This window comes from Bradyrhizobium sp. BRP23 (assembly GCF_020194135.1).
Classification (GTDB): domain Bacteria; phylum Pseudomonadota; class Alphaproteobacteria; order Rhizobiales; family Xanthobacteraceae; genus Bradyrhizobium; species Bradyrhizobium yuanmingense.
Map to the genome: position 1 here is coordinate 171,665 of NZ_JADYVW010000011.1, position 57,671 is coordinate 229,335.

Annotated in this window: 41 protein-coding genes and 3 tRNA genes (2 of these 44 running past the window's edge); 11 read left to right on the forward strand and 33 right to left on the reverse strand. The window is 64.6% G+C overall.

Annotated elements, in window-relative coordinates; all coding sequences use genetic code 11:
* Positions 1 to 1,899 carry the 5' portion of a decarboxylase gene (locus I6F24_RS27495; RefSeq protein WP_225149660.1) on the reverse strand. 855 nt of this gene lie to the left of the window's left edge, so 1,899 of the gene's 2,754 nt are visible here — the first part of the coding sequence; it begins with the start codon at positions 1,897 to 1,899; its stop codon lies off the left edge, out of view.
* 174 nt (positions 1,900 to 2,073) lie between these two features.
* Complete coding sequence (locus tag I6F24_RS27500; RefSeq protein WP_225149750.1) at positions 2,074 to 2,754, reverse strand: YoaK family protein; 681 nt, start codon at positions 2,752 to 2,754, stop codon at positions 2,074 to 2,076.
* Between the two features lie 132 nt (positions 2,755 to 2,886).
* Here I6F24_RS27500 and I6F24_RS27505 point away from each other — a divergent pair, with 132 nt between their 5' ends.
* Genes I6F24_RS27505 through I6F24_RS27515 form a run of 3 tightly spaced genes read left to right on the forward strand, consistent with a single transcriptional unit; the run spans position 2,887 to position 6,079 of the window.
* Positions 2,887 to 4,575, forward strand: a complete 1,689-nt coding sequence (locus I6F24_RS27505) for a transporter (RefSeq protein ID WP_225149659.1) — start codon at positions 2,887 to 2,889, stop codon at positions 4,573 to 4,575.
* Between the two features lie 11 nt (positions 4,576 to 4,586).
* Entirely contained in the window at positions 4,587 to 5,471 is an 885-nt protein-coding gene (locus I6F24_RS27510; protein ID WP_036027991.1) for a dienelactone hydrolase family protein, read from the forward strand.
* A gap of 23 nt (positions 5,472 to 5,494) precedes the next feature.
* Complete coding sequence (locus tag I6F24_RS27515) at positions 5,495 to 6,079, forward strand: invasion associated locus B family protein (RefSeq protein WP_036027990.1); 585 nt, start codon at positions 5,495 to 5,497, stop codon at positions 6,077 to 6,079.
* Positions 6,080 to 6,093: 14 nt separating this feature from the next.
* Here I6F24_RS27515 and I6F24_RS27520 read toward each other — a convergent pair whose 3' ends face one another.
* Both I6F24_RS27520 and I6F24_RS27525 read right to left on the reverse strand, forming a co-directional pair.
* On the reverse strand, positions 6,094 to 6,462 hold the full coding sequence (locus I6F24_RS27520; RefSeq protein ID WP_036027989.1) for a response regulator: 369 nt from the start codon (positions 6,460 to 6,462) through the stop codon (positions 6,094 to 6,096).
* 169 nt (positions 6,463 to 6,631) lie between these two features.
* Positions 6,632 to 7,255 (reverse strand): response regulator, encoded by a 624-nt coding sequence (locus I6F24_RS27525; protein WP_035999454.1) that lies wholly within the window; start codon positions 7,253 to 7,255, stop codon positions 6,632 to 6,634.
* 305 nt (positions 7,256 to 7,560) lie between these two features.
* On the opposite strand from I6F24_RS27525, the gene I6F24_RS27530 reads away from it, so the two are divergent.
* On the forward strand, positions 7,561 to 8,244 hold the full coding sequence (locus I6F24_RS27530) for a helix-turn-helix domain-containing protein (RefSeq protein ID WP_035999457.1): 684 nt from the start codon (positions 7,561 to 7,563) through the stop codon (positions 8,242 to 8,244).
* A gap of 56 nt (positions 8,245 to 8,300) precedes the next feature.
* On the opposite strand, the gene I6F24_RS27535 is transcribed toward I6F24_RS27530, so the two are convergent.
* The 8 genes from I6F24_RS27535 to I6F24_RS27570 form a co-directional block, all read right to left on the reverse strand.
* The gene (locus I6F24_RS27535; protein WP_036027988.1) at positions 8,301 to 8,756 is read right to left on the reverse strand and encodes a potassium channel family protein; all 456 of its coding nucleotides are present in this window, start codon (positions 8,754 to 8,756) and stop codon (positions 8,301 to 8,303) included.
* Between the two features lie 26 nt (positions 8,757 to 8,782).
* On the reverse strand, positions 8,783 to 9,907 hold the full coding sequence (locus I6F24_RS27540) for an AI-2E family transporter (RefSeq protein WP_050996036.1): 1,125 nt from the start codon (positions 9,905 to 9,907) through the stop codon (positions 8,783 to 8,785).
* Positions 9,908 to 10,572: 665 nt separating this feature from the next.
* Positions 10,573 to 10,647: transfer RNA gene (locus tag I6F24_RS27545), tRNA-Asn, on the reverse strand.
* Positions 10,648 to 10,784: 137 nt separating this feature from the next.
* On the reverse strand, positions 10,785 to 11,153 hold the full coding sequence (locus tag I6F24_RS27550) for a hypothetical protein (RefSeq protein WP_036027987.1): 369 nt from the start codon (positions 11,151 to 11,153) through the stop codon (positions 10,785 to 10,787).
* Positions 11,154 to 11,360: 207 nt separating this feature from the next.
* Positions 11,361 to 13,055 carry a flotillin domain-containing protein gene (locus I6F24_RS27555; RefSeq protein ID WP_036027986.1) on the reverse strand — a complete coding sequence of 565 codons (1,695 nt, stop codon included), beginning with the start codon at positions 13,053 to 13,055 and terminating at the stop codon, positions 11,361 to 11,363.
* Between the two features lie 23 nt (positions 13,056 to 13,078).
* On the reverse strand, positions 13,079 to 13,738 hold the full coding sequence (locus tag I6F24_RS27560; protein ID WP_036027985.1) for an OB-fold-containig protein: 660 nt from the start codon (positions 13,736 to 13,738) through the stop codon (positions 13,079 to 13,081).
* Between the two features lie 10 nt (positions 13,739 to 13,748).
* Complete coding sequence (locus I6F24_RS27565; protein WP_036027984.1) at positions 13,749 to 14,912, reverse strand: PspA/IM30 family protein; 1,164 nt, start codon at positions 14,910 to 14,912, stop codon at positions 13,749 to 13,751.
* Between the two features lie 439 nt (positions 14,913 to 15,351).
* On the reverse strand, positions 15,352 to 15,612 hold the full coding sequence (locus I6F24_RS27570; protein ID WP_025036239.1) for a hypothetical protein: 261 nt from the start codon (positions 15,610 to 15,612) through the stop codon (positions 15,352 to 15,354).
* Positions 15,613 to 15,876: 264 nt separating this feature from the next.
* On the opposite strand from I6F24_RS27570, the gene I6F24_RS27575 reads away from it, so the two are divergent.
* On the forward strand, positions 15,877 to 16,086 hold the full coding sequence (locus tag I6F24_RS27575; protein WP_036027983.1) for a hypothetical protein: 210 nt from the start codon (positions 15,877 to 15,879) through the stop codon (positions 16,084 to 16,086).
* A 79-nt stretch (positions 16,087 to 16,165) separates the two neighbouring features.
* Here I6F24_RS27575 and I6F24_RS27580 read toward each other — a convergent pair whose 3' ends face one another.
* From I6F24_RS27580 to I6F24_RS27610, 7 genes are all read right to left on the reverse strand, one after another.
* On the reverse strand, positions 16,166 to 16,312 hold the full coding sequence (locus I6F24_RS27580) for a hypothetical protein (protein WP_167361661.1): 147 nt from the start codon (positions 16,310 to 16,312) through the stop codon (positions 16,166 to 16,168).
* Positions 16,313 to 16,486: 174 nt separating this feature from the next.
* Positions 16,487 to 16,560, reverse strand: a tRNA-Cys gene (locus I6F24_RS27585).
* An 84-nt stretch (positions 16,561 to 16,644) separates the two neighbouring features.
* On the reverse strand, positions 16,645 to 17,385 hold the full coding sequence (locus I6F24_RS27590) for a tRNA-uridine aminocarboxypropyltransferase (RefSeq protein ID WP_225149658.1): 741 nt from the start codon (positions 17,383 to 17,385) through the stop codon (positions 16,645 to 16,647).
* Positions 17,386 to 17,421: 36 nt separating this feature from the next.
* A complete protein-coding gene (locus I6F24_RS27595; protein WP_225149657.1) occupies positions 17,422 to 20,523 on the reverse strand; it encodes an efflux RND transporter permease subunit in 3,102 nt (1,033 codons plus the stop codon).
* On the reverse strand, positions 20,523 to 23,672 hold the full coding sequence (locus tag I6F24_RS27600; protein WP_225149656.1) for an efflux RND transporter permease subunit: 3,150 nt from the start codon (positions 23,670 to 23,672) through the stop codon (positions 20,523 to 20,525). The genes I6F24_RS27595 and I6F24_RS27600 overlap by 1 nt, the downstream gene beginning before the upstream one ends.
* 37 nt (positions 23,673 to 23,709) lie before the next feature.
* Positions 23,710 to 25,113, reverse strand: a complete 1,404-nt coding sequence (locus I6F24_RS27605; RefSeq protein ID WP_225149655.1) for an efflux RND transporter periplasmic adaptor subunit — start codon at positions 25,111 to 25,113, stop codon at positions 23,710 to 23,712.
* Positions 25,103 to 26,587, reverse strand: a complete 1,485-nt coding sequence (locus I6F24_RS27610) for an efflux transporter outer membrane subunit (RefSeq protein WP_225149654.1) — start codon at positions 26,585 to 26,587, stop codon at positions 25,103 to 25,105. Before I6F24_RS27610 ends, I6F24_RS27605 begins: the two co-directional genes overlap by 11 nt.
* A 639-nt stretch (positions 26,588 to 27,226) precedes the next feature.
* Between I6F24_RS27610 and I6F24_RS27615 the strand changes: the two genes are divergently transcribed.
* Positions 27,227 to 28,261: a cysteine synthase A gene (locus I6F24_RS27615; protein ID WP_035999544.1), complete on the forward strand. Its 1,035-nt coding sequence runs from the start codon at positions 27,227 to 27,229 to the stop codon at positions 28,259 to 28,261.
* 61 nt (positions 28,262 to 28,322) lie between these two features.
* Here the strand turns inward: I6F24_RS27615 and I6F24_RS27620 are convergent, their stop codons facing one another.
* The 7 genes from I6F24_RS27620 to I6F24_RS27650 form a co-directional block, all read right to left on the reverse strand.
* The gene (locus I6F24_RS27620) at positions 28,323 to 30,560 is read right to left on the reverse strand and encodes a tetratricopeptide repeat protein (protein ID WP_225149653.1); all 2,238 of its coding nucleotides are present in this window, start codon (positions 30,558 to 30,560) and stop codon (positions 28,323 to 28,325) included.
* 118 nt (positions 30,561 to 30,678) lie between these two features.
* The gene (locus I6F24_RS27625; RefSeq protein WP_225149652.1) at positions 30,679 to 32,949 is read right to left on the reverse strand and encodes a tetratricopeptide repeat protein; all 2,271 of its coding nucleotides are present in this window, start codon (positions 32,947 to 32,949) and stop codon (positions 30,679 to 30,681) included.
* Positions 32,950 to 33,062: 113 nt separating this feature from the next.
* A complete protein-coding gene (locus I6F24_RS27630) occupies positions 33,063 to 35,294 on the reverse strand; it encodes a tetratricopeptide repeat protein (RefSeq protein WP_225149651.1) in 2,232 nt (743 codons plus the stop codon).
* Between the two features lie 92 nt (positions 35,295 to 35,386).
* Complete coding sequence (locus I6F24_RS27635) at positions 35,387 to 36,124, reverse strand: amino acid ABC transporter ATP-binding protein (RefSeq protein ID WP_035999552.1); 738 nt, start codon at positions 36,122 to 36,124, stop codon at positions 35,387 to 35,389.
* An 11-nt stretch (positions 36,125 to 36,135) separates the two neighbouring features.
* The gene (locus I6F24_RS27640; protein WP_109145812.1) at positions 36,136 to 37,656 is read right to left on the reverse strand and encodes an amino acid ABC transporter permease; all 1,521 of its coding nucleotides are present in this window, start codon (positions 37,654 to 37,656) and stop codon (positions 36,136 to 36,138) included.
* Positions 37,653 to 38,858 carry an ABC transporter permease subunit gene (locus tag I6F24_RS27645; protein WP_225149650.1) on the reverse strand — a complete coding sequence of 402 codons (1,206 nt, stop codon included), beginning with the start codon at positions 38,856 to 38,858 and terminating at the stop codon, positions 37,653 to 37,655. The genes I6F24_RS27640 and I6F24_RS27645 overlap by 4 nt, the downstream gene beginning before the upstream one ends.
* Before the next feature lie 25 nt (positions 38,859 to 38,883).
* Positions 38,884 to 39,900 carry an amino acid ABC transporter substrate-binding protein gene (locus I6F24_RS27650; protein WP_225149649.1) on the reverse strand — a complete coding sequence of 339 codons (1,017 nt, stop codon included), beginning with the start codon at positions 39,898 to 39,900 and terminating at the stop codon, positions 38,884 to 38,886.
* Between the two features lie 397 nt (positions 39,901 to 40,297).
* Between I6F24_RS27650 and metC the strand changes: the two genes are divergently transcribed.
* Complete coding sequence (metC, locus tag I6F24_RS27655; RefSeq protein WP_036027972.1) at positions 40,298 to 41,482, forward strand: cystathionine beta-lyase; 1,185 nt, start codon at positions 40,298 to 40,300, stop codon at positions 41,480 to 41,482.
* Between the two features lie 65 nt (positions 41,483 to 41,547).
* Here metC and I6F24_RS27660 read toward each other — a convergent pair whose 3' ends face one another.
* From I6F24_RS27660 to I6F24_RS27685, 6 genes are all read right to left on the reverse strand, one after another.
* On the reverse strand, positions 41,548 to 41,886 hold the full coding sequence (locus tag I6F24_RS27660) for a lipid-A-disaccharide synthase N-terminal domain-containing protein (RefSeq protein ID WP_025036223.1): 339 nt from the start codon (positions 41,884 to 41,886) through the stop codon (positions 41,548 to 41,550).
* Positions 41,883 to 42,620 (reverse strand): glycosyltransferase family 2 protein, encoded by a 738-nt coding sequence (locus I6F24_RS27665; RefSeq protein ID WP_036027971.1) that lies wholly within the window; start codon positions 42,618 to 42,620, stop codon positions 41,883 to 41,885. Before I6F24_RS27665 ends, I6F24_RS27660 begins: the two co-directional genes overlap by 4 nt.
* 64 nt (positions 42,621 to 42,684) lie before the next feature.
* Positions 42,685 to 43,530, reverse strand: coding sequence for a phosphatase PAP2 family protein (locus tag I6F24_RS27670; RefSeq protein ID WP_036027970.1), 846 nt, complete (start codon positions 43,528 to 43,530; stop codon positions 42,685 to 42,687).
* Position 43,531: 1 nt separating this feature from the next.
* Positions 43,532 to 45,274, reverse strand: coding sequence for a glycosyltransferase family 39 protein (locus I6F24_RS27675; RefSeq protein WP_036027969.1), 1,743 nt, complete (start codon positions 45,272 to 45,274; stop codon positions 43,532 to 43,534).
* Between the two features lie 50 nt (positions 45,275 to 45,324).
* A complete protein-coding gene (pbpC, locus tag I6F24_RS27680; protein ID WP_225149648.1) occupies positions 45,325 to 47,496 on the reverse strand; it encodes a penicillin-binding protein 1C in 2,172 nt (723 codons plus the stop codon).
* A gap of 5 nt (positions 47,497 to 47,501) precedes the next feature.
* Positions 47,502 to 52,697, reverse strand: a complete 5,196-nt coding sequence (locus I6F24_RS27685; protein WP_036028018.1) for an alpha-2-macroglobulin — start codon at positions 52,695 to 52,697, stop codon at positions 47,502 to 47,504.
* Between the two features lie 419 nt (positions 52,698 to 53,116).
* Between I6F24_RS27685 and I6F24_RS27690 the strand changes: the two genes are divergently transcribed.
* The 3 genes from I6F24_RS27690 to I6F24_RS27700 all read left to right on the forward strand — a co-directional run bounded on the left by I6F24_RS27690 (position 53,117) and on the right by I6F24_RS27700 (position 54,601).
* Positions 53,117 to 53,193: transfer RNA gene (locus I6F24_RS27690), tRNA-Arg, on the forward strand.
* Positions 53,194 to 53,421: 228 nt separating this feature from the next.
* A complete protein-coding gene (locus I6F24_RS27695; RefSeq protein ID WP_225149647.1) occupies positions 53,422 to 53,784 on the forward strand; it encodes a hypothetical protein in 363 nt (120 codons plus the stop codon).
* Between the two features lie 202 nt (positions 53,785 to 53,986).
* Positions 53,987 to 54,601 (forward strand): RNA ligase family protein, encoded by a 615-nt coding sequence (locus I6F24_RS27700; RefSeq protein WP_225149646.1) that lies wholly within the window; start codon positions 53,987 to 53,989, stop codon positions 54,599 to 54,601.
* A gap of 891 nt (positions 54,602 to 55,492) precedes the next feature.
* On the opposite strand, the gene I6F24_RS27705 is transcribed toward I6F24_RS27700, so the two are convergent.
* On the reverse strand, positions 55,493 to 56,632 hold the full coding sequence (locus I6F24_RS27705; RefSeq protein WP_225149645.1) for a glycosyltransferase family 4 protein: 1,140 nt from the start codon (positions 56,630 to 56,632) through the stop codon (positions 55,493 to 55,495).
* 305 nt (positions 56,633 to 56,937) lie between these two features.
* Between I6F24_RS27705 and I6F24_RS27710 the strand changes: the two genes are divergently transcribed.
* A protein-coding gene (locus I6F24_RS27710) for an O-antigen ligase family protein (RefSeq protein ID WP_225149644.1) crosses the window boundary here: on the forward strand, positions 56,938 to 57,671 show its 5' portion. 385 nt of this gene lie beyond the right edge of the window; only the first 734 of its 1,119 coding nucleotides appear in the window; the start codon lies at positions 56,938 to 56,940; its stop codon lies beyond the right edge, outside the window.

A 57,671-nucleotide genomic window follows, 5' to 3' on the forward strand; every position in this document is an offset into this window, starting at 1 on the left:
GATCTCGATCGCATTGGCGACGAGGCCATAGCCCTCCAGCTCCATCTGCCGCCGTGAGATGTCAAGGCTCGCGATCAGCTGCTGGTTCGGACTTGTCGAGGCGTGGGTGAACACCGCTTCCTTGAACTGCTGCTCCACGGTGTGGAATTCGACGTCCTTGACCGAGAGCATCGAGCCCTGGCGGATCGCCGACATCGACTTGTGGGTCGAGTTGGTCTGGTAGACGCGCAGCCGGATCTGTCGGGGGTCCGGGATCAGCCGGGTCTTGAGCAGCACCTCGTCGGACGGGTTCTTGCCGAGCTCGGCCTGCTGCTTCTCATAGGCCGCGACCGACTTGGGATCGCGCATCCATGCCTCGATCTCGTTGGCCGCGCCAAGTCCGGTGCGGCGGCGCAGGAATGGCGAGAAACGCGCGAAGCCGAACCAGGCTTCATCCCACAGGAAGATCAGATCGGGCTTGATGGCGAGGCATTCCTCCATCACCCGCCGCGTGTTGTAGATATGGCCGTCGAACGTGCAGTTGGTGAGGTCGACCATCTTGACGCGGTCGAGCCGGCCATCGGCCTTGGCGCCCAGCAGCGCCTGCTTGATGGTCTTCAGCGGCACCGCGCCGTACATCGAATATTCCGTCATCGGGAAGGCTTCGACGTAGAGCGGCTGCGCACCGGCCAGCACCATGCCGTAGTGATGCGACTTGTGGCAATTGCGGTCGACAATCGCGATGTCGCCGGGCGCGAGCAGCGCCTGCACCGCCATCTTGTTGGACGTCGATGTGCCGTTGGTAACAAAGAAGACGCGGTCGGCGCCGAGCGCCCTCGCCGCCTTCTCCTGCGCCTTCTTGATGTTGCCGGTCGGCTCCAGCATGCTGTCGAGACCGCCGGTGGTGGCGCTGCTCTCGGCCAGGAACAGGTTCGGGCCGTAGAACTCGCCCATGTCCCGGATCCAGTCGGACTTGAAGATCGACTTGCCGCGGGCGATCGGCAGCGCGTGGAAGGTGCCGATCGGACGCTGGGCGTATTTCTTGAGATTGTCGAAGAACGGCGTGTCGTAGCGATCTTGGATGCCTTCGAGGATCGATAGGTGGAGTTCCAGCAGCTCTTCAACGGAATAGAAGATGCGACGGACCACATCCGCCTCGGGATTGCCGGCGAGCTCCTCCACGTCGCGGTTCGAGATCATGTAAAGGTCGAGCTCGGGCCTGACGCGCTTGATGATCTGGGCGAGCCGCAGCGCCGAAGCGTCGGTTTCGTCGTTGAGACCGGCCGAGGCCATGATCGAGCGCAACACCGGTGCATCGTGCCGCGAACGCAGGCCAAAGCCCTCGTTGATGATGACGGCTCCGATGTTCGGATTGAGCATCGTCGCACAGAAAGCGTCCTCCAGGCTGCCGACGATCACAGGTTCATAGATGAACGCGTCGATCGGGCGCCGCAGCTTGCGCCATTCCGCGGCCAGCGCCGGCCATTGGCTGGAAGATACGCCGGTGACGATCAGGGTTTCGAAATACGGCCTGCGCGCGCTGTGCGCGCCAAAGGCCGGCGGCGCCAGCTCGGGCGCATCGCCGTTGCCGTCGTCCTTGGGGCTCCAGTCACCGGCATGTTGGCGGAAGGATCGGGTCGCCAGTGCCTGGGCAATTCTCGTCGCAAGGGCGAACGATGATGCACCGTCGCCGGCGACTGCTGCTTCCCGCAGCGCCGCCATGAGGTGCGGACCGGGATAGCCGTGAAATTCTTCGATGATCGAAAGATCGGCCAACGCCGCGTCATAGGCTGTGCGATTGCCGACGCGCGCCCAGGTCTTTGCTGCTTCCACAAGGTCGCGCCAGTCGTCTGCCCGCGCGCCCGGGCCGGAAAAGAACTGGTCGATACGCTTCTGTGCGGGCTTGGCGTCTTTGGACATCTCTCTCTCCCGATCCTCTAAAGGTGATGCGGGATCGTGGGTGCGGCGCGGCTCGCTCCATTGATCCAAGTCAACGGTCGCGTGCATTCTGCGGGCCGACGCCGTGCCGTTCGCAGCGCAACACGAAAAGATCAGGCCGTTCGTTGTGCGACGCTCACCTGATTATTGGCGCGCTCATCTCCCCTTCTGCGAACGTAGCGCTTCGCAGCGCAGCAGCACGATCAACAGCGCGACGACCGGCAGGCCCAGCGCGAGATCGGGGACGCTCTTGGTTGCAAAGGCTCCGGCGGCGGCACCGAAGCCGAACACGACGCACAACGCGATGAAAATGCCCGAGCGGCGCAGCGTTCCGAGTGGTGCGCCGCCTGCTGCGACTGCGAAGACGTTCTCGATGGCCTGACGCATGTTGCTGGTGATCATCACCGTGCTGCACACTGTGCCTTCGACCTTGACGAACATTGCGGCCTGCATCGCTGCCACGGCGGAAATACCGAGCGTTCCAGCCAAATCGGGCAACCTATTGTGCAAGATGCCGATCGCTATCAACAGCAGGATCTCGATCAACGTACTGACCGCGCTGGCCCGCTCGCCCGTTGCGCGGCGCAGCCAGGCTGCGAGCACGATGCCGACCGCGAACGCCAGGATTGGCGGCACGAAGTGCAGCGCCTTCGCCCAGTTGCCCGCCATCGCGTGAACCCACAGGAAGATCAGGTTGGCGGTCTGGGCATTCGCCAACACGCCGTGGATGATCCAGGTATAGGCGTCGATATAGCCGCCGACAAAGGCGAGCAGCAGGACGATCTCGACTGTCTCGTCGCGGCGGATCGCACCGGTTGTGACGTTCAGGGTACTCATGACGGCAATATGGGCTTTCGCGAACATTCCATCGCGTCATAGCCGCCGCCACGTCGCCGCGAAGGCTTGATCTGGATCAAGCAACATCCGGCCGCCGCCAATCAAATCGCTCCAAAGCGCCGGGGGAATGCCATGGAAACCGTCAGGTGGATCATCGCCACCGCACCGGAAATTTTCCTGCTGCTCGCGATCGCGATCGGCACCATCCTCGGCCGCATCAGGATTCGCGGCTTCTCGATCGGAACCACCGCCTGCATCCTGATCGTCGCCGTGCTGATCGGACAACTCGGGAGCTTCACGTTCCCGCCGATCCTCCGGGCGATCCTGTTCAGCCTGTTCGTCTTTACGATCGGTTACCGTTCTGGACCGGAATTCTTCGCCTCGCTGAGCGTGCGGACCTTGGCACAGGTCGTGCTGGCGTTGGTGATCGGCGCCACGGGGCTCGCGCTCGTGCTCATCTTCGCGCGTGTCTTCACGTTGGATACGGGGACAGCGGCAGGACTGACGGCAGGAGCGCTGACGCAATCCTCGGTGATCGGCACCGCATCCGGCGCGCTGGCGCAGCTCGGCCTGCCGAGCGACGTGCTGAAGCAGCAGGAAGCCAGCATCGCGGCGGGCTATGCGGTGACCTACGTGCTCGGCTACATCCTGACGCTCCTGTTCGTGCCATTCGTCGCGCCGCGGCTGATGCGGATCGATCTGAAGGCGGAGGCGAAAAAGCTCGAGGCGGAGCTCGCGGGCGGTACGCCGCCAAAGACGGAAAACCTGTCATATCGCAAATTCCAGGCCCGCGCCTATCGCGTCTCGGCCGGCGCTGGTCGTACCATCGGTGCCATCGAGGCGGAGATCGGCGGCCGCACGGTCGTAGAGCGGATCGTGCGCAGCGGGGCCGACATCAAGCCGCAGCAGGATACCGTGCTCGAGGCCGGCGACGACATCGTCATCGCCGGTCCGACCGCCGCGATCGTCGCGGCCAAGCCGATCCTCGGGGCCGAGATCGACGCGGGGGAACTGCTGCGCAACCTGCCCGGCAATGTGATCGAAGTGCTCGTTGAGAACCGCCAGCTGCACGGCCGCTCACTGCGCGAAATCGTTGACCGGCTCGGCGACAATGCACGCGGTGTATTCCTGCGTGCGCTGACGCGCATGGGGCGGGAAGTGCCGCTCGGTCCCGATACGCGCGTCTATCTCGGCGACGTCATGACGCTGGTCGGCAGCACCGGCAATATCGCGCGGGCAACGGCGCCAGTGGGACACGCTCTGAATACGAGCGACCGCACCGACATCGCCTTTCTCGCTGCGGGCATCGCAGTGGGTCTTCTGGCCGGCCTTGCCAGCTTCAAAATCGGCACTGTCGCATTGACACTCGGTGGCGGCGGCGGCGCGCTGATCGCCGGGCTCGTCTGCGGTTGGTTGCGTTCGCGCAGGCCGGGCATCGGCGCAATGCCGCCCGCGGCGCAGCAGACCCTGAGCGACATCGGCCTCGGCGGCTTCATCGCGGCGATCGGACTCGGCAACGGCCTTGCCGCCTGGTCGGCGATCCAGGCGCACGGTCTGTTGCTGGTCGGCATGGGCATCGTCGTCACGCTGGTCCCGATGACGGTGGGAACGCTGGTTGCCTATTATCTGCTGCGCATGAATCCGGTCGTGACCTGCGGTGCGCTCGCCGGCGCCATGACGGTCGATGCCGCCGTCACCGGCGCCTGCGACGTTGCCGAGAGCCAGACGCCGGTGCTCGGCGTCGCCGTCCCCTACGCGGTCGGCAATGTCGTCCTCACGGTGCTCGGCCCGATCGTCGTGGCCGCAACCTATTCAGGTTGAGGGAGGCCCGGATGCGACGCGGACCTGCATTGCTCCATTTTTTCGCGATCACCTTGCTCAGCGTTTTCGTGGCCGCATCGCCCACGCACGCCGCGGACGAGGTCCGCATCCAGGAGGAAATCTGGGCGCTGCCCCTGCCGCTGCCGATGTTCGCCTATCTGGTGCGCCCGGTCGGCGACGGTCCGTTCCCGCTCGTCATCATGAATCACGGTGTCTCGCTCGACGCGACCCAGCGCAGCCTTTTCCCTCTGGTCGAATTTCGCGACGCCGCCAAATGGTTTGCGAGGCGCGGCTATCTCGTGGTGGCCCCGGTGGGCAGCGGTTATGGCGCGCAGGCAATCGACATCCCCGAACGCGGAATGTTCGGCCCGTTCTTCTCGAAAATCGGGAAGTGCGCCAATCCCAATTTCCGTGATGCCGGCCTCGCGGTCGCCCAGGTCGATCTCTGGATCATTGACTATCTGGCCGCCGAGAAGCGGATCATCCCGAAGGACGTGATCGTGGTCGGCCAGTCTGCCGGCGGCTGGGCCTCGATCGCCCTTTCGAGCGTGAACCCGCCACAGGTGAAGGCCATCATCGTCTTTGCCGGAGGCCGCGGCGGACGCGTCGACGGCAAGCCGAACAACAATTGCGCGCCCGACCGACTGGTCGAGGCCACCGCCGATTTCGGCCGTACATCGCGCGTGCCGATGCTGTGGATCTACACCGGGAATGACACGTATTTCGGTCCCGACCTATCGAAGCGCATGCACGCTGCCTTCATCGGCGCCGGCGGCCGGGCCGAATATCACCTGATGCCCCCGTTCGGCAACGAGGGACATTTCCTCCTCGGTTCGCCGGACGCGGTTCCGCTCTGGTCGCCGTTGGTGGCGAAGTTTCTCGACGCGCAGAACTGAGTCCGGATCTCGGAGTTGCAGCGATGGCCCGTGCTTTTGATTGTCTCTCTGGTCTCCTGATGGTTGCAGCCGCCGGAGTCGCGACGGTCTTGGCTGTCGCTTCGCTCAAGGCGGCGCAAGCGGAAAAGTCCTCCGAGGTCGCAACACGCGGCCAGCGCGACGCCAGCGACATCAGCTATGGCAGCTGGCAAAAATTGTGCTTCAAGGCCGGCGGCGCGCCGTCCCTCTGTCGAACCTCGATCACTGGCCGGCTCGCGACCGGGCAAACAGCCGTGCGCATTGATCTGATCGAGCGGGAGGACGCGCCCACCGCCCGCCTGCAACTTTTCGTGCCGGTCGGAATGTACCTGCAGCAAGCACCGAAACTGGCCGTCGACCATGGCGCCGCGTTCCGCATTCCTTATACCTGGTGTCTCACCAATTTATGCGTCGCGGCGGACGTCGTGACGCCAAAAATCATCTCGGAGATGGAAAACGGTCAAACGCTTCTGCTCGAACTCGTCGACTCCAATCTTCTTGCCGTGACGACTTCGATTCCGCTCGCGCAATTCGGTTCCGCCCATAAGGGGGCGCCGACCAGGACACTCGAGCAATATGTCGACGAATGAGGGCCGGCGCGGAGCTACAAGGCGCGGGCGCGCTGGACGGATTCGATCAAGGACTGCGCCGCAAAGGGCTTGATGAGATAGGCGATGCAGCCCGAGGCAATCGCGGCCGAGCGGTTTGCCGGGCTGTCATTGCCGGTGACATAGATCACCGGTGCCGCAATGCCCTTCTCGGCCAGGCTTCGCCGCACCTCGATGCCGGACCTTGCACCCAGATTGATGTCGAGGATGATGCAGATCGCGGTGTGGAACCTGTCATGATCGAGCAAGGCCCCTCCCGTGTCGAACAGGGTTGTGGCGAAGCCGTATCCTCGCAGCAGCCTGTCCATGCTGGTACGCATGGACGGATCGTCATCGACAACGAAGACGGACTCGCGCAGGAGCAAAGCGATTGCCTTTCCGGAACACGACAGTGGGATATCGGATACGACAGCTCCGCGCTCTCGCGTGTGCGTATGTGCATTATTGCACATAGCGCGTCGCGCACTGTCAACACGCCTTGGCATTGTCCTTTGGGACAGGCACGTCGAGGGAACCTCGCTCTTTCCGGATCCGTCAGCGTTCGTCCGGATCGAGCATTCCGAGACGCTCTGCGATCGAAACGAGTTCCGCCAGCGAGCGAACCTGCATCTTCTCCATCACTTGATGGCGGTGCGCCTTCACGGTGCGCTCGGTGGTGCCCAGCTCATGCGCGATCTGCTTGTTGATCCGGCCGCGCACGATCAGATCGAACACCTGTCGCTCGCGCTGCGTCAGCGTGGCCAGATGACCACGAAACGCATCCAGCCTGCTGGCCTGGGCGCGTGCGGTCCGCTGACTGGCCAGCGCACGCTCGATCGCATCGAGCAACTGCTCGGACGATATCGGTTTGGTCAGGAAGTCTTCCGCACCTGCCTTGATCGCGCGCACGGTCGTCGGCGTGTCGGCATGACCGGTCAGGAAGACGATGGGCAGCATCGACCCCGCCGCAGCCAACCGCGCCTGCAGGTCGGGACCGCTCAGGCCCGGAATCCGCACGTCGAGCAGGATACATCCCGCCTGCCCGTCATCCGGCGCCGAGTCCAGGAGCTCCAGCGCCGAGGCGTAGGTCGCGACCTCGTATCCCGCGAGCTTTAGCCGGCGCTCGATCGCGGTCCGAAACGACTCGTCGTCGTCAACGACGTGAACAAGGCCTGGCAACTTTCTACCTCTCGCCCAACTCAATGAGGACGCTCGACGTCCTTCTCATTGTTCAAAGCGATCCTTACGTCTGAAAGTCGAAATATCTGCTTCGCAATTCGTCGCAGCTATCCTGCGCAGAGGGCTTCTCATCCAGCGCAGCAATCGTCCGTGCTGTCCTATGGTACAATGAACCTTGGGACAATGGATAACAATACTTCGCTGGCCGAAAATCAACTTCGGCGGGAGTGGGATAGCGCGGCGCATTTCCGGCAAAGTATTTCGTCTGACAGACCAATTCGGCGGAAAAGCTGAGGAGTTGGCCTATGTTCGTTCGCATCACGACGGATTCCACGCTGCGTCCCAATACCCTCCGCGACCTCGGCATGGCATCTCATTCAAATGCACTGGTCAATTTAAGCGAATTTTCCTACCGAAAAGGCTCCGAGATCTACGGCGAGAAGGAGCCGGCCGAGTATGTCTACCAGGTCAAATCCGGCGCGGTGCGTAGCTACAAGCTGCTGTCGGACGGGCGCAGGCAGATCGGCGCATTTCACCTCGTCGGCGACATTTTCGGGCTCGAGAACGGCAGCGAGCACCGCTTCACGACGGAAGCCATCGTCGACACCACGGTGCGGCTGATCAAACGCCAAAGCCTGGAAACGGTGGCCGAGAGCGATGCCATGGTGGCCAGAAATCTGCTCAGCATGACCACGAACAACCTCCAGCATGCTGAAGACCACATGCTGCTGCTCGGCCGCAAGACCTCCCTGGAGCGCGTCGCCGCATTCCTGCTCGAAATGGACAAGCGCCTGACGGCTGCCGGCGTCATGGCGCTTCCGATGTCCCGACGCGACATTGCCGACTATCTCGGCCTGACGCTGGAGACCGTCTCGCGGGCTTTGTCGCGGCTGCATGAACTCGGCGTGCTCGGCTTCATCGGCAACACCCAGCGCCAGATCGTGCTCCTCGACCGGCACCAGCTCGCAGGCCTCGATCTGCAGCCCTGAGCCGGCGAAGGCCTGTTCACGTTCCGCAATGGTCGAGATTGACCGAGGCGACAGCATCAGGTGCGTGGCAGGTCCGCACCGGGTCTTTCCGTGAGTCCGAGATGGTCGAGCGTCTTGAGCAAGACTTCGAACAGAATGGCGGCGGACCAGCCGAACAGAAGAACGCCGTTCATGGCGGTCAGCGGGCCAATCAGCCGCCATTCGGGCACCGGCGTGATGTCGCCGTAGCCGAGCGTGGTGTAGTTGACGAACGCGAAGTAGAGCATGTCCGCGTCGGCGGTCGCCGCGTGCACGATATGATAGGTCGCCGCCCACATCAGAATTTCGATCATGTGGGCGATCTTCAACACGACCGCGATTGTGATCATGACGCTCATGAGGTGCAATCGCGGCCGCTTGGTATGGCGCGGGACGGCACTGCGGGCCACCGTGACGGCGACCACCGTCACGAGCGCGTGGATTCCGATATTGATCACGCTGACGAGCGTGCCGACAAGGAATTGGAGCATCATCGGGGTGAACCACACCTCATTTCAGCCTAGGCCAAGCGTGCCTCGATGGTTTCCTTTGCGACAACGGTTTCCTGATCGACCCGCGCTGAAGCAGCGCGGTCGATTCCCGTCCATGCGATCGCGAGCTCCCAGGCCACCGACAGGATGATCGGCCCAATGAACAGTCCGATGATTCCATGCGCGAGCGTACCACCAATGACCCCGATCAGGATGACCAGCGTCGGCGTCGTCAGGCCCCGCCCCATGACGAGCGGCTTCAGCACGTTGTCGAGCAGACCGACGACGACCAGATAGACAGTCAAGAGCAGGGCGACGGTCACGTCCTTGTCCACCCATATCCAGACCAGCACGGGGAAAAGAACGGGGCCGGCGCCGATTTGGACAATCGACAGCAAGAGCACGACGACCGCGAGCAGTCCCGCGCTTGGGATCTCTGCGAGCTTGAAGCCGATGCCCGCCAGCAAGGCCTGAAGGATAGCGACGCCGATAATGCCCTGCGCGACGGCGCGTATGGTTGCGCCGGCGAGCTCGAGAAAGTGCTCGCTCCGGCCGGGCACGACGCGCAACAGGAAGCCGCGCAGCGCGGCGACGAGCTGCGCGCCGTGCGGGAGCAGAAAGCCCGCGACGATCACCGACAGCAGGAATTGGAGCATGCCAATTCCGGTGTCACCGGCAAACGACAGCATCACTCCGGCGAGCGGTTTCAAGTACGGCGCCACCTCGCGCAGCGCCGCACGGATGTTCGTGTAGGCCTCGTTCCAGATCGCGTAGAGCTGAGGACCGATCAACGGCCAGCTCCTGATCTGCTCCGGTGCGGCCTGGAGCGCGAGATCGCCACTGCCGATCTGGGCCGCAAGGTCCCGGATCCCTTCGACTGCACTGAGGCTGAGCCACGCGGCGGGACCGATGACGATGCCCAGCGTGATCAGGGTGAGAACGGCTGAGGCTATCCGGGGACGGCCACCGAGGCGTTGGGCGAGCCAGGCGAAGACGGGATGAAATGCCACCGCCAACACGGCGCTCCAGCTCAGGATCGGCACGAACGGCCGGAGGACGAGAAATGTCCAGAAGATCAGCAGCCCGAGCAAGCCTAGCCGGATCACGAGTTGGACAATGTCCTCCGCGGACAGAAGCTGGCGAAGCGTTTTCAAGGGTCGTTGCCTCCAAGCGGACGGACCGCTGCTGAAAAGCTAGCGGGGCGGCCCGCCGAGGAGGCTTGATCCAGATCAAGCCAGGCGATCGGTCACCTAGCGAGATCGGCAACAGGCGCGCAGCCAGTTGCGTCTCGGCGCAGATTGCGCGGTCCACCGCCCGCGAGTGAGAATGCCCCGGTGCTGGACCTGAGCCAGCAGTCGTGAAGTTGACGCCGACGAACGGATTGATCTCGACATAGCTCCGACCGACGGCAAAGCCCATGATCTCGATTGCTGTGCCCGTCTGGAGGCTAATGGCGGGTACGGCCGAGCTATATCGGCCGCTCCGCCCGGCGGCCTGTTCTTTCTGGTCACGACCAAGAGGGCCAGGCTCTGGAGGTATCGGCCGGCTTTCATTCTTCGATTCGGACTTGGCGCTCAGGACGACCCGATCAGAGAGTGCCTTTTGGAACTTTATTCCAACGCCGTCGCCGGAATTTGGGGGGATCCCGAGAGGTAATTTGGGGGTACAAGGCCCCTACCCCCTCCATATCCCCAGCCGCTCCGGACCACGGCGGAAGTGGCAGAACAGAACGAGACGTTGAAACCCCTGATTTTTCAGTGGCTTACTCCTAGGACTTGCTTAGTTCTGGAGTGTTTCGAGAGGCTTGGCAACAGCCTGATGGCTCCCCGGGCTGGATTCGAACCAGCGACCATCCGATTAACAGTCGGATGCTCTACCGCTGAGCTACCGAGGAAAAGGGCGAACCGTTCGTTCGCGCGCGGCTGCGTATAACAAAGCCGCTTGCGCTTGCAAAGGACGAATTCGTCATCATCCGCAACGCGCTCGGAGGGACCTGGAATGGCCGCTCCTCCGGCCGGGACCGGGCGAGGATTATTCCGCCAGGAACGAGGTGGTCTTGGTGCCGGGGTCGTAGCGCAAGCGGAGCGCGGTGAGCTTGCAGAGATTGACGTTCTTCCACAGCACCGACTCGTCATAGTTCTTCCAGTCGACTCGGATGTTCCAGACGCAGCCTTCATCGTCGTCGTCGAACTCGACATAAGTGCTGGCCTGGTTCTGCAACACCTTGTCGAGCTCGTTCTCCCATTCGTCCAGCCCGTCATCCGGCGCGTTGAAGCCCAGGAACTTGATGGCATAGCCGGTCTCGTTGACGACGGTGACGTTGCGGGCATCGGCCGCAAGCGACGGTGCGGCGGCGATCGAAAGGGCGATCGCGATCAATCCGGACAGAAAATGCTTCATCTGAAAATCCTCCGATCAAAACAGGCCTCGGCGACCGGCATGGATCGGCGCGGGCGCCGCGGCACGGAAATGCGTTGCCTGGAGACACGTCCGAAGCGCGATCGCCTGTTCAAGACACGATCGATCTGCACTCCGGGACGGCTGCGCGACGCGAGACGCGCCCAACCTGTTTATCGTTTCGAATTTTCAGCAGCAATGAACCGGCATTCATAGATCGGCAGAATTTGTTTTCTCCGGTACCGGCACCGGTACGGCCGCGCCATTGCTCTTGCCCGTCACGGCACCGACCAGCGCCTTGACCGGATCGTCGCCAGGCGCAAAGCCGCTCTGGCGCAGGATCTCGTCGATCATCGGACGCAGCGCGTGAACCTTGAGCAGCTCGCCGGCTAGACCTTCGCCGAAGCCGACATTGCCTCCGCTCGCACCGTTGCCGCCGAACGCGCCGCCGGTGTGCAGGATGCGGACATCCTTGAGATTCGCGATCGGCTTCACCATCTCCGCCAGCGCGGATGGCATGGTCTCAATCCGCTTCTTGGCGATCTCGAAATCGATGACGTTGCTGCCGAGCTTGTTCTGCGCCTCGTTCTTCATGGTGATGACGGCGGCTTCCGCCTCGCCGATGTTGCGGACACCGACCGCCTTGATCTTGTTGGATTCGGCTTCCGCGGTGGCCAGCGTCTTGACGGCTTCGGCGCGATCGAGCGAGGCCTTCTTCTCGGCCTCGGCCGCGACGATCAGCTCGGTCGATTTGCGTTCGGCCTCGGTGCGTGCGGCCAGCACCTGGGTCAGGCGGGCACGATCGGCGACCTCGATGGCGCGCGCGGTGACGACCTTTTCCTCCGCGGAGACGGCCAGCGCCTCGGCGGTCTTGGCTTCGGCGACGGCTTCCGACGTCTCCTTGCTCTTCGCCGCGATCTGGATCTCGTTCTCCTGCGTCGCGATCTGGATCTCGCGCTGGGCGTCGGTCTTGCGCTTGTTGATCGCCAGCTCCGACTCGATCACCGCGGTTTCCTTGACCTGCTTGGCACCCGCCTCCTTCTCGGCAACCGCACGATCGGTGTCGATGCGAGCGTTCTCTTCGGTCAGGCGTGCGGTCTGCGTCGCGGTTGCTACCTCCGCGCGGGTGCTCGCGGTCTTGTTGGCGATGTCGCGCTCCTGCGACAGCTCGGCTTCCTTCTTGGTCCGCTCGATCCCAAGGGTCTGCTGCCGCGCCTCGAGGTCCTTTTGCGCGATCGCGACCTCGTTATCGCGCACGATGGCGTTGCGATCGCGGCGGCGGGTTTCGGTGACCGTCTTGAGCTGGGTCAGACCCTCGGCGTCGAAGAAGTTCTCCGGGTTGAAGAATTTGACGTCGGTCTGGTCGAGCTTGGTCAGCGACACCGATTCCAGCTCGAGACCGTTCGACTTCACGTCAGACTCGACCGTGGACTGCACGTGCTTGACGAAGTCCGAGCGCTTCTCCTGGAGCTCCAGGATGGTCATGGTCGCGGCGACCGAGCGCAGGCCGTCGACGAATTTCGCCTCGACCTGGTTGCGCAGGGCCTCGGCATCGTTGGTCAGCGCGCCCAGCGTCTGGCTTGCAAGCGCAATGCTCTCCTCGTCGGGACGGACGCGGACGTAGAACTCGGCAACGATGTCGACGCGCAGGCGGTCCTTGGTGATGAGCGATTCCCGCTCCTTGCGCTCGACGGTGAGGCGCAGCGTCTTCAGATTGACGCTGGCATAGGAGTGGAAGATCGGCAGGATCATGGCGCCGCCGTCGAGCACGACCTTCTTGCCGCCGAGTCCGGTGCGCACGAAGGCCTCGTCGCGCGTGGCGCGCTTGTAGAGGATAGTGAAGACGATCCCCAGGACGACGATCAGCGCGACGCCGATCACGGCCGGGACTGCGATGTCGAACATGGCTTTCTCCGCTGTGGGACTTGCTAATTGCTTAGAGTGGGCTTGGGCGGTTTGAGTTCATCGTCGGCCTTCACTGCGACGAAGCGCGTGCCGTCGCGGTCGACCAGGAGGACCATGGTTCCCTGCGGCAAAGGTCCCGATGACGGCGCCGCCACCGCCGAGACGAAATGGCGGTTGCCATGGATGTCGGCGACGCTGACGCGGCCGGGCGGCCCCTGGTCGAGCGGGCCAACGACGACCTCGCCGATGCGGCCGACGAGATCCCCCAAGCCGACGACGTAGCTCTCGTCCTTGGGAATGATCCGCGCGATCGCACGGCTGGAAACGCGGACCAACGGAACCGATGCGGCAACCGCCCCGACCGAGGCGATCGACGCCGGCAAGGGACCCGCAATCATTCGCGCGAGGTCCTGGATCAGGAAGCCGGTGATGGAGAAGGCGCCGAGCAGCAGCAGCAGGAAGATCAAGAGCGGCACGCCGCCGACATTGATCCAGGAGATGGCGTTGAGCACGCCGTTGTCGCTGGGATGAGCAAAATCGATGTTGGTGCCCAGCATCTCGCTCAAGGAGGCCCCGATCAGCATCGAGATCACCTCGACCGAGCCGACGATGACGATCATGGCCGCCGCGATCGCGAACGGCCTGACCTCAGGCGCCATGACGTGTTCGAGCAGAGCGCTCATGATACGGCACTCAGGAGCCCGACTTCAACCGGGCCAGCCTCGCTGCAATTTCCTTGTCGCGATGGAGCGTGCTCAGCTCGTCGATGTCGCTCGAATAGGGAATTCCCGGCGGCACGCCGGTGGTCCGTGCCACCGCGCGGCCTGCCCGCAGCGCCTTGGCGGCAGCGGAGGTGCCGCCGGATTTCCGCGACGACGTCGATGTCTGTGGGCTGGCCTGTGCCTCGCTCTTTTCGAGATCGGCGCGGCGCTGCTCGGCATCCTGGAGCGCCGACAGCACCGCGCGGAGCGATGTGACGCATTGCTCTATCTTCTCGTTGTTCTCGTCGATGGCGCGGGAGAGCACCTCGAACTGCGCCTCCAGGTCCATTTGCCGCGCGATGCCGGCGCGGGCGAGATCGTCGCGCCCGTCTGCGATCGCGGTCTCGATCTTGGCGGTCAGATCGGTCATCGCCCGCTCGATCTCGCTGCGGCGCGCATTGAGACGATATTCCTCGGCCCGCGCAGCGGCGAGCGCATCGCGCGCTTCGGTCTCGGCGCGCTCGATCTCGCGGATGGCTTGGCTGACCACCTTCAGCTTGTTCTTGCCCTCCGCCTGCTCGATCGCATCGTACGCGATCCCGGCGATCAGGCGCCCGACACGGGACAGAAAGTTGTCGGGAGCGGCAGCGATGGTATCCATAGCGTTCTCCTCCTCTGGCAGGCTGTTCGGCGTGACGCCGTAGTGAACTTCGAAACCGTCGTCGGTGCGGATGAGGCGCGCCGGCACGCTCTGTCCCCAGCCCTCGGCATAGCCGGCGTAGTCGAAGGGCACGCTGAAGCGCCCTTGCACGGTCGCAATCGAAATGGTGGCGGGCCCCTTGATCTTGGCGAGCTTGTCGTCGAGCGGCAGGCGGCGCCCTTGCGCGGCGCGATACTCCGCGCGGTCGCGCAGCCCCAACGTCACCAGCCGCGAAGGCAGCGCCGTCTGTTTGCGGATCGGCTCATAGGCATGGGCATGGAGCAGGACCACATTGGAACCCACATTGTGGATCCGCGCCACCTCGTCGAGGATTTCCATCATGCGGTCGTAGGCCTGGAATGTCGCCTCGATGGCGGCCTTGGCGGCCGGGTCAGGGGCAAGCCGGTAACGCAGTGCGGACGGCGCGTATCGGGGCGATTGGCTCATGGAAAGCACTAAAGCACCATTTTGGTGCTTTAGTGAAGAGGAAGCTTAATCACGTTCCGCTGATCCCTATGCACTCTGTCGATTAGTCGCGGCGGTCCGGGCCCGCGTTCAAGGCCGGTCGATCACCCCTAGCTCACGGCCGATCAAGATTTGATGCACGCTTCGGTTGAAATTTGAGACGAATGCAGTGGAGTTCCGGTAAGCCGTCATTCTCTCGACGCGCCGTTGCGAGGAGCTCTGGCCGCAGCAGCGATCTGCCAGATCGCTGAATCATTCGGTGAGCTCATTTGACGCAGATATGACGATTGGCGACCAAGATCCGACGACGGTACGAAGCATCCACGTCCAGCATCCGCAGCAAATCCACAGCATGTCCACAGGGTGGCCGTGACGGATTCGCGAGCCGCTGCGAGGGACTTGCTGCGCACAAACCCACAAGCCCGGCCGTTCAGCCACCCGCCTGGTCGAACACGGATCGGCAGGCCTCGCTGAGGCTGGCGCGGTTGCGGCGCAGGCAGGCGGTGATGGCGCGGACGTTGGGGATCTCGCCGGCGCAGAGCCGGTAGACGTCGGGCGTACAGGCCCGCCGCTGCTCCGCCGTTCCCTGTGCATGGGCCGCAGAGGCAAACAGCGTCAGGAACAGCCCGACCGTCGAGGCGCCCCGCGCCCGGCTCTTCACGCCCGCAAACCGCAAGAACCTCGCCTTCATGACCAGTCTCCCGCTCTGCACTGCCCGCTCCGGCCTGCATTGGCCGTACGGTGCAAAAGGGGTTACGAGAAATAAACCGCGGGGAATGTGATCTCCTTCACGCCCGCTGCGCGGCGGCGGGCACATAGGGTTGCCCCGGGGATTTTCAGGAATCGCTAACCATTCGGGTCCCGATCGCCGCATCGTTAAAATGCGAACGATCGGGTCAATCCGGAAACAAACCGGCTTTGCGACATTGCGCCGTCCGCGTTCTGCGAGGGTGTGATGAGCGAAGCCGAATTTAATCTGCTGCTGGATGCTGTCCGGGACGCCATGGTCTTTGAGGATTTCGCGCCCGTGCCGGTGGAGCAATACGTGCCCCGCTCGTGGAGTTTCGACACGACGCCCAAGGCTGCCAATAACAAGGCTGCCAATGACAACGAGGGCGCCTGGCCCCTCCTGCCCTTCCCCGACGACTGGTACGCGGCCTGCTGAGGCCACTTGAAGTGAACCGATGCGTCCGCCTTTCGGGCGGTTCGGCATGACCGAGCGCCGGGGACCGGCGCAGCCCCGATCAAGTCTTGACGCGTTCCTCGCCCTGCTGCGGCGCCCGGTCGGGTGCAGCCGGCGGGAAGATGCTGTCATAGATCGCGCGCGCCTCAGCAATGAGGCGGGCCCGCTCCAGCTCGGATTTCGGGACAAATCGAACGACGTCGCCCACGTGCTCTCCAGCTCCAGGGTTTGGATGCGTCTTTTCGCAGATGCGAAGTCTATGCCAGAGGACCTGAATCGCACCTTTCCGCCAAGCCCCGGGGAAACCCGGTGGCTCACTGGAGCTGCGGCTCGGCGGAACCGCCTATAAGTCCAAATTTTGCGGAAAATCAGAGACTTGTGATGGAGGCCACGACCAGAATTGAACTGGTGTACACGGTTTTGCAGACCGTTGCGTAACCACTCCGCCACGTGGCCCCGTAAGGGCGGACCAATATAGGGGATCAATGGCTTAGGCAACCCCACGGCCCGCGGGTAGCACAGCGAAATGTCCAGCCGAAATCAGGCGCGCTTGCCGCGCCGGAAGTCGCGCCGGCGGCCCTTGGGCGCGGGCTTGGGTGCCAGTTCCGGCATCTCGGCCTGGACCTCGCGGTAGCGAGCCAGCATCCGCTCGAAACTGGCATGAAGCGTCTCGGCGATATCAGGGCGCCGCTCGAGGGCGGCGAGGATCGTCGCGGCGGCTTCGATGGTCGCGAGGCCGTCGCGGCGCGGCTCCTTGCGCAAGCGCCCGTAGCGAGAGGGACGTGCCGGATTGAGGATCACGCGCTGGCATTTCAGCATCCAGGGATTGCGCCACCACAGCGCCTTGGCCTGGCTCCAGGTGCCGTCGAGCAGCACCACGCCTTCGAGCTTGCCGAGGATCGCGCGCTGGTTCTCCGCGACCTCGCCCTTGCGGTTGAGCGCGACGATCTCACCTTCGGCCTCGAGATCGGCCGCGCGTGCCGAGCCGAGATAGAGCACCGCCCAGTGCGAAGCATTCTCGACCGGCCGTCCCAGCGCCTTGGACAGGCTCGGCCAGGACAGGCCGACCCGCACCGTTGCATCGGCAAAATGCCTGGCCAGCAGCCGCGCCGTGCCGAGCGCCCTGTCCTGCTCCTGCGGATGCTGCAGGATCAGGAGCGAGAGCCGGTTCTCGATCGGCGTGACGCTGTCGCAAATGCACAGCGGCATCGGCTTCTGGCAATGCGGGCATTCGGGAATCGGCTCGGCCGGCGCGGCGGCAGTGTGGGGCGGATTGGACATGGCGCCGCTATACGCTTGACGCGGCGCTGCAACAACCTATTCCGCCGGTGCCGTCAGCGGTCGCGGCTCGGATCGCCGCCGCAGGCGGTCGATCAGGAGGTAGATCACGGGCGTCGTGTACAGCGTCAGGATCTGCGAGACGAACAGGCCGCCGATGATGGTGACGCCGAGTGGGCGGCGCAGCTCCGTGCCGGGGCCGGTCGCGATCACCAGCGGAATGCCGGCAAACAGCGCCGCCATGGTCGTCATCAGGATCGGGCGGAAGCGCGCCTGGCAGGCCTCGAAGATCGCCTCGGCCGAGGACAGGCCGCGCTGGCGCTCGGCATCGAGCGCGAAGTCGACCATCATGATGCCGTTCTTCTTGACGATGCCGATCAGGAGGATGATGCCGACGAAGGCGATCACCGTCAGCGGCGTGTTGGTGAGCTGCAAGGCCAGCAGCGCACCCAAGCCGGCCGATGGCAGTGTCGAGATGATCGTGAGCGGATGGGCGAGGCTCTCATAGAGCACCCCGAGCACGATATACATCGCGACCAGCGCGCCGAGGATCAGGAGCGGCTGGCGACCGCTGGTCCTGGCGAAATCGCCGGCATTGCCGTCGAAGCTGCCGCGAATGCCCTCGGGCATGTGCAACTCGTCGACCGCGCGCTGGATGTTCTGGGTCGCCGCCTGAAGCGGCACGTCCGGCATCAGGTTGAAGGACACCGTGGTCGATGGGAACGACTGCGAATGATAGACGGCGAGCGCAGCGAGCCCACGCGTCGCGCGCACCACGGCCGACAGCGGCACCTGCGCATCACCCGCGCCGGCGACGTAGATGCGATCGAGATTGCTGGGATCGACCTGGAACTTCGGATCGATCTCCAGCACGGTCATGTACTGGTTGCGCTGGGTGTAGATGATCGAGATCTGCCGCTGTGCGAAAGCGTTGTTGAGCGCGTTGTCGATGTCCTGGACCTTGACGCCGAGCGCGGACGCCTTCTGGCGGTCGATGGCGAGCGTCAGTTGCAGCCCGCCGGGATCGCGATCGCTGGAGATGTCGGTGATGCCCTCCACGCTCTCCAGGCGCTTGGCCACGATCGGCGCCCATTTCTGCAACAGGCCGAGATCGGTGCTGGTGAGCGTATATTGGTAGTCGGAATCGCTCTGACGCCCGCCGGCCCGCACGTCCTGGGCAGCGAACATGAAGAGGCGGATGCCGGGCACGGGATATAGCGCGCGCCTGAGCCGTTCGATCACGACCTCAGTCGACACGTGGCCACGTTCCTCCGGCGGCTTCAGGCTGATGAACATGGTGCCGCGGTTCGAGGTCGCCGGACCCGGGCCCCCGCTGCCGACCGTCGAGCCGATGCCAGCCACGGCGGGATCCTTCATCACGATCTCGGCGAGCCGCTGCTGCAGGCCGAGCATCGACTGGAACGAGGTGTCAGCCGAGGCGCGCGTCGCTCCGATGATGAAGCCGGAATCGTCCGTGGGGAAGTAGCCTTTGGGGACCTTGATGTAGAGCGTCACCGTGAGCGCGATGGTGGCGAAGAACACCAGCAGCGTCAGCAGCGGGAAATCCAGCACGGTGCGCAGGGTGCGGGCGTAGAACACGATGGTGCGCGACAGCGCGCCTTCGATGATGCGGTCGAACAGCGTTGCCGTGCCGGAGGTGGCCTGCCGGATGTAATGGGCGCAGATCATCGGCGTGACCGTCAGCGACACCAGCGTCGAGACCAGGATGGCGAAGGTCAGCGTCAGCGAAAATTCGCGCAGGAGCCGACCGACGACGCCGTCCATGAAGATCAGCGGCGTGAAGGCCGCGATCAGCGACAGGCTGATCGAGACCACAGTGAAGCCGATCTGCTTGGCGCCCTCCTGCGCCGCCCGGAACGGCCGCATGCCTTGCTCGAGGTTGCGGAACATGTTCTCGATCATGACGATGGCGTCGTCGACGACGAAGCCGACGGAGATGGCGAGCGCCATCAGCGACAGGTTGTCGATGGAGAAGCCCGCGACCCACATGCCGGCGCAAGTCCCGGCGAGTGCCAGCGGCACCGAGATGCCGGCCGCGATGGTCGGCGTCAGCCGCCGCAGGAACACGAACACAACGACCATCACCAGGACGGACGTTGCCAGCAGCGTCCATTGCATGTCCAGCACGCTGGCGCGGATCGTGCCGGTCCGATCGACCAGGGTGGAGATCTCGACACCGGCCGGGATCCACTGCTTCAGCTCGGGGATCAGCGCCTTGACCCGGTCGACGGTGTCGATGACGTTGGCATCGCCCTGCTTGGTGATCTGGATCAGAACCGCCGGTTGCCTGTTGAACCAGGCTATCGAGCGGACGTTGCGGACGGAATCCTCGATGTCGGCGACATCCGACAGCCGCACGAAATTATTGCCCGAGCTCTTGATGACGATGTCGCGGAACTCCTTCGCCGTGCGCATCTGCTTGTTCAGCGACAGCGTCTCGCTCTGGCGCTCGCCTTCGAAGATGCCGACGGGGCCGAGCGCGTTGGCGGCGATGATCGCGGTTCGCACGTCGTCAGTGGCGATTCCAGCATTGGACAGCGCAACCGGGTTGAGCTGCACGCGCACGGCCGGCTGGTCGGCGCCGGAGATCGACACGTTGCCGACGCCCGGCACCTGCGAGATGCGTTGCGCCAACACGCTATCCGCGACGTCGTAGATCGCCGACGGAGAGATCGTCTTGGAGGTCAACGCCAGCACGAAGATGGGTGCACCGGCCGTGTTTGCCTTGCGGAAACGCGGCAGCGTCGGCAAGTCGCTCGGCAGGTCGACCATCGCGGCGTTGATGGCCGCCTGCACGTCGCGCGCGGCCTTGTCGATGTTGCGGCCGATGTCGAACTGAAGCTGGATGCTGGTCGTGCCGAGGCTCGAGGTCGAGGTGATCTGGTTGATGCCGGCGATCTCTCCCAACCGCCGCTCAAGTGGCGACGCCACCGTCGCCGCCATCACGGACGGATCGGCGCCGGGCCGGCTGGCGGAGACGAAGATGGCGGGAAAGTCGACGTTCGGGACCGAGGCGACCGGCAGGAACCGGTAGGCGACGACACCCAGCAGGAACAGCCCGATCGACAGCAGCGTGGTCGCGACCGGACGGCGGATGAACGGCTCCGAGATCGATGCCATCACTGCATCCCCTCGGTCGCGCCGGCGACCGGCGGGCCGCCGGATCCAGCCGGCGGCAGCGCCTGCTCGAGGCGACGGTTGATACGATCGAGCGCCAGATAGATCACGGGCGTCGTGTAAAGTGTCAGGAGCTGGCTGAGCAGCAGGCCGCCGATGATGGAGATGCCGAGCGGAAAGCGCAGCTCGGCGCCGGTGCCGCTTTCGATCGCGAGCGGCAGCGCCCCGAACAGCGCCGCCAACGTCGTCATCATGATCGGACGGAAGCGCAACAGACAGGCCTGCACGATGGCTTCACTGGGCGACATGCCCCGCCCGCGCTCGGCCTCGAGCGCAAAGTCGATCATCATGATCGCGTTCTTCTTGACGATGCCCATCAAGAGGATGATGCCAATCAGGCCGATCACCGAGAGGTCCTGTCCGTACAGCATCAGTGCCAGGATGGCGCCGACGCCGGCCGAGGGCAGCGTCGACAGGATCGTGATCGGATGGATATAGCTCTCGTAGAGCACCCCTAACACGATGTAGATCGTGATGACGGCGGCGAGCAGCAACCAGGGCTGGCCGGCGAGTGCCTTGGCGAATTCGGCGGCGTCGCCGGCATAGACGCCGACGATACTGCCCGGCATGCCGATGCGGGTCTCGATCACCTTTACGGCTTCGACGGCATCGCCGAGCGCCGCGCCCGGCGCCAGGTTGAAGCTGAGCGACACCGACGGGAATTGCGCCTGATGCGAGATCGCGAGCGGCGCCGTGGTCCGCTTCAGCGTCGCCACGGCCGACAGCGGCACCTGGGCATTGGGCGCGCCCGCGGTGGCGCTCGCGGCACCCGGCAGATAGAGCTTCGACAGGATCGAGGGATCGCGCTGATACATCGGCAGCGCCTCCAGCACCACCCGGTACTGGTTGGCCTGACCGTAGATGGTCGAGATCTGCCGCTGCGCGAAGGCGTCGTTCAGCGTGTCGGTGATTGCTTGCAGGCTCACGCCGAGCTGGCCGGCGCGCGTGCGGTCGACATCGAGCTGCGCCCGCAGGCCGCCCTCCTGCGCCTCGGAGGAGACGTCCCGGAACAAGGGATCGCGCCGCATCTCCGCAACCAGCTTGCGCGCCCATTCCGAGACCAGCGTCGCATCGGTGCCGGTCAGCGTGTACTGGTATTGCGAGCGGCTCGACTGGGTCGAGATCTGCACGTCCTGCACCGGCTGGAAATAGACGGTCATGCCGGGGATGCCGGAGACCCGCTCCTTCAACCGGGTCACGACCACGCTGACATCGTCGCGGCGCTCGCCGCGCGGCCGCAAGCTCATGACGAGGCGGCCGACATTGGTGGTCGGGTTGACGGAGCCCGCACCGATCACCGAGACCACGCCGACCACATCAGGGTCGGCCCTGATGGCCTCGGCCGCCTCGGCCTGCCGCCTCTTCATCTCCGCAAACGACACGTCGGGCCCCGCCTCCGTCACCGCCGTGATCGACGCGGTGTCCTGCAGCGGCAGGAAGCCCTTGGGCGCGACGACATAGAGCACCAGGGTCGCGATCAGCGTAACGAAGGTCACGACCAGCGTGGCGCGCTGGCGCTCCAGCACCCACAACAGCGATCCGTGATAGGCGTCGACCGTGCGGTCGATGAAGCGGCTGATCGCGGCCAGTCCCGGCACGGCCAGCTCCTCGTGCGCGTGCTTGAGCAGCCGCGAGCACATCATCGGCGTCAGCGTCAGCGAGACCACCGCCGAGGTCACGACCGCAATCGTCAAGGTCAGCGCGAATTCGCGGAACATGCGCCCGACCAGGCCCGACATGAACAGGAGCGGGATGAAGACCGCAATCAGCGACACCGTCAGCGAGATCACGGTGAAGCCGATCTCGCTGGCGCCCTTGCGCGAGGCTTCCATCGCGCCGTCGCCATTCTCCATGTGGCGCACGATGTTCTCGATCATCACGATGGCATCGTCGACAACGAATCCGGTGCCAATCGTGAGCGCCATCAGCGACAGATTGTCGAGACTGAAGCCGGCAAAATACATGATGCCGAAGCTCGTGATCAGCGACAGCGGCAGCGCGACGCCGGCGATCACGGTCGCGCGCAACGAACGCAGGAACAGCAGCACCACCAGCGTCACCAGCACGACGGCAAGGACCAGCGTGAATTGTACGTCGCGCACCGAGGCGCGGATGGTGACGGTGCGATCGGAGACGATGGTGAGATTCACGCCGGCCGGGATCGCGCGCTGCAGTTTCGGGATCTCGGCGCGGATCTGGCTGACGACGTCGATGACGTTGGCGCCGGGCTGGCGCTGGATGTCGAGGATGACCGCCGGCGTGCCCTGGTACCAGCCGCCGGTGCGGTCGTTCTCGAGGCCGTCGACGATCTGGGCGACGTCGGCAATGGTCACCGGCGAGCCGTTGCGATAGGCGATGATGACGGGCTTGTAGGCTTCAGCCGCCGCGATCTGGTCGTTGGCGGCGATGATGTAGGATTGCTGCGCGCCGTCGAGCGAGCCTTTCGGCCCCGAGACATTGGCATTGGCGATCGCGGTGCGCAGATCTTCCATCGCGATGCCGTAGGCTGCAAGGCGCGCCAGATCGGCCTGGATGCGCACGGCCGGCTTCAACCCGCCCAGCACGGACACGCGCCCGACGCCGGAGATCTGGCTCAAACGTTGCGCCAGAATGGTGTCGGCGATGTCGCTCATCACCCGCAGCGAGATCGTGTCCGAGCGCAGCGCCAGCGTCATCACCGGCGCATCCGCCGGGTTCACCTTGGCGTAGGTCGGCGGGTAAGGCAGCGTCCTCGGCAGCACGCCCGCGGCGGCATTGATCGCGGCCTGCACGTCCTGCGTCGCCCCGTCGATGTCGCGGTTGAGCTCGAACTGCAGCGAGATCTGGCTGACGCCGAACGAGCTCGTCGAGTTCATCGCCGAGAGCGACGGGATCTGCCCGAGCTGCCGCTCCAGCGGCGCGGTGATCAGCGAGGCGATCACGTCCGGACTCGCGCCCGGCAGCTGCGTCGTCACCTGCACGGTCGGGAAATCCACCTGCGGCAGCGCCGAGACCGGGAGTGCGAAATAGCCGAGCAGCCCGCCGATCAGAAGCGCGATGCCGAGCAGCGAGGTCGCGATCGGCCGGCGGATGAAGGGTTCGGAGACACCCATGGGTTATGCCTGCCGCTTCAAGCGGCTGTTGTCGGGATCATGGCTGCTTGGCTCCACTTTCCGATGCCCCCGGCCCCGGCGCCGGTCCCGTCTGCCCCTTCTGGTCGCCTTCACTGCTCTTGCGCTTGGCGCGCAAGTCGCCGTCCTTGGCTTGGCCGTCCTTCTGCCCGTCCTTCTGGCCTTCGTTGGCACCATCCTTCTTCTGAGCGTCCGGTGCGCGCGAGCGCTTGCGCGGGGCAAGATCGGCCGACGGAGTCTGGTCATCGCGGCCGACGATCACCTTGGAGCCGTCGGACAGATTTGCGAAGCCCGTGGTGACCACCCTCTCGCTCGCCGACAGGCCGCTCGCGATCACGGCGTCATGCTCGTTCTGCTGGGTCACCGTCACGGGCTTGGCCGAGACGATGTTGTCCGCGCCGATGACGTAGCTGAAAGTGCCGATCGGGCCGCGCTGCACCGCCGAGGTCGGCACCACCAACGCCTGCGTCAAGGTCTCGACCTTGAGGCGGACATTGACGAACTGGCCCGGCCAGAGCTGGTAATTGGCATTGGGGAATTCGGCCTTGAGCTTGAGCGTGCCGGTGGTCTGGTCGACCTGGTTGTCGATGCCGGTGAGCTTGCCGGTATCGATCACCGTGATGCCGTCATTGCCGAACACGTCGACCGCGAGCGGCCCCTTCGCCGCCGCAGCGTTGACGCGCATGATCTGCTGTTGCGGCAGGCTGAACCACACCGCGATCGGCTGCAATTGCGTGATCACCACGAGGCCCGTGGTGTCGGAGGCATGGATGATGTTGCCCTGGTCGACCAGGCGCAGGCCGACGCGGCCCGAGATCGGCGCCACGATCTTGGTGTAGCTCAGCGTCGCCGCCGCGTTGTCGATCGCAGCCTGGTCGGCTTTGACGAGCGCCTCGGTCTGCGCGACCAGCGCACGCTGGGTGTCGGCCTGCTGCTTGGAGCCGGCGTTGGAGGCAGCGAGCTGCTCGTAGCGCGCGAGGTCGATGCGTTGGTTGGCGAGCTGGGCCTGATCCTGCGCCTTCTTGGCAACCGCCTGGTCGTACTGCGCCTGATAGATCGCCGGATCGATCTCGCCGAGCACGTCGCCCTTCTTGACGTCCTGACCTTCCGTGAAATTGACCGCGATCAGCTTGCCATCGACCTGCGAGCGCACGGTCACGGTGTTGAGCGCGCGGATCGCGCCGACGCCGTCGAGATAAACCGGCACGTCCTGGATGCGCGGGCTCGCCGCCAGCACCGGCACCGGCAGATCGGGGCGCTGATTGCGGTTGTTCGTCTGCTGCTGTTGCATGACGATCCAGCCGACATAGCCGAGGCCGGCGAGGATCGCGAGCGTGATCAGGGTCATGACGAAGCCGCGGCCGCGCGATCGCTTCGCTGTCCCCTCTCCCGCTCCCTGCTTGGTGTCCGGCTTAAAGAGCATTGACCGGTTTCTCCATTCGCGGCTCCCAGCCTCCGCCGAGCGCCTGGTACAGGCTGACGATGGCCAGAAGCCGTGCGAGTTGGGCCTGCCACAACGCGTCTTCCGCCTGGAACAGGGTCAGCTGGGTGTTGAGCACGGTCACGATGTCGGCGGTGCCGGCGCGCAATTGCTGCTCGGAGAGATCGAAGGCGCGACGCGAGGCGGCGACGACGTCGCGCTGCAATTGCAGCCTGATCGTGGTCTGCTTGATCGAGAACAGCGCGTTGTCGACGTCGGCAAAGGCCTGGATGATGGTCTTGCGATAGGTTTGCAGCAGCTCGTCCTGCCGCGCCTTGGCCAACTCGAAATTGCCGAGGATCCTGCCGCCGTCGAAGATCGGCTGTGTCGCGCTGCCGACGAGCTGGAAGAAGGCCGCATGCGGCTGGAAAAGCGAGACCAGCGCCGAGCTCTGGTAGCCGCCATTGCCGGTGAGCTGGATGGTCGGAAAGAATTGTGCCCGGGCATTGCCGATGTTGGCGGTGGCCGAGGCGAGCTGCGCCTCCTGTCGGCGGATGTCCGGCCGCTGCGTCAGCAACTCCGACGGCAGGCCGGGCGTCACGCGCGGGATCGCGATCCGGTCCAGAGAGCCGCCGTGCACGCGCACGCTCTCCGGCGGCCGCGACACCAGCACGGCGAGCGCGTTGACGTTCTGGTCCAGCGTCTGGCGCAACGGCGGCACCAGCGCCTTCTGGTTCGCCAGCACGCTCTCCTGCTGGGCGACGTCGAGATCGGTGCCGGTGCCGGCCCTGCGGCGCTCCCTGACCGCATCGAGGATGCGCTGCGCGCTCGCGATGTTGCGCTGTGAGGTCCTGATGCGGTCCTGCGAGGCCAGCACCTGGAAATAGGCGTTGGCGACGGCGGCGAGCGTGGTCAGCGCGACCGTGTCGCGATCGAAACGATTGGCGTTCGCCGTCTCCTCTGCCGATTGCAGCGCGGCGCGGTTCTGGCCCCAGAAATCGAGCTGATAGCTCGCGCTCAGCGAGGCCGAATAATTGACGACCTCGCGTCCGCCGATGGACAGTCCCGAAGCGCTCGAGCCCGATGTGCGCGAATAGGTTTCGGATCCGCCTGTCGAGACACTCGGCAGCAGCGCCGCGCCGGCCTGCCGCGCCTGGGCGTCGGCCTGGACGATGCGCGCCACGGCCGCGGCGATGTCGAGATTGACGGTCTGCGCCTCCTCCATCAGCTGCGTCAGCTCCGCAGAGCGGAAGCCGCGCCACCAATCCAGCGACGGCGGCGCGTCGCCCTTCCCGGCATATTTGTAATGCGTGGGAACGTCGAGCGCGGGATCGGGAAGATCCTGGGTCAGCACGCAAGCCCCCGAAGCCGCGGCGAGGCACAGCACCGCAGTCCATCGCGCCGCGCGCAGCGTTCGGAGTGCAGAACCGCGAGACCGCCGCGAGGCGACCACTGGAACTTGCTGTGTCACATCCACCCCCCGCCGGGCAGATCAAGCCGCCGCAACGCTGCCGGATTAACCGATTCGCGGCGGGATGGTCGGGAGGCTTTGGACGACGCGCTCACAGTAATGATGCTTTCTGCGGAACTTGAGCTTCATACTAGCCGGGCGCGGAACGGCGGGACAGTGCCGCAATTGCGAGATGCCCGTGCCAACGAGGCGGGAGCGAACTGACAAGAATGCGATAAGCGCCTGTCTCGCAGAGACTTTCTTCATTGCGAAACATTGGGAAACGTAAGCAAGCTTACCAAGATTTCATGTGATATCGCGGCCACACCCGTTGCTGCAGGGTTCGCTTCGCCTCTCCCGCTGCGGCGGCTGAGGTTCTTACCACCGAGGGACAACCGCATTTCTAGACAATCCCCCGCGAACAGGACACGCGCCCTGTCGCGACCCGTTTCGCCCGTGGCAAGAATTGGTCGCAACAACGTTGATCGGGAGCGCAATCGTTTCGTGCACGGGCCGGGGTTGGGCCATTTCCTACTGCAGGCATATCACTGTTTCCGCGGGCGTTTCGGTCGGGTTCGCCGCAGCGCAAAAGCCTTCCCCTTTGGCCTCCCAAGCACTAGGTTCGGGCCAAAGCCGATCAACCCCTTGGTAGTGATCTTCCCCGACATGACCATTCGCAACGACGTTGTCGAAGCCATCGGCAACACCCCCCTGATCAAGCTCAAGCAGGCTTCGGAATTGACCGGCTGCACCATCCTGGGCAAGGCCGAGTTCATGAATCCCGGTCAGTCGGTGAAGGACCGCGCCGGGAAATGGATGATCCTGGAGGCCGAGAAGCGCGGCGAGCTGAAGCCCGGCGGGCTGGTGGTGGAAGCGACCGCCGGCAATACCGGTATCGGTCTTGCCGTGGTTGCGAGCGCGCGCGGCTACCGCACCCTGATCGTGATCCCGGAGACGCAGAGCCAGGAGAAGAAGGATTTCCTGAAGCTTTGCGGTGCCGAGCTGATCGAGGTGCCGGCCCTTCCCTACGCCAACCCTAACAACTACCAGCATGTTGGCCGGCGGCTCGCCGACGAGCTGCGCAAGACCGAGCCCAATGGCGTGCTGTTCGCCGACCAATGGAACAACCTGGACAACGCCAAGGCGCATTACGAATCCACGGGGCCTGAGATCTGGGAGCAGACCGGCGGCAAGGTCGACGGCTTCGTCTGCTCGGTCGGCAGCGGCGGCACGCTCGCCGGCGTCAGCCGCTATCTGAAGGAGAAGAACAAGAACATCCGCATCGCCTGCGCCGATCCGCACGGTGCCGGCATGTACGAATATTTCAGGACCGGCGATCCCAAGGCGACGCCGGGCGGCTCGATCACGGAGGGCATCGGCCTCAACCGCGCCACCGCGATCGTCGAGACTGCCAAGGTCGACGATGCCTATCTCATTCCCGACACCGACGCCGTCAGTGCGATCTACGAACTGCTCCAGCATGAAGGTCTGTGCCTCGGCGGCTCGACGGGCATCAATGTCGTCGGCGCGATGCGGCTTGCGAAGCAGCTCGGGCCCGGCAAGACGATCGTCACCGTGCTGTGCGATTCCGGCAGCCGCTATCTGTCGAAGCTGTTCAATGCCGACTTCATGCGCGCCAAGAACCTGCCGGTGCCGGAATGGCTGGAGAAGCGCAGCAACATCAAGCCGCCCTTCGTCTGATCGTCACGCGCATCCTCGGGCCGAAGGCGCAGATCCACAAAATCTGCGCGGTTCGGCCGGCTTAAGCGACCTCCCCGCTTTCCGAGGCCGCGGCACAATAGTCGCGCCAGAACTTGCGGTAACCCTCCTCGACCCTGCGCGTGTAGGTTTCGACATTACCCGCGGCCGAAGCCGCGATCCGGGCCGGCAATTCCGCGCGCAGCTTTGCCAGAAGCGCGGGCTGGGCAGCGAATTTGCACGCGATCGCGGCGTAGCCCTCGTCGTCCTCGGCCACCCAGTCGTCAAGACCGACGGCGGCCACGATGGAGCCGCCGGCGCGCGAGGATGCGCCGTGGCCGAGCTTGGCGACGACCGGAACGCCCGCATAGAGGGATTCCCAGGTGCTGACGCCGCCGTTCTGCGGAAACGGATCGAGCGAAATATCGACCAGCGCGAAGGCTCGCAGATGATCGGCGCGCTCGGACGAGCCGAGGCAGGTGATCCTCTCCTCGGCAATCCCGTGGGCGACAAAGCGCGCGAGAAGGCCGTCGCGCACCAGGGGATCGTCGAGCAGCGTATGCTTGATGATGATCTTCGATCCGGCCACCTCCCGCATCACGTTCGACCACACGCGAATGGCCTCGTCCGAGATCTTGTTGACGCGGTTGAACACGCCGAAGGTGACGTAGCCGTTGCGGAGCATGGGAAGCTCCGAAGGCGGCACATCGAGGATGGGATCGATCGTGATCAGGCACGGCAGGTCATAGACCTTTTCGGCCAGCAGATGCCGCGCCGATTGCGGAATGAAGACCGGGTCCGCGAGCACGTAGTCCATCGTCCGAAGGCCGGTACCGGTCGCGTGCCCGAAGCCCGTGACCTGGATGGGAGCCGGCTTGCGGGCGAAGACCTGAAGCCTGTTGCCCGACGAGTGCCCGGACACGTCGATCAGGATATCGACCTTGTCGGCCTCGATACGATCGGCCAGTTCGTCGTCGAACATCTGCCAGGCATCGACCCAGCCGTCTGCCGCCGACTTGAATTCGGCTGTGATCGCATCTCGTGTCGGCGAGCACGAATAGCAGACGACCTCGAAGCTGGCATGATCGTGATGGCGCAGCACCGGCAGCAAGCCGAACGCCGCCGAATGATACCAGAATTCGGCGGAAACATAGCCGATCACGATCCGCCTGTCGGGATCGAGCTGCCGGGGGGCGAGCTTCCTCTGCGGCACGCGGGCACCGATCGCTTCGCCCCAGGACCGTCGCGTCGCCTGCTGGATCGTGAAATCGGCGTCGGGGAGAAAGTCCAGATAGTAGATCTTCCGCGCCATCAAGTCTGGATCCGGCGAGATCGCCAACGCGGCGTCGAGATGTTCGATTGCGGACGCGATTTCTCCCTGATTTGCAAAACAGGAGCTCAGCAACGCCAATGCGATCGTGGAACGTGGATTCTGCTCGAGCAAGGTCGTGCAGGCCAGGATCGCCTGTGCGGTGTTTCCCAGGCTGAGCGAGACCTCCGCCTTGCCCCGCAAGGCCATCTCGAACCGGGGTGAAAGCGCAAGTGCCGCATCGAAGTCCGCGGCCGCCTGTTCCAGCCGCGACAGGGACGAATTGAGGCGTCCGCGCTGCGCCAGGATCTTCGCTGAATCGGGCTTGATCGCGAACGCCGCTGCGAGCGCAGCCTCCGCCTCATCGTAGCGCTTGAGCTCGATGCTGACCACGCCCTTGCCGATGAGCGCTTCGACGTGGCGCGGCTGAAACAACAGCGCGCGATCAAAGCTCTCCCTGGCGCGGTCAAACCGGAACAGCGCCAGCTCCGCCACGCCACGATTGCAAAACGCGTCGGCGTAGTCGGGCTTCAGCTTGATGGCGCGATCGTAGACCTCGATGGCCTGTTCGGGCAGGTTCATCTGGAGCAGGATGTTGCCGAGACCGGCCAGGGCCGGCGTAAAATTCGGCTTCAGCGCAATCGCTTTCTCCTGACAGGCGCGGGCCGCTTCCAGTTTCTGAAGCACGAAGTAGAGCGCCGCGAGATTGCTCTGAGCCTCGTGCGAACGCGGATCGATCGCAATCGCGCGCTCGAGCATCTGTTGCGCCTCGTCGAGGCGCCCGCCCTGCTGCACGCTGAGGCCGAGCACGTGCGTCGCGTCGAAATGATCCGGAACGGCTTGCAAGATCTGGCGGCAGAGCGCCTCGCTCTCCGCATATCTGCCTTGACCATAGGCGCTCGCCGCGGCGGAGATGACGGCGTCTGCCTGCTTCTTCAATTTCTTCTGCAATCGCGCATTCTGGAATGCGCGCGCGCCGACGCTGCTCTGCAAGGTGTCTCTCCGGAAGATGGCCCAAGGCCGAGTCTAACTGATTCGCGCACCGACCCGGCCGGGCTGCCGGACCAGAAATCCGTCCGGGATATCCCGGGGGTCGCCTGCAGGATGCGGCTCAGGAGCCGCCAGGTGCGTCCGCCCCGCTGACCGGAGCGTCGCCGTGCTCGGCGGCAGCGGCACAATAGTCGCGCCAGAACTTTCGGTAGCCCGCCTCGAGCTCACGCGTGTAGATCTCGACATTGCCGGCGGGCGAGGCTGCGATCTGGGCCGGTAAGCCCGCGCGCAACTTTGCCAGATATTCGGGCTGCGAGGCGAACTTGCGGGCGATCTCGACATAACCGTCGTCATCCTCCGCGACCCAGTCGCCGAGGCCGACGGCCGCCACGATGGAGGCGCCAGCACGCGAGGAGGCTCCAATGCCGAGCTTGGCCACGACCGGAACGCCCTTGTAGAGGGATTCCCAGGTGCTGATGCCGCCGTTCTGCGGGAACGTGTCGAGGGAAATATCGATCTTGTCGAAGGCCATCAGATGGTCGTCACGCGAGGTGGTGCCGAGGCAAGTGATGTCCTCCTCCGCAATACCCTGTGCGATGAAGCGTGCGACCAGGCTATCGCGCAGCAGGGCATCGTCGAGCAAACCATGCTTGAGGATGATCTTCGATCCCGGCACTTCCCGCATGATGCGCGACCACACGCGGATCGCATCATCCGAGATCTTGTAGATGCGGTTGAACACACCAAAGGTGACGTAGCCGTTGCGGAGCATCGGCAGCTCGGAGGGCTTTAGATTGGTGACCGGCTCCATCGTGATCAGGCACGGCAGATCGTGGATCTTCTCGGGAAACAGATGCCGGGCCGATGGCGGAATGAAGATGGGATCGGCGAGCACGTAATCCATAGTCGGCATGCCCGTGCCCGTCGCGTGTCCGAAGCCGGTGGCCTGGATCGGAGCCGGCTTCCGCGCGAAGCATTGCAGCCTGTTGCCGGTCGTGTGGCCGGAAACGTCGATCAGAATGTCGACATTGTCGGCCTGAATACGATCGGCGAGCTCGTCGTCCGACATCTGCCAAGCGTCGACCCAGACGTCCGCCAGCGCCTTGAACTTGGCGGTGTACTCGTCCGCCCCCGGCCAGGCGTAATAGCAGACGATCTTGAACTTGGCGTGATCATGATGGCGCAACACGGGCAGCAAGGTGAGTCCCGCCGAGTGTTGTCGGAATTCGGCCGCGACATATCCGACCACAATCTGCTTGTCCGGATCCAGCGGCCGCTTCGGCAGCGTCCTTTGCGGAATCCTCGAGCCGATTGCATCCCACCAGGACTTTCGCACCGCCTGCTGGACCGCGAAATCCGCCTCCGCAAGGTAGTCCAGCAAGAAGATCTTGCCTCTGATCGCGTCTCCATAGTCCGGTCGGAGCGCCAGCGCGCGATCGAGATATTCAATCGCGGATTCCATGTCTCCCTGGTTCGAATAAGCGAAGCCCAGAAGCGCCAACCCCATCTCCGAGCGTGGATTTCGCTCGATCAAGGTCGTTGCGGCCGCCATCGCCTGCGCGGTCCTTCCCATGACGAGGCAGACCTGCGCCTTGCCCCGAAGGGCCAGCTCGAGCTTGGGCGAAATCGCAAGCGCCGCATCGAAATCCGCCAGCGCCTCCTGCAGGTGCTGCAGCTCGTAACTGAGCCGTCCGCGCTGGGCCAGAATTCGTGGCGCGCCTGGCTTGATTGCGAGGGCCTGAGCGAACTTGGCTGCGGCCTCATCGTGGTGCCGCAGCTCCATGCTGACCATGCCGCTGCCGACGATGGCCTCGGCGTGACGCGGCTGAAACAGCAGGGCGCGATCGAAGCTCGCCTTGGCACGCATGATCTGCCCAAGCACGATCTCGACCATGCCGCGATTGCAGAGCGCATCGGCACAATCCGGTTTAATCTTGATGGCGCGCTCGTGCATCTCGAGCGCCTGTTCGTACAGCCCCATATGCATCAGCGTGTTGCCGAGATTGGTCAATGCGACGGCGAAACTCGGCTTCAGCGCGATCGCCCTCTCCTGGCAGCGCCGCGCCTCTTCGTAATTGCCGAGGTCGAAATGCACGGTCGCGAGGTTGTTATGGGCATCGTGCAGGCGCGGATCGAGCGCGATCACGCGCTCGAGCAGCTCCCTCGCCTCTTCCAGGCGCCGGCCGTCATGGGCGCACATGCCGAGCAGGTGCATGGCATCGACATGATCCGGAAGGGCTTTCAGGATCTCGCGGCACAGCGCCTCTGTCTCGGCATATCGGCCCTGGCCATAGGCGTTCGCCGCAGCGGCAATGACGGCGTCGGCCTGCTTCATCAACTTCTTCTGCAATCGCGCATTCTGGAACGCGCGCGCGCCGTCGCTCTTCTGCAAAGTGTATCTCCGGAGGATGCCCTCAGCAGAGTCTAACTGATTCGCGAGCTTGGCCTGCCGGTCACCGGAGTCCTATCGCCTCCGGGATTTCCCGGAGCCCAGCGCAAATCGTCCTACGCCACCTCCGAGGCGGCGGCACAATGATCGCGCCAGAACCGGCGATAGGCCGCTTCGACCTCGCGCGTGTAAAATTCGACGTCGCCGGCCGGCGAGGCTGCGATCCGAGCCGGGAGATCCGCCCGCAGCTTTACCAGGTAGGCCGGCTGCGCCGCATAGTTGCACGCGATGGCGGCATAGCCCGCGTCATCCTCGGCGACCCAGTCCTCCAGGCCGACGGCGGCAACGATGGAGCCGCCGGCGCGCGACGAAGCGCCGCGGCCGAGCTTGGCGACCACGGGAACGCCGGCATAGAGGGACTCCCAGGTGCTGATGCCGCCGTTCTGCGGGAAGGTGTCGAGGGAAATGTCGACGATCGCGAAGGCCCGCAGATGCTCGGGACGCGAGGTCGAGCCCATGCAGACCACGTTCTCTTCGGCGATGCCCTGTGCCGCGAACCGCGCGATCAGTCGATCGCGCAGCAATGGATCGTCAAGCAGCCCGTTCTTGACGATGATCTTCGATCCCCTCACCGCATGCATGACGTTCGACCACACCCGGATGGCTTCGTCCGAAATCTTGAAGATGCGGTTGAACACCCCGAAAGTGACGTAGCCGTTGCGGAGCATGGGTGGCTCTGAAGGCGGAATGTCCAGGATCGGATCGATCGTGATCAGGCACGGCAGGTCGTGCACCTTCTCGGCCAGGAGATGGCGCGCCGATTGCGGGATGAAGATCGGGTCCGCGAGCACGTAGTCCATGGTTTGAAGGCCTGTCCCCGTGGCGTGCCCGAAGCCTGTGACCTGGATCGGCGCCGGCTTGCGGGCAAAGACATGAAGCCTGCTGCCGGTCGTGTGCCCGGAGACATCGATCAGAATATCGATGCCATCGGCCTGGATGCGGTCGGCCAGCTCGTCATCGGACAATTGTGCGGCATCGACGAAGACATCCGCGAGAGGCTTGAAGCTCTCCGTCATCTCGTCCTGCACCGGCCAGCAGGAATAGCAGACGACCTTGAACTGGGCGTGATCATGATTGCGCAGCACCGGCAACAGAGAGTATGCCGCCGAGTGGTTCCTGAATTCGGATGCGACGTATCCGATCACGATCCGCCGGTCAGGATCGAGTGGCCGCGGCGCCAGCGTCCTTTGCTGCAGCTTCGCGCCGATCGCGTCCCACCAGTATTTCCGCGCGGCCTGCTGGGCGGCGAAATCGGCCTCCGGCAGGTAGTCCAGCACGAAGATCTTGTATCCGATCGCCTCCGGAAAATCCGGCGCGATCTCGAGCGCGGCGTCGAGGTGCGCGAGCGCGGTCGCGATGTCTCCCTGGTTCACAAGGCACGCCGCCAAAAGCGCCAACCCCATCTCGGATTGCGGATTGACCTTGAGCAGCGTCTTGACGCCTGCCATCGCCCGCGCCGTGTTGCCCGCGAGAATGTCGATCTGCGCCCGCCAGCACAGCGCGAGCTCGAGCCGTGGCGATTGCGCCAGCGCCGCGTCGAGGTCCGCGGCCGCCTGCACCAGCCGGGACAAACTTAGGTTGAGCCGTCCACGCTGCAGCAGAATCCGCGGCGAACCCGGCTTGATCGCGAGCGCGGCGTCGAAGGCGGCGCCCGCTTCCGCGAAGTGCCGAAGCTCGAGGCTGACCATCCCCCTGCCCGCGATCGCCTCGGCGTGAGATGGCTGAAATGTCAGGGCACGGTCGAAGCTCGCTTTGGCGCGCTCGAACTGGCCCGTCATCAATTCCGCCATGCCGCGGTTGCAAAACGCATCGGCATAATCCGGCTTCAGCCTGATCGCCCGCTCGTGCAGCCCGATCGCCTCGTTGCCGAGGCCGATGTGCAGCAACGTATTGCCGAGATTGGTCAGGGTGATCGGACAATTCGGCTTGAGCGCGATGGCCTTCTCCTGGCAGGCGCGGGCGCCAGCGAATTTCTCCAGCGCGAAATAGACCGCCCCGAGATTGCCGTGCGCATCGGGCGAACGCGGCTCGAGTGCAATTGCACGCTCGAGCAGGAATTCCGCCTCATCGAGCCGCCCGCCGTCGAACGCGCGCAGGCCGAGCAGGTGCGTGGCATGAAAATGATCCGGCACCTCCTTCAAGATCTCGCGGCAGAGCATCTCGGCCTCATCAGGCCTGCCCTGCCCGAGTGCCTCGATCGCGAAGGCCATGACGCCGTCCGCCTGCTTCTTCAGCTTCTTTTCCAGTCGCGCATTCTGGTATGCGCGCACGCCGGCACTGCTCTGCAAGGTCTCTCTCCGGAGATGGTCCGAAAAGAGGCAAGCCGATTCGGATGGTGCCAGGCTTGCGCTCAGACCGGCGAGGCCACGGGTCGCCGGGCTCAGCGCAGAATCTGGCTCAGGAACAGCTTGGTGCGGGCGTGCTGCGGGGCGGCGAAGAACTCGTTCGGGGTGTTGGCCTCGATGATCTGCCCGGCGTCCATGAACACGACGCGGTTGGCGACCTCGCGGGCAAAGCCCATCTCGTGAGTGACGACCAGCATGGTCATGCCTTCCTCGGCGAGGTCGACCATAGTGTCGAGCACCTCCTTGACCATCTCGGGGTCGAGCGCCGAGGTCGGCTCGTCGAACAGCATCACCTTCGGGTTCATGGTCAGGGCTCGCGCGATCGCGACACGCTGCTGCTGGCCGCCGGACATCTGACCCGGAAACTTGTTGGCCTGGTGCGGGATCTTGACGCGCTCGAGGAACTTCATCGCCGTCACCTCGGCGTCCTTCTTGGGGATGTTGCGGACCCAGATCGGCGCCAGCGTGCAATTGTCGAGCACGGTCAGATGCGGGAACAGGTTGAAGCTTTGGAACACCATGCCGACTTCACGGCGGACCGCGTCGACGTGCTTGAGGTTCGGTCCGAGCTCGATGCCGTCGACGACGATCTCGCCTTCCTGGAATTCCTCCAGCGCATTGATGCAGCGGATCAGCGTGGACTTGCCCGAGCCCGAGGGGCCGCAGATCACGATGCGTTCGCCCTTCTGCACCGCGAGATCGACGTCACGCAGGACGTGGAATTCGCCGTACCATTTGTTCAGGCCGGAAATCTTGACGATGGGCTCGGACATGGTGGCCTCGATCAGTTGCGGCGGTGGGCGTTGAGGCGGTGCTCGACGAACAAGGAATAGCGCGACATGCCAAAGCAGAACAGGAAGTAGATGATCCCGGCGAAGGCGAAGCCGGTGAACGCCGTCGACGGCGTCGACCATTTCGGATCCGCGAACGAGGCGCGCAGCGAGCCGAGCAGATCGAACAGCGCCACGATCGAGACCAGCGAGGTGTCCTTGAACAGCGAGATGAAGCTGTTGACGAGGTTCGGAATGACGTGCCGCAGCCCCTGCGGCAGCACGATCAGCGAGGTCGTCTTCCACCAGGACAGTCCGAGGGCGGCGGCCGCCTCGCTCTGCCCGCGCGGGATGGCCGCGAGCCCGCCGCGGACGTTCTCGGCCTGATAGGCGCCGGTGAACAGCGCGATGCCGATCAGCGCACGCACCAAGCCGTCGACGGTGAAATTGCCGGGAAGGAACAGCGGCAGCATGTAGGTTGCGAAGAACAGCACGGTGATCAGCGGCACGCCACGCCAGAACTCGATGAAGGCGATCGAGAAGATCCGGATCAAGGGAATGGTCGAGCGGCGGCCGAGCGCGAGCGCGATGCCGATCGGCAGCGAGGTGACGATGCCGGTGACGGAGACCACCAGCGTCACCAGGAGGCCACCCCACAGATTCGTCGTTACGATCGGCAATCCGCCGTGATCGAGATCCATCAGCCTGATGACGATGGCGATGCCAATGAAGGTGGCGATGCTCGACGCCAGAGCCCGCCCGCCGGTGCGAACGCCACCGCCGAGAACGAAGGCGATCAGGCAGACGATCGCGCCCGTGACGGCGAAATCTGCCCAGACTGGCTGGCCCGTGCCCTGGATATAATCGCGCAGCCAGGTGAGCGGAAAGATCAGCCAATGGATCACCGTGCCGAGCAGCACGATGAGGCTCCCGAGCACCCACAGCAGCGGACCGACCGCGGAGGTCCTGCTCGAGGTGAGCAGCGCCTGTCCGGCACCGACGATGCTCTCGTCGAACAATTGCAGCAGGCCGGCCGTCCAGCTCAGCCCGAAGCCCTTGATGCCTCCGCCGTGCAGCAGGAAGAACGCCACCACCGGAAAAGCGACGAAGAACAAGCCGGCATTCAGGCTCTTGGCCGGCAGCCGCGGAATGAGCAGCGGCAACAGCAGGACGACTGCAAGCAACAGCGTCAAGTTCACCCGCCAACGCTCGGCCTCGGGATAGAAGCCGTAGATCAGTTGCGGGAGCTTCGCCTGGATGTAGGGCCAGCAGGCGCCGACCGCAAAGCCGGCGTTCTCGGCGAGGCACGCGGTGCGGTCCTTACCGCTCCAGACCGCATCGACCAACAGGAACTTGACGGAGGGAACGATGGTGAACCAGAGCAGCAAGGCGCCGACGATCGTCAGCAGGATGTTGGTCGGCGAGTTGAACAGGCGCGTGCGCATCAGGCCGATGAAGCCCGTGGTCTTCACCGGCGCGGGACGCTCGGCGAGCAGGTCCTGGCGGACGAAGCTGGACGAGATGACATCGCTCATGCGCCGAGGCTCCGGCTGACACGCCAACCGTAGACGCTCATGATCGCGCTGGTCAGGAGCGAGATCAGGAGATAGACGCCCATCGTCATGGCGATGATCTCGATCGCCTGCCCGGTCTGGCTCAGCGACGTGCCGGCAAACACCGACACCAGGTCAGGATAGCCGATCGCGACCGCCAGCGACGAGTTCTTGGTGAGATTGAGGTACTGGTTGGTTAGCGGCGGCACGATGACGCGCATGGCCTGCGGCACGACGATGAGGCGGAGCGTGGCGCCGCGGCTGAGGCCGAGCGAAGATCCCGCCTCCATCTGCCCCTTGTGAACGGACAGGATGCCAGCGCGCACGATCTCGGCGATGAAGGCGGCGGTATAGGTCGCCAGCGCCACCGTCAGCGCCACGAATTCCGGGATGATGCGTGAGCCGCCGGCGAAGTTGAACCCCCTCAGCTGCGGCAGCTCGAAGGTGAAAGGCAGACCGAAGACCAGCATCGTGGCCAGCGGAAGCCCGAACAGCAGGGCCAGCACGGAAGGCCAGATGCGGATCACCTGCCCGCGCTGAAACAGCGCTCGCCTTGCGTAGACGCGCAGCGCCAGTGAGGCGACGATGCCGAGCGCCAGCACCGCCAGGAATGGCGCGAGACCGCTCTGACCGATCGGGCTGGGAATGACGAGGCCTCGATTGCTGATGAAGGCAATGCCGAACAGGGAAATGCTCTGCCGCGGATTTGGCAGGGCCGCGAGCACCGCCAGGTACCAGAACAGGATCTGGAACAGCAGTGGCAGGTTGCGGATGACCTCGACATAGATCTCGCCGACCCGCGACAGCAGCCAATTGGGCGACAGCCGGCACAGCGCGACGATGAAGCCGATCACCGTGGCGAAGACAATGCCCACCACGGAGACCACGAGCGTATTCAACAGCCCGACCACGAACACGCGCAGGAAACTGTCCGAGCCGGTATAGGAGATCAGGGTCTGGTTGACGTCGAAGCCGGCATTGTTCCTGAGGAAGCCGAAGCCGGCGGCGATGTGCTGGTTCTCGAGATTGGCCCGCGCGTTGGAGACGATCTCGTAGCCGATCCAGCCCAGGATCGCCGCGAAGGCAAACTGGACGGCAACGCCGTTCCAGCCTGCCTTGCCGCCCAGAATACGCCGGATCTTCAGCGCGATCTGGGGCGGCGGTTTTCGAGCCTCGGTGCTCATGCCGCTGCCGGCCGATCAGGGCTGATCAGCGGATCGGCGGCGCGTACTGAAGACCGCCCTTGTTCCAGAGATTGTTGACACCGCGATTGATGCCGAGCGGCGAACCGGCGCCGACGGTGCGATCGAACACCTCACCGTAATTGCCGACGGTCTTGACGATCCGCACCACCCAATCCTTGGTCAGGCCGAGCTGTTCGCCGAAATTGCCGTCGCTGCCGAGCACGCGCTTCAGCTCGGGATTTTCCAGCTTCGCCTTCTCGTCGACGTTCTTCGAGGTCACGCCGAGCTCTTCGGCGGTGAGCATCGCGAACAGCGTCCATTTCACGATGTCGAACCACTGGTCGTCGCCGTGCCGCACCATCGGGCCGAGCGGCTCCTTCGAGATGATCTCGGGCAGCACCATGTGGTCGTTGGGGCTGGCGAGCTTGAGGCGGTTGGCGTACAGGCCCGACTGGTCGGTGGTGAAGACGTCGCAGCGGCCGGCCTCATAGGCCTTGACGGTCTCGTCGTTGGTGGCGAACGCGATCACCTCGTACTTCATGTTGTTGGCCTTGAAGTAGTCGGCGAGATTCTGCTCAGTGGTGGTGCCGGTCTGCACGCAGACCGATGCACTGTTGAGCTCGAGCGCCGAATTCACCTTGAGCGACTTCTTCACCATGAAGCCCTGCCCGTCGTAATAGGTCACGCCGGTGAAATTGGCGCCGAGCGAGGTGTCGCGCGAGATGGTCCAGGTGGTGTTGCGCGAGAGCACGTCGACCTCGCCGGATTGCAGCGCCGTGAAGCGGTCCTTGGCCGACAGCGGCACGAACTTGACCTTGGTCGGATCGTTGAAGATGGCGCCGGCAATGGCGCGGCAGACGTCGACGTCGATGCCGGTCCAGTTGCCCTTGTCGTCGGGCGAGGAGAAGCCCGGCAGGCCCTGGCTGACGCCGCAGGACAGCATGCCCCGATCCTTGACGGTCTTGAGCGTTTGCGCATCGGCGGCTTGGGCGGTGAGGCCGGCGGCGAGAGCAAGGGAGAGAGCCAGGGTTACGCGTTTCATGGGCTTTGGGCCTTTCAAGGTCGTCTCAAGGTCAGGAATGTTGTCTTAGGATCGTCTCTGCCAAGCCAGGTCCTTCAAGAATCTGGCCTTGCAAGAGTCATGCTGGAAAACCTTGCCGAACACTCGCCGATCTCGGGAGCCCATACCTTCATCCCCGCCGCCGGCGCCCACCATCTCTTGGCTGTGACGCGACGTCCGGTCAGGCAATGGATCGAAGGTCGCGGCAGGCCCCTCAACATGCGGCGACTGAATAGCACCTGCGCATCACAGAACGACTGGCGTTCCGGGTCAAGGGGTTGACGGGACTCTTCTGTGTTCTGTTATTAACGACCGCGGCCTTTCGGCCGGCCCAGGGGCGCAATGCGTCCGGTGGAAACGCGGTTTTGAAAGCAGGCCCATGGATTCTTCGTCCCCCCAAGAGCTGCACGCCGAGACCCGGCTGGTCACCTCCGGCCGCGACACCAAGGCGCAGAAGGGGTTCGTCAATCCGCCGGTCTTCCACGGCTCGACCGTGCTCTATCCGACCGCAGAGGACCTGCACGCCCATCGCGGCGAGTTCACCTACGGCCGTCACGGTTCCCCGACGACCAAGGCGTTCCAGGAGACGCTGATGGCGCTGGAGGGTCCGCAATGCGCCGGCGTCGGTATCGTGCCGTCGGGGCTGTCGGCGATTTCCACCACCCTGCTCTCGGTGCTCAAAGCCGGCGACCACATCCTGGTGGTCGACAACATCTATCGGCCCTCGCGCAATTTCTGCAACGGCATGCTCACGCGCTACGGCGTCGAGACCACCTATTTCGATCCGATGATCGGCGCGGGCATCGACAAGCTGTTCAAGCCCAACACCCGGGCCGTTCTGGTGGAGGCGCCGGGCTCGCAATCGTTCGAGATGCCCGACATCCGCGCCATCGCCGAAGTCGCACATGGGCGCGGCGCGCTCGTCATCGACGACAACACCTGGGCGACGCCGCTCTATCACCGCTCGCTGGACCAGGGCGTCGACATCAGCATGCAGGCCGCGACGAAATATATCGGCGGCCATTCCGACATCATGTTCGGCACCATCTCGGCCAACGCCAAGGCCTGGCCGATGATTGCCGAAGGCATCCGCTTGCTCGGCGTCTGTGCCGGCCCCGACGACGTCTTCCTGGCGCTGCGCGGCCTCCGCACGCTGTCGGTGCGGCTTGCGCAACATCATCGCTCCGGGCTCGAGATGGCGCGCTGGCTGGCGGCAAGGCCTGAGGTTGCGCGCGTGCTGCATCCCGGGCTGGAGACCGATCCCGGTCATGCGATCTGGAAGCGCGACTTCACCGGCGCCTCGGGCCTGTTCAGCATCGTGCTGAAGCCGGCGCCGCAGCAGGCGGTCGACACCATGCTCAATACGCTGAAGCTGTTCGGCATGGGCTTTTCCTGGGGCGGGTTCGAGAGCCTTGCAATTCCCTTCGATTGCGATGCCTATCGCACCGCGACCAAATGGGAGCCCGGCGGCCCGACGCTGCGTCTCCACATCGGGCTCGAGAGCACCGACGACCTCAAGGCCGATCTCGACCGCGGCTTCGCTGCCCTCAAAGCGGCCATGTGAGCATCAGGATTGGGCATCTCGCCTAGCAACGTGCCAGGCTTCAACAAGCGGAGCCGAACGCTGGATCAGCGGTCCAGCGTCTTCGAGGCGGTGCCGCGGTTCTTCCAGATCAGCATGATGTTTCTGATATAGATGATGGTCGCGAGCGACTGTCCGAGGATGATGACGGGCTCGCGCTTGACGACGCCATAGACCAGCGTCATCAGCCCGCCGCCCATCGAGCAGAACCAGAACGCCATCGGCACCACGCTGTTGCCGGCGCGCTCGCTCGCGATCCACTGCACCAGGAAGCGCGCCGTGAAGAACAGCTGCGCGACCAGGCCGAATGCCAGCCAGAAGTCGAACTTGGCGACGAAGACGTCATAGAGATAATTGCTCAGCGCCTGACCGTATTGAATGATCATGCGTCCACCTCGGTCACTTCTGGCGTCGGCTTCTTGCGGCGGATCAGCCACCAAACGCCGGCGAGATCCATGATGCCGATCCACAGCCGGTCGAAGAAACCATAGTTGGACACGCCCGAATGGCGCGGCCGGTCGATCACGTCCACATAGGCGATGTCGTAGCCTTCGCGGCGGACCAGGGCGGGAAGGAAGCGATGCAGCCCGTCGAAATAAGGCAGCATCAGGAAAACGTCACGCCGGAACGCCTTCAGCCCGCAGCCGGTGTCGCGCGTGCCGTCCTTCAGGATGGCGTTGCGAATGCCGTTGGCGACGCGCGACTGGAATTTCTTGAAGCCGGTGTCCTTGCGCCCGATCCGCTGGCCGGCCGCGAGCCCGACGCGCCCTGCTCCCTTCTCGACCGCCGCGATCAGGTCGGGCAGGAAGGCCGGATTGTTCTGGCCGTCGCCATCGAGTGTCGCCACGATCTCTCCGCGCGCCGCGCGCACGCCGCTGCGCACGGCCGCCGACTGGCCGCCCGATCTTGCATGGCGAAGCTGACGCAGATTGCTCTGCTGCTTCATGATGGCGCCAAGCCGCTCGCCGGTGGCGTCGGTCGAGCCGTCGTTGACGTAGATGATCTCATAGGGCCAGCGGCCATCGAGTGCCGCGCCGATCTCCGCGATCAGCGGCGCGATGTTGTCGGCTTCGTTGCGCACGGGAACAACGATGGACACCGAAGGCTGGGACGTCGACAAATCGAGGCTCGTGGTTGGAATTGACCTGCCCAGGGGAACCGGCGGTCCCGGCAGGCAGCCGCTTTTATGGGGCGGATGCCCGGTGGGCAACCCTTTTGAGGCGGTCGGAAAACGTCCCTGAAAGCGGCACGATGGTGCCGTCGGCGCGGATGGCAAATCCGAGCTTTCGGGCCGCGAACCAGTAATGAACGGCCATGGCGCCCACCGTTCCGACCAGAGCGCCGGCGACCACGTCGCTCGGATGGTGCGCCAGCAACACCAGGCGCGTCAGCACGATCACGATTGCGTAAGTGAACATGAAGACGCGCAGACGCGGCCACAGTGCCGAGACGGCAAACGCCAGGGCGAACGCGGCCACGGCGTGGCCTGACGGCAGGCTGGCATAAGCCCCTGTCCCCTCGAACGGGACGAAGTTGAACGGATTGGCCTTGCCCCCGACGAACGGACGTCCGCGACCGATGACATATTTCAGGATCTCGGCGACGAAGGCTGACACGGCAACCGACAGAAACAGGAATTGCAGCCGCGTGCCGAAGCCGAGCAGCAGCGCGCGGCGGCTCCCACGCAGCCCGGCCGCGACGAGCGCCAGCACCACCAGCGCAGCCCCCAGCACCGAGAGGATATACTCGTCCTTGCCGAAATCGGTGAGGATGCGGATCGGCCACAGGCTCGGCGTGCCGCGCGGCGGCATCAGCAGGATCTCGGTCTGATCGAACGCGACCATCAGCACGATGACGAGCGCTGCACCCGCCGCGGCAAGCCACAGCGAATGCCGCGCCAGCTTCCGGGCGGCCTCGGCGCGGCGCGAGTGCGAGGGCGACCGCACAAGCTGCGCCAGCGCGCGCCAGGACACCGCTAGCAATTGCGCAGGATAGCCGGCATGCGCTGCAACGTCGGTCAGAGCCCGCATCCTATTCGGTACCTTCGGAGCGGAAGATCGAGATCGAGATCGCGCGCCCTTGCGAGAAATTATAGCCGTCGATGCGCGCGCCGACCTTGTAGCGCAACCCGATCGCCTCGGCGCGCTGCACGAAGCTGCGCTCCGAGCGCTGCTCGATCAGCGCGAAGCGGCAGCTGCCCTGCCGCAGGAAGTCCGCCGCACCGGAGCCGTCCGTGAGCAAGGTCCGGGTGCCCGCCAGGAAGACGAGGCTCGGCTCGTGATAACCGGCCGCAGCCGCCTTCGGTCCGACGCAGGTGACGTTGCGAAGCGCGCGCGCGATCTCGATGCTGGGAAACAGCGGGGTCAGCGACGGCAGCACGATGCCGTAAATCGTCACGGCGAGCATCAGGCCTGCGACCAGGGCGTTGAGAAACGAGCGCTCGGCGCGGTTGGTATCGAACAGCCACCAGGCGAACAGACCGAAGATCAGCGCGGCCGCGATGAACGGCCAGGCTACGAAAGCGGGCTGCCGCGTCAGTATCACCGAGCCGACCACCGCGATGATGGAGGCGGCTGCGGGGATCGCGAACCACCAGGCCGAGCCGCGCATCAGCCAGGAGCGCGACAGCACGCGCCGCTCCACCGCGCCGGCGGTGAGGATCGCGATCGCGGGATACAGCGGCAGCACGTAATGCGGCAGCTTGGTCAGCACCGCCTCGAACACGATCCAGGACGGGATCAGCCAGGCCAGCAGGAACTGCGCGCCGGGCTCGCGGCGGGCCCGCCACACCGCAGGCGCCGCCATCGCCGCCAGCGGCGCACCCGGCCAGAACGTGATCCAGAACAGCGCCAGGTAAAGTCCGGGCGGTGCGCCGTGCGATTCCTGGGCGCCAAGCTTGCTCAGCATGTCGCCGCCGACGGAGGTGGTGAAGAAGGTCTCGCCCGCGCGCCAGAAGATCGCGACGAACCAGGGCAGCACCAGCACCAGCATCCACATCAGGCCCCAGACAGGCCGCAGCTTCCACAGCCAGGAGGCGTCGCGGTCTTGGATCGCGAGCGCGACGATGGTCAGGCCTGCGAACATCAGGATCAGCGGCCCCTTGATCAGGATGCCCGCAGCAAGCGCGGTCCAGAAGATCGCGGGCCAGCTCCAGGGCGGATGCGTCTCGTCCTCGGCGCGCTGCCAGGACAGATAGGCCCGCGCCATCGCGCCCATCGCGGCAACCACGCAGAGCAGCAGCACGGCGTCGGTCTTGGCCAGGCGCGCCTCGACGCCGAGCAGCACCGAGGCGCACATCATCAGCGCAGCCAGCACCGCGGCACGCCGCGTGACGAAGCCGAGCGCGGCCCAATAGGTCATCAGCACGGCGCCGATCGCGCCCATCAGTGACGGCAGCCGGTAGACCCAGATGCGCAATTCGGCCTTCGGCAGCTTGAGCATCGAGGCGGCTTCGACGGTCGCCGATTGCAACCAGTAGATGCCGACCGGCTTCTTGTAGCGGACGTCCTCCTGAAAGCGGATGTCGACATAATCGCCGCTCTCGACCATCTGCTTGGTGGCCTGGGCAAACCGTGCCTCGTCGCGGTCGATCGGCGGGATGGTGAAGAAGCCCGGCAGGAACAGCAGCAGCGCACACAGCACCAGGAAGCCGACCGCGCGCGGGTGGCTGGCCGTGACGATGTCGAGCATGCGCACGAGCCCGCTGCCCGGATTTGTGGGCGATTTCGACTCGCGGGGGGCACCAAAACGGGGGCTGGGGTAGGTCTCGGCCATTGGTTCCGCTTACGCTGAAACCGCCATGGCCACAACCGCTTAAGGCAGGGTCATTGAATTCGAATGACGACTGTGTCCGCGGCGCCCGTGGCGTCGATCACGGTGAGCCGTGCAAAGCCCGGGCCGGGCGGATCGATCAACCGATGACGGCGGCCGTCGATCTCGCCGAGCGCGGTGCCGTTAACCATGACGGTCATGGGCAGCACGCCGCCGGCGACCTTGACCGGCATAGCCGCGCTCTCCCGGCCACCCGATCGATCGACGTCGATCCGCGAGCCGTTCAGCGGAAATTGGATATGCAGCGGCTGCTCGCCCCCGCTTCGCACCAGTTCGCCGACCGGACGGAACCGCTTCAAGGGCAGCGGCAGCTTCGCGTTGCTTGCGACCAGGGTTCCCTTGGGCGGCTTCGGCAAGGCGGCCAGCGTCTTGCCGCTGCGGGCGAAGGCATCGAACAGGATGGGCGCGGCGGCGACGCGTCCGATCAGGCCGGGAACCGGCGCTCCGTCCGGACGGCCAACCCAGACGCCGATGGTCATGCGACCGTCGAAGCCGACCGACCAGGCGTCGCGATAGCCGTAGGAGGTGCCGGTCTTGAAGGCGATGCGGTTGTGGGCGGCGTTCTCCGGCGGGGGCGTGCCGAGCAGGACGTTGCCGACCTGCCAGGCTGCGACCTGATCCAGCAGCCGCAGCGGCTCCCGATCGTCCCTGGCCGTCACGATCTCGCGCAGCGGCTTGGTGGTCCCGAGGCGGGCAAAGCCGGCATAGAGCTGGGCGAGGTCCTGGAGCGTCACGCCGACGCCGCCGAGCCCCATGGCGAGGCCGGGCGCTTCGTCCTTGGGCAGGACGAGGTTGCCGCCGGCCTGCCGCAGCCGCGAGGTCAGCCGGCTCGAGCCGACGCGGTCGAGCAGCACGATGGCCGGCACGTTCAGCGACAGTTGCAGAGCCTTCCTCACCGGCACGGTGCCCTGGAAAGTCATGTCGAAATTTTCCGGCGCATAGGAGCCGAAGCGGACCGGGCGGTCGTCGATCAAGCTGTCGGGATGGACAAAGCCGTCCTCGAAGGCGAGCCCGTAGATGAAGGGCTTGAGCGTCGAGCCGGGCGAGCGGATGGCGCGGGTCATGTCGACCTGCCCTGCCCGGCTCTCGTCGAAATAATCGGCCGAGCCGACACGCGCGAGCACGTCGCCGCTCTCATTGTCGACCACGACGATGCCGACCGAGATGTTCGGACCCAGCGCAATTGCGCGGTCGCGCGCCAGCGGCTCCAGCACCTTCTGCAAGGTCGCATCGAGCGTCAGCTTGATGATCGGCGCGTCCTTGACCGTCGACTGCGCGGCGTCGGAGGCATGCGGCGCCAGGATCGGCATCGGCCTGCGCAGTTTCGGCACCGGCATCGCCTTGGCCTGATTGGCGTCGTCGGCGCTGACCACGTGCTCCTCGACCATGCGGTCGAGCACGCGGTCGCGCGCCTTGCGGGCTGCCTCCGGATAGCGATCCAGCCGGCGCGTCTCCGGCGATTGCGGCAGCGCGACCAGCAACGCGGCCTCCGCCAGCGACAGCCGCTTCGGCTCCTTGCCGAGGTAGGAGATCGACGCCGCGCGGATGCCTTCGAGATTGCCGCCATAGGGCGCCAGCGCCAGATAGAGATCGAGGATCTGCTCCTTGCTCATGCTGCGCTCGATCTCGATGGCACGCACGATCTGCCGCAATTTTGCGTAAAGCGAGCGCTGCCGCCGCGGCTCCATCAGACGGGCCAGCTGCATCGTGATGGTCGAGCCGCCCGAGACGATGTGGCCGCGCGTTCCCAGCTGCAACGCGGCGCGCCCCAGCGCCAACGGATCGATGCCGCCATGGGCGTAGAAGCGCTGGTCCTCATAGGCGAACAGCAGTTTCAGGTAGGTCGGATCGACATTGGTCCTGGTATCGACCGGCAACCGCCAGCGCCCATCCGCCATTGCATAGGCGCGCAGCAGTTTGCCGTTGCGATCGACGATGGTGGTTGAGACCTGGCGGGCTTCGTCGAGCGGAAGCGGGCCGAGCGAATAGACCCAGCCAACGAAGCCGATGATGGCGAGGATAAAGGTGAGCGCGGCTGCGGAGAGAAGGCGAAAGGCGATCCGCCCCCTCCGTCCGTCATGGCCGGGCTTGACCCGGCCATCCACGCCAACACCCACCGCCGGCGCGGCCGTGGATGCCCGTGTATGTGGCTCAGCCTCGCTCATCTCACTCACTTCGCCGCCCGCACCTCGACACTGCCCGTGCCGGTCCGACCATAGCGCGAGGGATTGTACATGTCCTCGACATAGGCCTGCGGCAGCACGTATTTGCCGGGCGAGACCGCGCGCACGACATAGGCGAGCGTGAAGACCGACTTGGAATCCGAGGCCCGGTCGACGGCCGCGGTGAAGCGGTCGTCGCGGAATTCGGTATGTTCAGGCTCCTCGCCGTCCTCGATCCAGTCCAGCGTGCCGCTGTCGCCCGACGACACCAGGTTCGGATTGTCGATCTCCAGACCCGCCGGCAGATAGTCGGACACCATGATGTGGCCGTACTCGGGCTTGGCCTCAGTGATCTTCAGCACGACTGCAAAGCGCTGGTTCTGCTTGACCTTGCTGATGTCGGCGGGCTTGCCGTCGAGCGTATAGTAGCCGCGCTCGATCTTGAAGCCGTTTGACGCCGCCGGCTCCGGCGCGACCGGCGAGCCCGACACCGAGACGACCGCCTGCACCGGCGCATCGCCGGTGTTGGTGATCTTCAGCGGTTTGCCGCCCAGCGTGTCCGCCTTGTAGCTGCGATACAAGGCGGTCTTGACCGGCTGGCCGTCGACCTCAATCGACATGTTCTCCTTGGCGAGCGCCCGCGCCGCCAGCACCAGCCACGCATTCTCCTGCGTGGAGGTGTAGGGCGTCAGCCCGCGGGCGGTCTCGACCCGCGACACCGCCTGCGTCAGCGTCGCCCTCGGCGCGTTGCCTTCACTGGCGAGCGACACCAATGCGGCGGCGTCGCGCAGCTGCGAGCCGTAATCGGTGCGGCCGAATTCCAGCGCGGGCTTGGGCGCGAGGCTGTCGAGCGCAGCGCCATAGACCCGCTCGGCGCGGTTGCGGTCGCCGACCAGGGCGAGCGCCGCCGCAAGCTGCGATTTCGCGATCGGGGTCGCGAGGTTGGCAAGCTTGGTATCGGCGAGATAGCGGAGGTCGCCGATCGGAGCCGCGCCGTTACGCGCGAGCACATAGAGGCCGTAGGCGAGATCGCGGCCACCGTCCTTCTCCGGCTCGTCGGCATTGACGACGGAGTTGCGGATACGGTCGAGCGCGTTCTTGAACAGCACGTCCGGCACCGCAAAGCCCTTCTCGCGGGCGCGGGTGAGGAAGTCCGTCACGTAGGCATCGAGCCAGGCATCGTCGCCGCCGGCCAACCACAGGCCGAACGAGCCGTTCGAGCCCTGGCGGGCCAGCAGCCGCTCGATGGCGTCGCGGATGCGCTGGTCGACCTCGGTGTCCATGGCAAGATGCGCGCCGGCCGCGAGCTCGTTGACATAGAGCAGCGGCATCGCCCGGCTCGTGATCTGCTCCGAGCAGCCATGGGGATAGCGGTCGAGCGCCTTCAGGATCGTTGCCGCGTCGAGTGCGGTCGACAGGCTGGCCGAAACTGAGACAGCGCCGGTGCCCGGCACGAGATCGGAGAACATGTCCGAGGTCAGCGTCAGGCTCTCGCCCTTCGCCAATGTGCGGATCGAACGCCGCGCCAGCACCTGCGTCGCCGGCTTGACGTCGAACGCATAGTGACGCACCAGCGCGAGGCCATTCGGGCCCTTGATGTCGACGTCGAGCGTCGCCTGCCCCGCCGCGGTCGCATCGAGCGCGAGCGAGACCGAATTTCGCTGCTTGGCGGCGAGCTTCACCGTGGTTGCGGGATTGCCGGTCATCTTCACCGGGCCGCCCGCCTTCACGCTGATGACGTAGTCGCCGGCCTGGCCCTCCACATTGTCGATCTCGAGGTTGACCGAGCCGCGGTCGCCGTTGAGCAGGAAGCGCGGCAGCGTCGTCGTCAGCACGACGGGATCGCGGATCACGACGTCGGTGTTGGCGCGGCCGAGCTTGGTCGCGGTCCAAGCCACCGCCATCACGCGCGCGGTTCCGGCGAACTCCGGAACATCGAAACTCACTTCGGCCGAGCCGTCGGCGGCGACGGTGACGATGCCGGAATAGAGCGCGAGCGGCTTCTGCGTGGGCGGCGAGCCCTGGAGCTCGCCACCGGCGTCGCCGCCGGACTTGATCTGGCCGCGCGTGCCCGACATGCCGTCGATCAGCTGCCCGTAGAGGTCGCGAATCTCGGCGCTGAGGCGACGCTGGCCGAGATAATAATCGTCCGGCGCCGGCGGCTTGTAATTGGTGAGATTGAGGATGCCGACGTCGACCGCGGCGATGACGACCTTGGCGTCCTCGCCCGGATTGAGCCCATCGAGCTTGACGGGGATCTTCAGCGTCGAATTCGGCCGGATCAGCGAAGGCGGCGACAGCTTGACCTGCAAGGTGCGAGCCTGCTTGTCGATGCCGAACCATTTCAGCCCGATCGCACGGCCAGGCATGCGCTGGGCGGCGGCATCGAGCGGACGGCGCAGCGTCGCCACCACATAGGCGCCGGTGCCCCAATCCTTGCCGATCGGGAGCTTGACCTGCGCGGTGCCTTCCTTGACGTCGATGGTCTGCGTCGTCAGCAGCCGCTCGCCGAGCACGTTGATGGTGAGCTTGCCGGCGCTGCGGATGTTGACGGACACCGTCATGGTGTCGCCGGAGGCGTATTGCGGCTTGTCGATCGAGGTCTCCAGCAGGTCCGGCGTGTCGGCGCTGCCGTCGGAGTACCAGCCGACGTCGAACTGCACCGAGGTCACCGGGCCGTCGGCCTCGTTCGACTTGACGTCGAGCCGGTAGCGGCCGGGCTGCGGCGTGAGCGAGATCCGCGTCGGCTTGTCGACCGTAACAGTGACGTCGCCATCGGCGACGCGCGAGGTCGACTTGACCGGCTCGTACTCCCAGTAATTGTTCTGGCGGTACCACTGGTAGCGCGACTCGATCTTCAGGAGCTCATAGCGCAGGCCGTCGCGGCGCAGCTTCTCGCCCTCCGGCGAGACGAACACGACGTCGAACTCGGCCTTGTCGCCCTCGGTGACGTTCTTGTCGCCGAACAGCGGCTTGATGCCGATCTGCGCCGTTGCCGGCGCGACCGGCAGCACGATCTTGCGCTCGACGGCGCGGCCGCCGGTCTCGACCATGCGGACGAAGATCTGTGCCTCCTGCGGGCGCGTCGAGGCCGGCTGCTTGTCCAGCGTCACCGGGAAGGTCGCGACGCCATTGGCGTCGGCCTCCGGCAGGTTCTCCAGCGGCGTGCGCTCGTTCGAGGTGGTCTCTTCGTCGTCGACGCCGAACTTGTAGCCGGCGAAGCCGGGCCGCTCGGCCGCCGGCGCGATCAGCATGTCGCCTTCGAGCTGCAGGCCCGAAGCAGGTGCGCCATAGAGGAAATGACCGTCGGCCTTAAGCTCCACTGGAGCGTTAGCTTTGATCAGCTTGTCCTTGGCGGACAAGTCGAATTCGATCCGATCGGGGACGTAATCCTCGACCATGAAGGTGGTCTCGCCGACCGAAGCTCCCTTCGGATCGGTGAAGGCGCGCACCCGCCAGGTGCCGGTCGGTACGGCCGAGTTGAGCGGCACGGACAGCGTGCGGCCGCCGGCGCCCTGATCCGCCAGTACAGCGCGACGATATTCGACGCCGTCCGGGCGCTCGACCACCAGCGTCATCGGCCCGCCGGTAACGGCATTGCCCTGCCCGTCGCGCAGCAGCGCGGTGAGGAACACGGTCTCGCTGGAACGGTAGACGCCACGCTCGGCATAGACGAAGGCATCGGCGCCGGCGGGCACCGCGCGCCCCGAAACGCCGCGGTCGGACAGGTCGAAGGCCGAGGTCTTCAGGCTCAGGAAGGCATAGTCGGCCTTCTCGCCGGTGACCGTGAGCATCGCCGGCGACAATCCGCCCTCGCCGCGCGCAAGGCCGGCCTCGAACAGCACGTGACCAGCATCGTCGGTCTTGCGCGTCGCCAGGATCTCGTTGTTGCGCGCGACCAGGCGCACCTCGGCCTTGCCGACCGGGTCGGTCGACGCCAGCGAGTTGACGAAGACATGAATGCCGTCATTGCCGGAATAAGCGGCGATGCCGAGGTCGGAGACGATGAACCATTGCGTGGCGAGCTGGTAGTCCTCGTCCGAGGCCCTCGCCGCGGCCGTCATGACGTAGACACCGGGCTGGAGCTCGCCGAGTGCCTGGTCGACCGGGAAGGCCGTGGTGACGTCCTGGTTCAGCGTCGTCGCAGTCGCAAGCTCGCCGGTCCACACCTTGACGCCGCGCTCGTCGCCGAGCTCGCTGAGCTGGTACTTCGACAGCGTCCTCTGGAAATCGCTGTCGACCACCGTGTTGATCAGGTTGCGGTCGCCGATCCGGAAGACATTGATGCTAACCGCAGGCGTGTTGACACTGACGACGGGAATGCCGCGCTGGCCGGTCCGCGGCAGCACATAGGCGCGGCTGGTGAAGCGCACGAACGGCTTGCGGTCGCGCACATAGATGTTGAACTCGGCCGATTTCGGCAGCCCCTCCTTCACGGTCGACGGCAAGCCGGCGCGCAGGTTGATGTTGTAGCGCTCGCCGTGCTTCAGCCCGTCGACGCAGAGCTGCTTGCCTTCGGCCGACAGCGCCGGCTTGTCCTGGCCTGCAAGCGCCAGGAACGGCGCGAAGTCGGTGCGCTTGGCGAGCTCCTCGGAGAACTGGAAGCAGGCGCGCGGGCTCGCCGAGTCCGAGTCGACGGTATAGTCGAGCAGCCGGAAGCCGTGCTCGTCGCGCATCTTCTCATATTGGCCGCGGACCTCGGCGACCTCGCGCATGTCGAGCGACAGCCGCAGCGCATCCAGTGCCGGCCGCCACAGCTTGCGGTCGGCCAGCGCCTTGCCGAGCACGGCGAGCGCGTCGGCCTCCTCGCCCGGATTGCCGGCGCGCATGTAAGCGATATAGGCCGCCGTCGAGGCGCGCTCCAAAAGGAAGGTCTGCTCGCTCGAGCTCTTCGGCGAGATCTGGAAGATGACCTTGGCGAGCCGCAGCCAGTTGCCGGCATCCTCGGGCGCGGTCGCGGCGATCTGGCCGAGCACGGAAAGGCCGGTGCGGTAATCATTGCGCCGGAAGGCGGCGTCGGCGTCCGTCTTCAGCGTCGCATTGGTCTTGGCGACCGGCCCCGCCTCGCTCTTGATCTGGGCCTCCAGCTTGATCGCGGAATCCGCGAGGTCGTCGCGTTTGAACGCCTTGTCGGCGGCCTGCGCGGTGACAAGGCCGAGCGCTAGCGCGGCGCAGATTGTGACGGCGCGAACGAGACCGATCATTGAAGACTCCCGGAAAGCGCGGACGAACGCCGCGGCGGCAAATGAAATGCGCGGAAAGGTGACGGACTCAAGGCGATGGAACCAGAAGGTGCAAAGCGTCGCTTTCGCCATGACAGAGGTAAGCCCAGAGGAGACCGGCCAAGATATCGCCACGCACGCCGTCCTGATGGCGCAGCACTACCTGACCAGTCGACCGGCGGCCGTGCCCCGGAAGCTGTTCAGCGTTCCCTGCGATGTGATCCATCGTCCAGTCCGCTGCCGCTCGACCCGGCACCCTGACACCCCACCGTTCCGCTTTGTCGCCGCACTGAGGAAAACGGTTCGGTTCAGGCTTGGCGAAACACCACTTTTTTCATATTGGCATGCTACATGAACGGCCAGCCGCCAATCCGGGCGGCCCAAACCGGCCGGCTCAAGACGGTCCCGTAGCTCAACTGGATAGAGTAGCGGATTTCTACTCCGCGGGTTGCAGGTTCGAGTCCTGCCGGGATCGCCAGTCGCGACAGTCAAAATACCCAAGTCAAACCAAGGCTTGCGCGATTCCGCCGCCGAGCCCGTGCGCGTTCTCATTGCAGAACAAGTGCGGACAAAAGGGGTCATTTGGGGCCATGTAGGGCACCAAATCCCCGGAGAAATCCCCGGAGCGATTTCGCACAGCGAAAGCCACTTCCGGGAACATTCATTTCCGCCGCGCCGTTGATGTCTGTCGTTTCGGAGTAAGCGTATGCGTCCCTCGCCCTCGATCGTGCCGGCCGATCGCCTCGACCGCGACATCTACCTGGTTCTCGAGGATTTCGGCGCGCGTGTCGGCTGTGCCTGGCGCGAGACCGACGAGGCCTACACGGATCTTGAGACCATCCTGCAGGACATCATCTCCGGCCAATACGCCTACCCCTTGCGGATCGTCTGCTTCAATCCTGTCGAGGGGTGGTCGCGTGATGCCACGGCCGAAGTCGCCGACGCGCTGGCCGATCGCGCCGCGAACACCGACGGCGAGATCACGCCGGCGCTGCAGGACTTCATCAACGCCAATGCGACGCGGCGCTTTGACCTGCAGCTCGCCCTGCCCCTGCGCCTTGGCCGATGACAACCGAAGGCAAGCCCCTTGGCTGGACTGCACGCGACGAGCGCGAGCACTTCATCCATTGCCCGGTCTGCGGCCAAACGCTGGACATGAGAGATCTCGGCGAGGTCCTCGATCACCTGCACGGCCAGGAGATCGAGGAGGAACCGACCAGGCATCGAGCCGGCCGACTCGCGCATTGCCACTTTCTCCCTATCTAAGGCCCATGCCCCAAGCGTTCGAGTTCTGCCTGCCGACGGCCGCAAAGGTCGTGCCCGACGGCCCCGACTGGCTGCACGAGGTCAAGTACGATGGCTATCGCCTGCGCGTCGAGCGCAGCGGCCGCGAGGTGCGCCTGCTCACCCGGAACGGCCACAACTGGACCAGCCGCTTCCCCTGGATCGTCCAGGCCGCGCTTGAGAACCGCGAGCAGCAGTTCGTCGTCGACGGCGAGGCCGTCATCCTCGGCGTCGACGGCGTGTCCGATTTCAACGCCCTGCACTCGCGCCGGCATGACGAGGAGGTGCAGCTCTACGCCTTCGACGTCCTGGCGCTCGGCGGCCAGGATCTGCGCGCCCTGCCGCTATCGATGCGCAAGACCAACCTCGCGCGGCTGTTGCGGGGCCGCCCCGATGGCATGTTCGTCGCGCCGTTCGAATCGGGCGAGATCGGACCGGACCTGTTTCGCGCAGCCTGCCGCATGGGCCTCGAGGGGCTGGTGTCGAAACGACGCGACCGCCGGTATAGCGGCGGCCGATCGAAGGACTGGATCAAGGTCAAGAACCGGACGCATCCGGCGATGTCGAGGGTCATGGATGCCACAAGCAGCCCATCTGTTTGATGCTTCGTACACACGCTGCGTTGCAGGTTCGAGTCCTGCCGGGGGCTTGCCCTCCCGCTGCGCGGCGTCACGGACGGCGCCAAATCAGCGCCGCACAGATGACGACAAGAGGGATCAATACAGCGCTGATCCTGCCAACCCACTTAGCCATTCGCTCGATCCGAAATCGGAGCACCAATTCGTCGGCTCCGCAGGCAGCGGGGTCGGTTGGTTTTCTACGCATGCAGCCTTCGTGGGGGAACTGAAGAAGTGCAAACTGATGTTTAGCTAAGCCGAGGCCGGCAATCCAGCAAGACTTTGATGCTTCGTTAGCTGATCGCGTCGTTGGCTCGGCCTCACGCCGGGGGGCTTCTACTCGCGCTTAGTGTAGCGATGATCACGATCGCTAGAAGAACCCATCCGACGATATCGACGGATGTCATAGCTCACCCCGTCTCGAGCTAGGCGAAGTCAAAGTCCGCTGGCTATTTCGTCGGGTCACTTGGCCCTCGCTGAACAGCCGGGGGCTACCGAGGTGCCGATTGAATAGCAGGGGGGTGGATCCGCTTTGGGAGACACGCGTTTGGTTGTCTCCGATTGTGGGTTCAGTAAGCCCGAGAGAACTGCCAACGCTGCCACAGCCCCGATGGCAGCGAGCGCGATCTTGTCAGGCCTAGTGAAAACGGTGCGGCGTCGGAGCCCGTCTGATGCAACATGCTTCAATTAACGCAACTCTTTTTAATAAAAGTATCATATGTTAATCCCGGTTCCACTGCAAGTCTCGGTTGTTCGGAGCGATAGCGCTCGCAGACGGAACGCCAGGTGATCGCGTCGATGACCGGCAAAACAAACTATCACCGGCTGTTTGGCAGAGAGCCGAGGAACGAACCCCATCCCGAAGGAGCGACGGTTTCAAGACTGCTGGCAGGCCATCCCGCCTGGGCCCTCCAACGTGGCCACGTTATGCTCCGTACAGTTGTCCTTTCGCGGCGGCTTACCAACTTCCAATTCCTGGGCTATGGCCTCAAGCCAGAGGCTTTGGGTCCTTATCAAGCGGTGCGATTCCGTGGCTGCTGCGGCGCGCAGCGCAGGCAATCTTTCGATCGCATCCTGAATGGCGCCAGCAAGCGCCTCATCAGTGATAGGCTCTTTGACAACTAATCCAGCACCTGAGCGCACTACTTCTGACGCATATCCGCAGACATCACTGACGATAGCCGGGACGCCGGCTAGCAGCGATTCCAGGATGACTTGTCCAGCCGCCTCGACCCGGGCCGGGTGCACCAGGAAGTCGGCCGCGCGCAGCAACCGCATGACGTCCGAGGTGTATGGCACTAATCGAGTCCTGTCCTTGAGCCCAAGTCTTTTGATCTGCCGCTTTAGCCACCCCTTTTCCGACCCGACAATCACGACATGAAGGTCGGGATGGCGGACAGCAGCGGCGAGGACCCGATCAACACCTTTCAGCAATGGATCCACCGCGACCGCTACCGCCGTGATTGCGGCTAAAGGAATGTTCAAAGCGCTGCGGATGACTGATTGAGCCACCCTCGCCTTTGCAGCCTCTATCCGCTCCTCATGCAAGATAAGCGGTAGAACGATGCAGCGAGCCTGGTCGAACCGATATACTTTGGCATACTCGTCCCGCTGGCGTTCGGTAAGGAAGAAAAGCTTTGTATGTGAGTCCGGGCCGAAGACACCCTCCTCGAGAGCGCGGCGGGTTCGATAGCGGGGCAGCCATCCAAGCTGGCCTCCGCGCCGGGCGACTCCGTCGGCCGCAAAATGTGCGTCGGCACCGGGTATGCGTTCGAAAGCCAAGAGGACCTCGGCTTCGGCGACTTTTGCCCACGCGAGAGCCGCTCGACTGAATGCGAGAGACCTGACGTGATTGAATTGTCCCGCCGCATCCAGAAGCACAACTGGACACGGCAGCGAAAGCCTCTCATCAACTGCCGTCGTGACGATTGTGACCACGTGTCCGCGGCCGAGCAAAAATCGAGCGACAGCAAGACAATCACGCTCCTTGCCTCCCAGCTTGACAAGCTGGAACACAGCTAGCACAGCCCTCAAAATTCTTAGTCCCCGGCCTTGGCACAATGGGAAACATTCTAATGCCGCAAACCGCCGGTTGCAAAACGGAAAGTTGCGGCGGCCGCAACATCGAGCAACGGTTGATGGGCACAACTTGCAGCAATAACAAAAGCTTACGACCCGGTCACCCCGTCATTTGGGCCGTATTTCTACTAGGTGTTTCGTGCTCCGTTGCCCCATCAGTCGCCGAGATCATAACGGCCGCTCTCGTCATAGTGGCAATCGTTGCACTGGCCCGGGATCGCAAGCCCCTCCGCGAGGCGCCTATGATCCTAAGCCTGGCCTGGATTGGTTTCGTCCTGTTGAGCGCAACATACGCCGCTGCCATAGGTTTGCCCGGTGATCACTTCAAGGCCCTGGGCAAGCATCTGCCGATCGCCCTCGGGCCTGTTGTGGCGGTCGCTTTTGCCTTTTGGCGACTGCGACGGGAGACCATTTTGGTGGCCTTCGTCAGCGGGCTCGCGATTGGTGCAACGGTTCTGTTGATACGCAATGGCGCGATCTCCCTGATTGCTGGAGAACTGGCCGAGCCGGATCGCGCATTCCTGGGACACATTAACCGCAATACTGCCGGTCTGGCCTGCGGCCTTTTGATGATATCGGCAGCCACGCTACTTCAAAACGTGGTGCTTCAGAAACCACTAGGGCTGGTCTTCACAGCTTGTTCCGCCGCTGCGCTCGGAGCCGCGATCATATTCGCCGAGCTCCTACTGATCTCACTCCAGAGCAGGACAGCTCTCATAGCTACCGGCATTGCAGCGGCGACCTGGTTCGGCGCGCAGCTAAGATATGCTTCCGGCCGCGACGCCAGCAGCCGTCGATATCGATATGCTGCCATTGCTCTCCTTGCGGCCCTCGTCATCGTTTGCGCGACGAACTGGTCTACGATGACGCAACGCTTTGGCGGCCTTATGACTGTCGCTGTGGGGATAGGACGATCGCTTGATCAGCTTGGCGCGTCTGGCCCGGACCGGCTCGCACTCACCGCCCTGGCGCTCGA

Excerpts from the sequence above, each read along its gene's own strand:
- I6F24_RS27500 (WP_225149750.1), bottom strand. The coding sequence starts at position 2,754 with ATGAGTACCCTGAACGTCACAACCGGTGCGATCCGCCGCGACGAGACA.
- I6F24_RS27505 (WP_225149659.1), top strand. The coding sequence starts at position 2,887 with ATGGAAACCGTCAGGTGGATCATCGCCACCGCACCGGAAATTTTCCTG.
- I6F24_RS27510 (WP_036027991.1), top strand. The coding sequence starts at position 4,587 with ATGCGACGCGGACCTGCATTGCTCCATTTTTTCGCGATCACCTTGCTC.
- I6F24_RS27515 (WP_036027990.1), top strand. The coding sequence starts at position 5,495 with ATGGCCCGTGCTTTTGATTGTCTCTCTGGTCTCCTGATGGTTGCAGCC.
- I6F24_RS27530 (WP_035999457.1), top strand. The coding sequence starts at position 7,561 with ATGTTCGTTCGCATCACGACGGATTCCACGCTGCGTCCCAATACCCTC.
- I6F24_RS27535 (WP_036027988.1), bottom strand. The coding sequence starts at position 8,756 with ATGATGCTCCAATTCCTTGTCGGCACGCTCGTCAGCGTGATCAATATC.
- I6F24_RS27550 (WP_036027987.1), bottom strand. The coding sequence starts at position 11,153 with ATGAAGCATTTTCTGTCCGGATTGATCGCGATCGCCCTTTCGATCGCC.
- I6F24_RS27555 (WP_036027986.1), bottom strand. The coding sequence starts at position 13,055 with ATGTTCGACATCGCAGTCCCGGCCGTGATCGGCGTCGCGCTGATCGTC.
- I6F24_RS27560 (WP_036027985.1), bottom strand. The coding sequence starts at position 13,738 with ATGAGCGCTCTGCTCGAACACGTCATGGCGCCTGAGGTCAGGCCGTTC.
- I6F24_RS27570 (WP_025036239.1), bottom strand. The coding sequence starts at position 15,612 with ATGAAGGCGAGGTTCTTGCGGTTTGCGGGCGTGAAGAGCCGGGCGCGG.
- I6F24_RS27575 (WP_036027983.1), top strand. The coding sequence starts at position 15,877 with ATGAGCGAAGCCGAATTTAATCTGCTGCTGGATGCTGTCCGGGACGCC.
- I6F24_RS27590 (WP_225149658.1), bottom strand. The coding sequence starts at position 17,385 with ATGTCCAATCCGCCCCACACTGCCGCCGCGCCGGCCGAGCCGATTCCC.
- I6F24_RS27595 (WP_225149657.1), bottom strand. The coding sequence starts at position 20,523 with ATGGCATCGATCTCGGAGCCGTTCATCCGCCGTCCGGTCGCGACCACG.
- I6F24_RS27600 (WP_225149656.1), bottom strand. The coding sequence starts at position 23,672 with ATGGGTGTCTCCGAACCCTTCATCCGCCGGCCGATCGCGACCTCGCTG.
- I6F24_RS27605 (WP_225149655.1), bottom strand. The coding sequence starts at position 25,113 with ATGCTCTTTAAGCCGGACACCAAGCAGGGAGCGGGAGAGGGGACAGCG.
- I6F24_RS27615 (WP_035999544.1), top strand. The coding sequence starts at position 27,227 with ATGACCATTCGCAACGACGTTGTCGAAGCCATCGGCAACACCCCCCTG.
- I6F24_RS27635 (WP_035999552.1), bottom strand. The coding sequence starts at position 36,124 with ATGTCCGAGCCCATCGTCAAGATTTCCGGCCTGAACAAATGGTACGGC.
- I6F24_RS27640 (WP_109145812.1), bottom strand. The coding sequence starts at position 37,656 with ATGAGCGATGTCATCTCGTCCAGCTTCGTCCGCCAGGACCTGCTCGCC.
- I6F24_RS27645 (WP_225149650.1), bottom strand. The coding sequence starts at position 38,858 with ATGAGCACCGAGGCTCGAAAACCGCCGCCCCAGATCGCGCTGAAGATC.
- I6F24_RS27650 (WP_225149649.1), bottom strand. The coding sequence starts at position 39,900 with ATGAAACGCGTAACCCTGGCTCTCTCCCTTGCTCTCGCCGCCGGCCTC.
- metC (WP_036027972.1), top strand. The coding sequence starts at position 40,298 with ATGGATTCTTCGTCCCCCCAAGAGCTGCACGCCGAGACCCGGCTGGTC.
- I6F24_RS27660 (WP_025036223.1), bottom strand. The coding sequence starts at position 41,886 with ATGATCATTCAATACGGTCAGGCGCTGAGCAATTATCTCTATGACGTC.
- I6F24_RS27670 (WP_036027970.1), bottom strand. The coding sequence starts at position 43,530 with ATGCGGGCTCTGACCGACGTTGCAGCGCATGCCGGCTATCCTGCGCAA.
- I6F24_RS27675 (WP_036027969.1), bottom strand. The coding sequence starts at position 45,274 with ATGGCCGAGACCTACCCCAGCCCCCGTTTTGGTGCCCCCCGCGAGTCG.
- pbpC (WP_225149648.1), bottom strand. The coding sequence starts at position 47,496 with ATGAGCGAGGCTGAGCCACATACACGGGCATCCACGGCCGCGCCGGCG.
- I6F24_RS27685 (WP_036028018.1), bottom strand. The coding sequence starts at position 52,697 with ATGATCGGTCTCGTTCGCGCCGTCACAATCTGCGCCGCGCTAGCGCTC.
- I6F24_RS27695 (WP_225149647.1), top strand. The coding sequence starts at position 53,422 with ATGCGTCCCTCGCCCTCGATCGTGCCGGCCGATCGCCTCGACCGCGAC.
- I6F24_RS27700 (WP_225149646.1), top strand. The coding sequence starts at position 53,987 with ATGCCCCAAGCGTTCGAGTTCTGCCTGCCGACGGCCGCAAAGGTCGTG.